At 64.7% G+C, this 56,544-nt stretch carries 54 protein-coding genes and 1 pseudogene (2 of these 55 cut by a window edge); 34 read left to right on the top strand and 21 right to left on the bottom strand.

All coding sequences use genetic code 11. The features are described from left to right. On the bottom strand, window positions 1-221 hold the beginning of the coding sequence (locus E2I15_RS28160; RefSeq protein WP_028340292.1) for a tetratricopeptide repeat protein. 253 nt of this gene lie to the left of the window's left edge; 221 of the gene's 474 nt are visible here — the first part of the coding sequence; its start codon is at window positions 219-221; its stop codon lies off the left edge, out of view. Between the two features lie 76 nt (window positions 222-297). Continuing rightward, window positions 298-2,685: a type II secretion system secretin GspD gene (gene gspD / locus E2I15_RS28155; RefSeq protein WP_170991505.1), complete on the bottom strand. Its 2,388-nt coding sequence runs from the start codon at window positions 2,683-2,685 to the stop codon at window positions 298-300. A 337-nt stretch (window positions 2,686-3,022) separates the two neighbouring features. On the opposite strand from gspD, the gene E2I15_RS28150 reads away from it, so the two are divergent. From E2I15_RS28150 to E2I15_RS28105, 10 genes are read left to right on the top strand one after another with little or no spacing between them, the layout of a single operon-like run. Next, complete coding sequence (locus tag E2I15_RS28150) at window positions 3,023-4,699, top strand: GspE/PulE family protein (protein WP_137478844.1); 1,677 nt, start codon at window positions 3,023-3,025, stop codon at window positions 4,697-4,699. 4 nt (window positions 4,700-4,703) lie between these two features. Then, window positions 4,704-5,915: a type II secretion system F family protein gene (locus E2I15_RS28145; RefSeq protein WP_137478845.1), complete on the top strand. Its 1,212-nt coding sequence runs from the start codon at window positions 4,704-4,706 to the stop codon at window positions 5,913-5,915. A gap of 17 nt (window positions 5,916-5,932) precedes the next feature. After that, entirely contained in the window at window positions 5,933-6,448 is a 516-nt protein-coding gene (gene gspG / locus E2I15_RS28140; RefSeq protein ID WP_137478846.1) for a type II secretion system major pseudopilin GspG, read from the top strand. 15 nt (window positions 6,449-6,463) lie between these two features. Next, window positions 6,464-6,925 carry a type II secretion system protein gene (locus tag E2I15_RS28135; protein ID WP_137478847.1) on the top strand — a complete coding sequence of 154 codons (462 nt, stop codon included), beginning with the start codon at window positions 6,464-6,466 and terminating at the stop codon, window positions 6,923-6,925. Next, on the top strand, window positions 6,903-7,310 hold the full coding sequence (locus E2I15_RS28130) for a prepilin-type N-terminal cleavage/methylation domain-containing protein (protein WP_137478848.1): 408 nt from the start codon (window positions 6,903-6,905) through the stop codon (window positions 7,308-7,310). Before E2I15_RS28135 ends, E2I15_RS28130 begins: the two co-directional genes overlap by 23 nt. Next, entirely contained in the window at window positions 7,307-8,014 is a 708-nt protein-coding gene (locus E2I15_RS28125) for a PulJ/GspJ family protein (protein WP_137478849.1), read from the top strand. The genes E2I15_RS28130 and E2I15_RS28125 overlap by 4 nt, the downstream gene beginning before the upstream one ends. Beyond that, window positions 8,014-8,928, top strand: coding sequence for a type II secretion system minor pseudopilin (locus E2I15_RS28120; RefSeq protein ID WP_137478850.1), 915 nt, complete (start codon window positions 8,014-8,016; stop codon window positions 8,926-8,928). Before E2I15_RS28125 ends, E2I15_RS28120 begins: the two co-directional genes overlap by 1 nt. Beyond that, entirely contained in the window at window positions 8,928-10,001 is a 1,074-nt protein-coding gene (locus tag E2I15_RS28115) for a PilN domain-containing protein (protein WP_137478851.1), read from the top strand. The genes E2I15_RS28120 and E2I15_RS28115 overlap by 1 nt, the downstream gene beginning before the upstream one ends. Further along, a complete protein-coding gene (gene gspM, locus E2I15_RS28110) occupies window positions 9,998-10,561 on the top strand; it encodes a type II secretion system protein GspM (RefSeq protein WP_028340302.1) in 564 nt (187 codons plus the stop codon). Before E2I15_RS28115 ends, gspM begins: the two co-directional genes overlap by 4 nt. After that, window positions 10,561-11,205 carry a hypothetical protein gene (locus tag E2I15_RS28105; protein WP_246668055.1) on the top strand — a complete coding sequence of 215 codons (645 nt, stop codon included), beginning with the start codon at window positions 10,561-10,563 and terminating at the stop codon, window positions 11,203-11,205. Before gspM ends, E2I15_RS28105 begins: the two co-directional genes overlap by 1 nt. 20 nt (window positions 11,206-11,225) lie before the next feature. Here E2I15_RS28105 and E2I15_RS28100 read toward each other — a convergent pair whose 3' ends face one another. Next, window positions 11,226-11,834: a prepilin peptidase gene (locus E2I15_RS28100; RefSeq protein WP_246668056.1), complete on the bottom strand. Its 609-nt coding sequence runs from the start codon at window positions 11,832-11,834 to the stop codon at window positions 11,226-11,228. Between the two features lie 124 nt (window positions 11,835-11,958). On the opposite strand from E2I15_RS28100, the gene E2I15_RS28095 reads away from it, so the two are divergent. The 4 genes from E2I15_RS28095 (at window position 11,959) to E2I15_RS28080 (ending at window position 17,217) form a co-directional block, all read left to right on the top strand. Further along, window positions 11,959-12,744, top strand: coding sequence for an EfeM/EfeO family lipoprotein (locus E2I15_RS28095; RefSeq protein ID WP_137478853.1), 786 nt, complete (start codon window positions 11,959-11,961; stop codon window positions 12,742-12,744). Next, window positions 12,741-14,117 carry a cytochrome c peroxidase gene (locus E2I15_RS28090; RefSeq protein WP_137478854.1) on the top strand — a complete coding sequence of 459 codons (1,377 nt, stop codon included), beginning with the start codon at window positions 12,741-12,743 and terminating at the stop codon, window positions 14,115-14,117. The genes E2I15_RS28095 and E2I15_RS28090 overlap by 4 nt, the downstream gene beginning before the upstream one ends. A 241-nt stretch (window positions 14,118-14,358) precedes the next feature. Continuing rightward, window positions 14,359-16,410, top strand: a complete 2,052-nt coding sequence (locus tag E2I15_RS28085) for an alkaline phosphatase family protein (protein ID WP_137479069.1) — start codon at window positions 14,359-14,361, stop codon at window positions 16,408-16,410. A 120-nt stretch (window positions 16,411-16,530) separates the two neighbouring features. Beyond that, the gene (locus E2I15_RS28080) at window positions 16,531-17,217 is read left to right on the top strand and encodes a hypothetical protein (RefSeq protein WP_246668058.1); all 687 of its coding nucleotides are present in this window, start codon (window positions 16,531-16,533) and stop codon (window positions 17,215-17,217) included. Between the two features lie 12 nt (window positions 17,218-17,229). Here the strand turns inward: E2I15_RS28080 and E2I15_RS28075 are convergent, their stop codons facing one another. Next, window positions 17,230-18,660 carry a cytochrome c peroxidase gene (locus E2I15_RS28075; protein WP_137478855.1) on the bottom strand — a complete coding sequence of 477 codons (1,431 nt, stop codon included), beginning with the start codon at window positions 18,658-18,660 and terminating at the stop codon, window positions 17,230-17,232. 307 nt (window positions 18,661-18,967) lie between these two features. On the opposite strand from E2I15_RS28075, the gene E2I15_RS28070 reads away from it, so the two are divergent. After that, the gene (locus E2I15_RS28070; protein WP_137478856.1) at window positions 18,968-20,737 is read left to right on the top strand and encodes an alkaline phosphatase family protein; all 1,770 of its coding nucleotides are present in this window, start codon (window positions 18,968-18,970) and stop codon (window positions 20,735-20,737) included. A gap of 84 nt (window positions 20,738-20,821) precedes the next feature. Here the strand turns inward: E2I15_RS28070 and E2I15_RS28065 are convergent, their stop codons facing one another. Continuing rightward, complete coding sequence (locus tag E2I15_RS28065) at window positions 20,822-25,327, bottom strand: DUF5801 repeats-in-toxin domain-containing protein (RefSeq protein ID WP_170991507.1); 4,506 nt, start codon at window positions 25,325-25,327, stop codon at window positions 20,822-20,824. 446 nt (window positions 25,328-25,773) lie between these two features. Here E2I15_RS28065 and E2I15_RS28060 point away from each other — a divergent pair, with 446 nt between their 5' ends. Both E2I15_RS28060 and E2I15_RS28055 read left to right on the top strand, forming a co-directional pair. Then, window positions 25,774-26,427, top strand: a complete 654-nt coding sequence (locus tag E2I15_RS28060; RefSeq protein ID WP_170991508.1) for a FecR family protein — start codon at window positions 25,774-25,776, stop codon at window positions 26,425-26,427. A gap of 37 nt (window positions 26,428-26,464) precedes the next feature. Next, window positions 26,465-27,328, top strand: a complete 864-nt coding sequence (locus E2I15_RS28055; RefSeq protein WP_137478858.1) for a tetratricopeptide repeat protein — start codon at window positions 26,465-26,467, stop codon at window positions 27,326-27,328. 75 nt (window positions 27,329-27,403) lie between these two features. Here the strand turns inward: E2I15_RS28055 and E2I15_RS28050 are convergent, their stop codons facing one another. The 5 genes from E2I15_RS28050 to E2I15_RS28030 form a co-directional block, all read right to left on the bottom strand. Continuing rightward, window positions 27,404-28,270, bottom strand: coding sequence for an efflux RND transporter periplasmic adaptor subunit (locus tag E2I15_RS28050; RefSeq protein WP_137478859.1), 867 nt, complete (start codon window positions 28,268-28,270; stop codon window positions 27,404-27,406). Beyond that, the gene (locus E2I15_RS28045) at window positions 28,267-28,473 is read right to left on the bottom strand and encodes a DUF1656 domain-containing protein (RefSeq protein ID WP_137478860.1); all 207 of its coding nucleotides are present in this window, start codon (window positions 28,471-28,473) and stop codon (window positions 28,267-28,269) included. Before E2I15_RS28045 ends, E2I15_RS28050 begins: the two co-directional genes overlap by 4 nt. Next, window positions 28,470-30,521: an FUSC family protein gene (locus E2I15_RS28040; RefSeq protein WP_137478861.1), complete on the bottom strand. Its 2,052-nt coding sequence runs from the start codon at window positions 30,519-30,521 to the stop codon at window positions 28,470-28,472. Before E2I15_RS28040 ends, E2I15_RS28045 begins: the two co-directional genes overlap by 4 nt. A 2-nt stretch (window positions 30,522-30,523) precedes the next feature. Beyond that, window positions 30,524-31,027 (bottom strand): MarR family winged helix-turn-helix transcriptional regulator, encoded by a 504-nt coding sequence (locus tag E2I15_RS28035; RefSeq protein ID WP_137478862.1) that lies wholly within the window; start codon window positions 31,025-31,027, stop codon window positions 30,524-30,526. Window positions 31,028-31,119: 92 nt separating this feature from the next. Beyond that, window positions 31,120-32,391, bottom strand: a complete 1,272-nt coding sequence (locus E2I15_RS28030; protein WP_137478863.1) for an MFS transporter — start codon at window positions 32,389-32,391, stop codon at window positions 31,120-31,122. 471 nt (window positions 32,392-32,862) lie between these two features. Here E2I15_RS28030 and E2I15_RS39360 point away from each other — a divergent pair. From E2I15_RS39360 to E2I15_RS28005, 7 genes and pseudogenes are all read left to right on the top strand, one after another. Next, window positions 32,863-33,058: pseudogene (locus tag E2I15_RS39360) on the top strand (PQQ-dependent sugar dehydrogenase); the annotation flags it as partial. A gap of 62 nt (window positions 33,059-33,120) precedes the next feature. Next, window positions 33,121-33,465 carry a cupin domain-containing protein gene (locus tag E2I15_RS28025; RefSeq protein ID WP_137478864.1) on the top strand — a complete coding sequence of 115 codons (345 nt, stop codon included), beginning with the start codon at window positions 33,121-33,123 and terminating at the stop codon, window positions 33,463-33,465. Between the two features lie 17 nt (window positions 33,466-33,482). Beyond that, the gene (locus E2I15_RS28020) at window positions 33,483-33,653 is read left to right on the top strand and encodes a hypothetical protein (protein ID WP_092080478.1); all 171 of its coding nucleotides are present in this window, start codon (window positions 33,483-33,485) and stop codon (window positions 33,651-33,653) included. 58 nt (window positions 33,654-33,711) lie between these two features. After that, complete coding sequence (locus tag E2I15_RS38885; RefSeq protein ID WP_170991509.1) at window positions 33,712-33,888, top strand: hypothetical protein; 177 nt, start codon at window positions 33,712-33,714, stop codon at window positions 33,886-33,888. Window positions 33,889-33,904: 16 nt separating this feature from the next. Then, the gene (locus E2I15_RS28015; RefSeq protein ID WP_137478865.1) at window positions 33,905-34,132 is read left to right on the top strand and encodes a DUF6894 family protein; all 228 of its coding nucleotides are present in this window, start codon (window positions 33,905-33,907) and stop codon (window positions 34,130-34,132) included. A gap of 85 nt (window positions 34,133-34,217) precedes the next feature. Continuing rightward, window positions 34,218-34,373, top strand: a complete 156-nt coding sequence (locus E2I15_RS28010) for a hypothetical protein (RefSeq protein ID WP_155262591.1) — start codon at window positions 34,218-34,220, stop codon at window positions 34,371-34,373. A gap of 29 nt (window positions 34,374-34,402) precedes the next feature. Continuing rightward, on the top strand, window positions 34,403-34,615 hold the full coding sequence (locus E2I15_RS28005; protein ID WP_137478866.1) for a hypothetical protein: 213 nt from the start codon (window positions 34,403-34,405) through the stop codon (window positions 34,613-34,615). Window positions 34,616-34,674: 59 nt separating this feature from the next. Here the strand turns inward: E2I15_RS28005 and E2I15_RS28000 are convergent, their stop codons facing one another. Further along, window positions 34,675-35,232 carry an HNH endonuclease gene (locus tag E2I15_RS28000; RefSeq protein ID WP_016845270.1) on the bottom strand — a complete coding sequence of 186 codons (558 nt, stop codon included), beginning with the start codon at window positions 35,230-35,232 and terminating at the stop codon, window positions 34,675-34,677. A gap of 191 nt (window positions 35,233-35,423) precedes the next feature. Here E2I15_RS28000 and E2I15_RS27995 point away from each other — a divergent pair, with 191 nt between their 5' ends. Then, window positions 35,424-37,184, top strand: coding sequence for a chloride channel protein (locus tag E2I15_RS27995; RefSeq protein WP_137478867.1), 1,761 nt, complete (start codon window positions 35,424-35,426; stop codon window positions 37,182-37,184). 147 nt (window positions 37,185-37,331) lie between these two features. Here E2I15_RS27995 and E2I15_RS27990 read toward each other — a convergent pair whose 3' ends face one another. The 6 genes from E2I15_RS27990 to E2I15_RS27965 form a co-directional block, all read right to left on the bottom strand. Further along, window positions 37,332-38,309, bottom strand: coding sequence for a peptidyl-alpha-hydroxyglycine alpha-amidating lyase family protein (locus E2I15_RS27990; protein WP_137478868.1), 978 nt, complete (start codon window positions 38,307-38,309; stop codon window positions 37,332-37,334). A 125-nt stretch (window positions 38,310-38,434) separates the two neighbouring features. Beyond that, window positions 38,435-40,222, bottom strand: a complete 1,788-nt coding sequence (locus E2I15_RS27985) for a flavin-containing monooxygenase (RefSeq protein ID WP_170991510.1) — start codon at window positions 40,220-40,222, stop codon at window positions 38,435-38,437. A 111-nt stretch (window positions 40,223-40,333) separates the two neighbouring features. Beyond that, window positions 40,334-41,419: a DUF2855 family protein gene (locus tag E2I15_RS27980; RefSeq protein ID WP_137478870.1), complete on the bottom strand. Its 1,086-nt coding sequence runs from the start codon at window positions 41,417-41,419 to the stop codon at window positions 40,334-40,336. Between the two features lie 105 nt (window positions 41,420-41,524). After that, window positions 41,525-43,042, bottom strand: coding sequence for an acyl-CoA synthetase (locus tag E2I15_RS27975; RefSeq protein WP_137478871.1), 1,518 nt, complete (start codon window positions 43,040-43,042; stop codon window positions 41,525-41,527). A gap of 15 nt (window positions 43,043-43,057) precedes the next feature. Continuing rightward, window positions 43,058-44,248, bottom strand: coding sequence for an ABC transporter substrate-binding protein (locus E2I15_RS27970; protein WP_137478872.1), 1,191 nt, complete (start codon window positions 44,246-44,248; stop codon window positions 43,058-43,060). Between the two features lie 29 nt (window positions 44,249-44,277). Beyond that, complete coding sequence (locus E2I15_RS27965) at window positions 44,278-45,249, bottom strand: NAD(P)H-dependent flavin oxidoreductase (RefSeq protein ID WP_137478873.1); 972 nt, start codon at window positions 45,247-45,249, stop codon at window positions 44,278-44,280. 186 nt (window positions 45,250-45,435) lie between these two features. Between E2I15_RS27965 and E2I15_RS27960 the strand changes: the two genes are divergently transcribed. Then, window positions 45,436-46,323, top strand: a complete 888-nt coding sequence (locus E2I15_RS27960; protein WP_137478874.1) for a LysR family transcriptional regulator — start codon at window positions 45,436-45,438, stop codon at window positions 46,321-46,323. A 9-nt stretch (window positions 46,324-46,332) separates the two neighbouring features. Here E2I15_RS27960 and E2I15_RS27955 read toward each other — a convergent pair whose 3' ends face one another. After that, window positions 46,333-47,895, bottom strand: coding sequence for a glycoside hydrolase family 17 protein (locus E2I15_RS27955; protein WP_137478875.1), 1,563 nt, complete (start codon window positions 47,893-47,895; stop codon window positions 46,333-46,335). 166 nt (window positions 47,896-48,061) lie between these two features. After that, entirely contained in the window at window positions 48,062-48,715 is a 654-nt protein-coding gene (locus tag E2I15_RS27950) for a DNA-3-methyladenine glycosylase family protein (RefSeq protein WP_028333626.1), read from the bottom strand. A 132-nt stretch (window positions 48,716-48,847) separates the two neighbouring features. Here E2I15_RS27950 and gluQRS point away from each other — a divergent pair, with 132 nt between their 5' ends. Next, on the top strand, window positions 48,848-49,735 hold the full coding sequence (gene gluQRS / locus E2I15_RS27945) for a tRNA glutamyl-Q(34) synthetase GluQRS (RefSeq protein ID WP_137479071.1): 888 nt from the start codon (window positions 48,848-48,850) through the stop codon (window positions 49,733-49,735). 117 nt (window positions 49,736-49,852) lie between these two features. Beyond that, the gene (locus tag E2I15_RS27940; protein ID WP_137478876.1) at window positions 49,853-51,181 is read left to right on the top strand and encodes an ATP-binding protein; all 1,329 of its coding nucleotides are present in this window, start codon (window positions 49,853-49,855) and stop codon (window positions 51,179-51,181) included. On the opposite strand, the gene E2I15_RS27935 is transcribed toward E2I15_RS27940, so the two are convergent. After that, window positions 51,108-51,968, bottom strand: a complete 861-nt coding sequence (locus tag E2I15_RS27935; protein WP_155262608.1) for a YihY/virulence factor BrkB family protein — start codon at window positions 51,966-51,968, stop codon at window positions 51,108-51,110. The genes E2I15_RS27940 and E2I15_RS27935 overlap by 74 nt on opposite strands. A gap of 166 nt (window positions 51,969-52,134) precedes the next feature. Between E2I15_RS27935 and E2I15_RS27930 the strand changes: the two genes are divergently transcribed. From E2I15_RS27930 to E2I15_RS27910, 5 genes are all read left to right on the top strand, one after another. Beyond that, window positions 52,135-52,329, top strand: coding sequence for a twin transmembrane helix small protein (locus E2I15_RS27930; protein ID WP_050422790.1), 195 nt, complete (start codon window positions 52,135-52,137; stop codon window positions 52,327-52,329). A 79-nt stretch (window positions 52,330-52,408) separates the two neighbouring features. After that, window positions 52,409-52,981 (top strand): cob(I)yrinic acid a,c-diamide adenosyltransferase, encoded by a 573-nt coding sequence (locus tag E2I15_RS27925; RefSeq protein WP_137478878.1) that lies wholly within the window; start codon window positions 52,409-52,411, stop codon window positions 52,979-52,981. A gap of 117 nt (window positions 52,982-53,098) precedes the next feature. Then, the gene (locus E2I15_RS27920; RefSeq protein WP_016845285.1) at window positions 53,099-53,848 is read left to right on the top strand and encodes an electron transfer flavoprotein subunit beta/FixA family protein; all 750 of its coding nucleotides are present in this window, start codon (window positions 53,099-53,101) and stop codon (window positions 53,846-53,848) included. Further along, window positions 53,848-54,798, top strand: a complete 951-nt coding sequence (locus E2I15_RS27915) for an electron transfer flavoprotein subunit alpha/FixB family protein (RefSeq protein ID WP_137478879.1) — start codon at window positions 53,848-53,850, stop codon at window positions 54,796-54,798. The genes E2I15_RS27920 and E2I15_RS27915 overlap by 1 nt, the downstream gene beginning before the upstream one ends. 248 nt (window positions 54,799-55,046) lie before the next feature. Beyond that, complete coding sequence (locus tag E2I15_RS27910) at window positions 55,047-55,928, top strand: 3-hydroxybutyryl-CoA dehydrogenase (protein ID WP_137478880.1); 882 nt, start codon at window positions 55,047-55,049, stop codon at window positions 55,926-55,928. A 145-nt stretch (window positions 55,929-56,073) separates the two neighbouring features. Here the strand turns inward: E2I15_RS27910 and E2I15_RS27905 are convergent, their stop codons facing one another. Further along, window positions 56,074-56,343: a hypothetical protein gene (locus E2I15_RS27905; protein ID WP_137478881.1), complete on the bottom strand. Its 270-nt coding sequence runs from the start codon at window positions 56,341-56,343 to the stop codon at window positions 56,074-56,076. A gap of 195 nt (window positions 56,344-56,538) precedes the next feature. On the opposite strand from E2I15_RS27905, the gene E2I15_RS27900 reads away from it, so the two are divergent. Beyond that, window positions 56,539-56,544, top strand: the start of a protein-coding gene (locus E2I15_RS27900) for a DUF2975 domain-containing protein (protein ID WP_170991511.1). Its footprint extends 570 nt past the window's final position; only the first 6 of its 576 coding nucleotides appear in the window; the start codon lies at window positions 56,539-56,541; its stop codon lies off the right edge, out of view.

The following is a 56,544-nucleotide window of genomic DNA, read 5'->3' as shown; positions in this document are numbered from 1 at the left end:
TCGCCCTGCACGGCGCCGCGATAGTAGCAGTCGGCGGCGGCTGCGTAGGCCTGCGGCACGCCGAAGCCGTGCTCATACAAGAAGCCGAGCATGCCGAGCGCGCGTGCATTGCCGCGCTCGGCGGCCGGCGCGAGCTCCCGAGCCGCCCGGACATAGTCGCCGCGATGGAAGGCGGCCGATCCGCGCGCCACGCTGTCGGCGCTCGCGACAGAGGCGGTCATCGCGCAAAGCACGATCGCAAGCGAAGTCGAGAGGCCTGTCCGTTGTGCGAGGACGCGGCGCATCCTGCTGCCCGGCTCAGTGATAGCTGGTGGTGATCGGCGCATTGGTCGATGTCGTGGCGATGCTGCCGCGCAATTTCGATCGAAGCTCCTCGGCCACGGTCTGGGCGTCAGAGCCATTGCGGATGATCTGCGGGCGGATGAAGATGATCAGCTCGGTACGCTGGGTGCCGTTGCTCTGATGTCCGAAGGCGTCACCGAGGCCCGGAATCTGGTCGAGCACCGGAAGCGCATTGCGGGCGCCGCTCTGCTGTTCGCTGATCAGGCCGGCCAGCAGCACGGTCTGACCGTTGGCCACCGAGATCTGGCTCTTGACCCGTCGCTCCGACACCGTCGGCGTCAGGTTGACCGTGCTGCCGTTGCTTTGGGGAACGTTGCTGATCTCCTGCTCGACATCGAGCCGCACGGTGCCGTTCACGCTGACGCGGGGCGAGACCTTCAGGATGATGCCGGTGTTGCGATAGTCGATGGTGTTGACAACCGTGTTGCTCGTGGTCAGCACCGTCGCGCTACCGGTGGAGACCGGGACGACGTCGCCGACCTGCAGGGTCGCGACCTGGTTGTTGATCACGACCAGCGAGGGATTGGAGAGCACCTTGACGCTGGTGACGGCGTGCAGCGCATCCAGGATCAGGCTCGGTTGCGTTGCATTTCCGATCAGGAAGTTGAAGCCCGGGAAGCTCTGGTTGATGAAGGCATTGGTGAGCGATCCCGCGACCGAGACCGCGCCGGTGGTCGCGTCCGTGGTGGTCGCGGGCGCGGAAGTGGCCTGGGTGCCGAGGATCGAGCCGGTGTTCGGCTTCAGGCCGAGGTTTTGGCTGGTGAGATAGGTCTGCACGCCATAGGACAGGGTGTTGTTGAGCGTGACCTCGGCGATCGTCGCGTCGATCGCGACCTGGAGCTGCGGCTCGTCGATCTGCAGCAGCGTCGCCTCGATGATCCGGTAGTTGGCCTGGTCGGCATAGATCAGCAGGTTGTTGTTCACGACATCGGGCGTGATGCGGACGTCCTGCATGACGGGCTGGCCGTTGCCGCCGCCGGCACCGCGTCCGGCATCCAGCGCGGTATTGTTGCCCTGGCCCGGATTGTTGGGATTGTTCGCTTGCCCGCCGGCGCCAAATCCCTGGCCCAGGCCCTGGCCTGTTGCGCCTGTCCCCGACGTGCCGCGGGATGCGAAGCCGCTCATGCCTGAATTCGAGCCGTTGTTGTTGTTGAGCGACAGACGGTCGGCGACGCTCGAGGTCGACGAGGTGCCGGAGCCGGGCGCGAGCTGGCTGTCGGCGCTGTCGAGCAGGTTGCCGGACGATCCGCCAAGGAACATGTCGGTCAGGACCCGCGCCATCTGGCGCGCGTCGCCGTATTTGACGCGGTAGACATGGACCGAGGTGCGTGCCGTATCGTTGCGGTCGAGGCGCTTGATCCAGGTCGCGGCCGTGTGCAGCATGTCGGGCTTCTTGGTCACCACCAGCACCGCGTTCAGGCGCGCGATCGGCATGAACTTGATGACGTTCTGGCTGAGGCCGTTCTCGCCGGAATCGACGATCTTCTCCAGCTCGGCGATGACCGGCGCGGGCGAGCCGCTCGAGATCGGGAAGATGCCGACGGATTGGCCGCGCATCCAGTCGACGTCGAAGCTGAGCACGGTATCGACCGCGGTGCGGCGCTCGGCGCCGGTGCCCTGGATCAGCAGCAGATTGCGCGTCGTGTCGGCGCGGATCGCGCCCGCCCTGGTGGCGAAGCTGTCGGTCAGCTTCATGAGGGTCTGCGCCGACACATATTGCAGCGGGACCACCGAGATGCCGAATCCGGGTTCCGGATTGGCCGCCGCGGCATCGACGCGGCCACCGCCGACGGCGTCGCCGAGCGGCGTCAGGCGATAGCCTGCCGTATCCTTGAGCAGCACGACGCCGCTCAGGCGGAGTGCGTTTTCAAGCACGAAGACCATGTCGGACTTCGGCACCGGGCGGACCGAGACCAGGCTGACCGTGCCCTGCACCCGCGGGTCGATGGTGTAGCCGACATGCAGAATGTCGCCGAGCACCACCTTGGCGACGGTCGCCACCGGCGTGCTCTCGAAGTTCAGATCGAAGCCATTGCCGTTCGACGCCGGCTGCGGCCGCGCGTCCGCGACCGCGGTCACTTCGCTTCCGTCATACATCGCCGCCCGGACGCCGCCGCTCTGGCCGCCGCCCGTCGCCGCCAGTGCGCCCACCGGTTGCGGCTGACGCTGCGCCAGATCCAGCGAGCGCACCTTGTCGGTGACGTCGAGTTGGGACGCATCCACGCTCTCGCCGACCGTCGCGGAATTGCAGGAGGCCAACAACCCCAGTGACGTCAAGGCAAAAATGGCTGCGAGGCCGCCACGGATCGTCGGGCAGCGGCCCACTGTGCCTACGCGTTGCATGAAGGCCCTTCGCTTTGACTAACTGAAATTTCGATTTGCTTGCGACGATCGGTCCTACCCCGGAGGGACTCTTAGCGATCGAACATGACAGAAATAAATTGGTTACATGATTGTCGTTCGCGACCTGCCCATCGCATCGCACCTGAACTGTGCAGCCGGCGCGCTGCTTGTGTCCGCGATGCCACCCTCAAAGTTTCTTGAGCGGGGCGAATGATGTGACTTCGCACAGCTGTCACACTTCGGATCGATAACCGCACAATTGCCGGGAGCCGAATGCGCCGGCGCGCAGCGGCACTTGGCACGAACTGATCCGGGATAGTGTGGCGGGATATCGAGAATGGCCAACGACCTGTCCGTTCGGTTCGTGGATTATCTGCGTCAGAACAATCACCTGGCGCCGATCGATGGACCGGCTGACCGGACCGGGCAGGGCGCCGACGTCGGGCAGTTGAAGCTGTGGGAGGTCACCAGCCTCTCGCCGACAGAATTCGCCGACGAAGCCGCGCGCTTCTTTGCGCTTCCCCGCCTGACGCTCCAGGAGATGACCTCGGCCGAGCCGCTGGTCGGCTCGTTTTCGCCGCGCTTCCTGCGCGAGACGATGGTGTACCCGTGCCGGACGACCGACGGGACCACGGTGCTTGCGGTCGTCGATCCGACCGACCAGGCGACGCTGCGGGCGGCGCAGATCGTGCTCGGCGCTGATATCGATGTGAAAGTCGCATCGTCGGAAGACGTCGCAATCGCGCTGAACAACTCTTCCAGCGCCGAGGAGACCGAGGCCGCCGATAGCGCGGCGGCGTTGCCCCGGGAAGACGACATCGAGAGCCTGCGCGATCTCGCCAGCGGCGCGCCGGTGGTGCGCGCGGTCAACGATCTCATCGAGAAGGCGGTCGAGCTTCGCGCCAGCGACATCCATATCGAGCCGTTTTCCGCCGGCCTGATGGTGCGCTTGCGGATCGACGGCCTGCTCCGGCCGGTCGCCGCGCTGTCCGGCGTGCTGCCACAGGCGGTGGTCTCCCGCATCAAGATCATCGCCAACCTCAATATCGCCGAGCGCCGCCTGCCGCAGGACGGCGCGGCGCGGCTGCGGGCCGGTCGCACCGACATCGATATCCGCGTCGCGATCATGCCGACGCAGCACGGCGAATCCTGTGTCATCCGCATCCTGCCCAAGGATCGCGGCCTGCTGGTGGTCGAAAAGCTCGGGTTCTCGGAGCCCGACGAAGCCAAGCTGCGGCGGCTCTTGAAGCTGCCGCACGGCATGGTCGTGATCACGGGACCGACCGGCAGCGGCAAGACCACGACGCTGGCGACGATCCTGTCGATCCTCAACGAGCCGAGCCGCAAGATCCTGACCATCGAGGATCCAGTCGAATACGAGCTTCCCGGGGTCAACCAGTCCCAGATCAAGCCCGCGATCGGCCTGACTTTCGCTACCGCGCTGCGGTCCTTCGTCCGCCAAGACCCTGACGTGATCATGGTCGGTGAAATCCGCGATTCCGAGACCGCGCATGTCGCGGTGCATGCGGCGCTGACCGGGCATCTGGTGCTGACGACCTTGCACACCGAGACGGCGGCGGCCGCGGTGCCGCGCCTGCTCGACCTCGGGGTCGAAGGCTATCTGCTGCGTTCCGTGCTGCGCGGCGTGATCGCACAGCGTCTGGTCCGGCAACTCTGCGAACGCTGCAAGACGGCGCGGCCGCTGGCAACAGCCGATTTCACCGAGGACCCCCGGCTCGCCGCGCTCGGCTTCAAGGCCGGCGAGATCATTCAGGAGCCCTGCGGCTGCGAGCGCTGCGGCGGGACCGGCTATCGCGGCCGCCTCGGCGTGTTCGAATTGCTCGAACTGTCCAATGAACTGCGCGAATTGATCGGAGAGCGAACTGACGGGCTGAAGATCGATACGATGGCGATCCGCTCGGGCATGACCACGATGCTCGACGACGGGGTCGCGAAATGCCGCGCCGGATTGACCTCGCCCGCCGAGATCCTCCGCGTCGCAACTGTGCGGTGACGCCGTGCCGAATTATCGCTATCGCGCTCTGACGCAGGCCGGCGAGATCGTGAACGGCACGATCTCCGCCCCGACCGCGGCCGAGGTGGCGCGGCGGATCGAATATCTCAAGCTGCTGCCGATCGAAACCACCGAGGACAAGCGCGCATCCGGCGCCGCCGGCAGCCGTAGCCTGTTCGGCGGGCCGAGCGCGGCCGAGGTCACCACGTTCACACGCGATCTCGCGCTGCTGCTCAAGGCCGGTGCACGGCTCGACGATGCCTTGGAGCTGCTGTCCGGCGACGCCGATGTCGGCCGGATGCGTCCCGTGGTAGCGAAAATTCGCGCCGCCCTGCTCACCGGCGAGAGCTTTGCCGATGCGATCGCCGATCATCCAACCCTGTTCCAGCCGATGTACATCGCCCTGGTCCGGGTCGGAGAAATCTCCGGCACGCTCGATTCGGTGCTGGAGATGCTGGGAACCGAGCGCGCGCGGTCCGAGCAGATGCGGCGCAAGCTGACCGACGCCATGCAGTATCCGGCCTTCGTGCTGGTCGCGGCGTCCGGCGTGATGTTGTTCTTCCTGTTGTTCGTGCTGCCGCAATTCTCGACCGTGCTCGGCGATTTCGGCGGCAAGTCGGACACGGCGCTCGCCAGCTTCATCGCGGTGTCGGATTTCCTGCGCGCCAATGCGACCGCGGCGAGCCTGATCAGCGCGGCCACCATTGCGCTCGCATGGTGGCTGCTGCGGCAGGCGCGCGTCCGCGCCGCCCTGGTCAACGCCATCTCGCGTGTGCCGGGTATCAGCAGCGCTTTCCAGTTCTATCGCGCCAGCCTGTTCTGCCGCAATCTCGGCGTCCTGCTCGGCAGCGGCGTCAACCTCAGCGCCGCGCTGCGCATCCTGGTCGACATCATGTCGGTGACCGGAAGCGAGGCGAACTGGACCGCCGCCGCCGACCGCGTTCGCCATGGCGGCAAATTATCGGAAGCACTCGCGGTGGCGGACAGCCTGCCGCCGATGGCGGTCCGCATGCTGCGGCTCGGTGAAGAGACCGGGCAGCTGCCGGTGCTGGCCGGGCGGGTCGCGGAATTCTACGAAGCAAAACTGCAGCGCAGCCTGGACCGGGTCGTCGGCATCGTCGGTCCGCTGGCGATCATCACGATCAGCACCGTGGTCGGCGGACTGATCGTGTCGGTCATGACGGCGCTGCTCTCGGTCACGCAGCTAGTCGGTTAGAGCAGGGGTCATCGGCCATGATATCGCGCAACACCATCATAAAGGCTTTCGCCACGCGAGCGGGACCCGCTCGCACGCCGTCGCAAAGCCAGAGGCGCTCGGGGCAAGAGGGTTTCACGCTTGTCGAGATGCTCGTGGTGATCGCGATCATCGGCCTGATCATGGGGCTGATCGGCCCGCGCGTGCTCAACTATCTCAGCGAATCCAAGGTCAAGACCGCGCGCATTCAGTTGCAGAGCTTCTCCAGCGCGCTCGACCTGTTCTATCTCGACGCCGGGCGCTTCCCGTCGACGGCGGAGGGACTTGCCGCGCTGGTGCGGCGCACGCCGGGGGTCGCGGCCTGGAACGGCCCGTATCTGAAGGGCGGCAACGTTCCGAACGATCCATGGAACCACCCCTATCTCTATCGCTCGCCCGGCGAGCACGGGCCTTATGACATCGTCTCCTACGGCTCCGATGGTCAGGAGGGCGGCAGCGGCACCTCCGCCGACATCTCGCTCGAGAAGACCACCGCCGCCAACAACGACCAGTAAGGATGCATGGCAAGCATGAATGACGCGACGCAGCGCGGTTTCACCCTGCTCGAGATGGTGTGCGTGCTCGCCATCATCGCGCTGCTGGCGGCCGTGCTGCTTCCGTTCATTCCGCACCAGACCTCGCGATCGCGCCTGCAGGCCTATGCGTTGCAGACCGCGACGCTGCTGAAGGCCGATCGGAATGCGGCCATCGAACGCAGCACCAGCGTTGCGACGCTGGTCGATGCACCGAGCCGGGTGATCCACTCCGGCGCGTCGCGCATGACGGTGCGGATCCCCGAGGACGTGCGATTCGATGCCTTGCTGCCGCAGAGCTGTCAGCGCCGTGCCGCACTGTCGACCATCCGCTTCTTCGCCAATGGCGGCTCCTGCGGCGGCTCCATCGCGCTGACGCGGCTCGATGCGGGATATGAGGTCCGCGTCAACTGGCTTACCGGAAGGGTAGAAATCGTTGCTCGCGACGTCGCCAACTGACCGCGCTGATGCGGGGTTCACCATCATCGAGGTGCTGGTGGCGCTGGCGCTGGTGGCTGTCTCGATCGTTGCGATCGGCGCCGTCATGGGCGTCAAGACGCGCGGCGTGCGGGCGCTGGAGCAGCACGTGGCGCTGATGCAGGCGGTGCGCACCTTGATGACGGTCGGCATCCCGCCCCGCGCGGAATTGCAGCCGGGCACCTCGACAGGGCAGGCGGAAGGCTACCGCTGGACGATTGATGTCAGTCCGCTCGGCGGCGACTGGAAGGTGCCCGAGGGCAACGTGCCATGGGCTCCGGAGCTGGTGCGCATTCGCGTCAAATCCCCGGGCGGCGCGCTGTCCGACATTCGCACCGTGCGCCTGATGCCGAGGTCGTCGGAATGACCCGGGCATGGGCAGACCAGCGAACGGGCGAGCGTGGCTTTACGCTGATCGAGACCATCGTCGCGCTGGCGCTGATGGGGCTGTTGCTGTCGGCGCTCGCCAGCATCACGGCGCAATGGCTGCCGAGCTGGAACAGGGGCCTCGACCGGATCCAGCGCAGCGAATTGATCGGGATCGCGCTGGAGCGGATCGGCGCCGATCTTGCCGCCGCGGAATTCGTTGCCGCCAACCGCGACAGCCACAAGCCGCTGTTCGACGGATCGGAATTGTCCGTGATGTTCGTGCGCACGTCGGTGGGACCGAATGCGGGGCCGGGGCTCGACGTGGTACGTCTTGGCGAGACGCGAGATCGAGGAGAGTTCGTCACGGTTCGCACGCAGACGCGCTTCACGCCGCTGGCGAACGGGGTGTCGCTGTCGGAGCAGGTCCATCTCGGCAGCCCGGTCGTGCTGCTGCGCGCGCCCTATCGGTTGTCCTTCGCCTATGCCGGTGCCGACCGGGCCTGGAAGAGCGCGTGGAAGGATGCCGACAGACTGCCGGCGATGATCCGGCTGACCGTCCGCGATGCGGCGAGCCAGCGCGTCCTGTCGGTGTCGACCATCGCGCCGGTCCATGTCCAGATTCCGAGCGACTGCACCAAGCCGGACGGCAATTGCGGCGACAAGCAAAGTTCCGGCAGTCCCACCGATCAGGGGAAGACGTGATGCGCGCGTCCGGCAATATCGGCCGATCGCCGGCCAATCGCGGCTTCGTCATCGTTGCCGTGCTCTGGATCCTGCTGGCGCTGTCGTCGCTGGCGATCATCTTCTCGGCCTATCTGGCCGCGTCGGCGCGCGCGCTGGCGGCCAGCGACCTGGCGTTGCAGACCGAGGCGCTGGTGTCGGCCGGGCTCGAGCTCACCGCCTATCAGCTGACGCTCACGGACGAGAAGACGAGGCCACAGTACGGGGCGTTTCACTTCGGCCTCGACGATGCCAGCGTCGGTGTCGCCTTCACGTCGGAGGCCGGCCGCCTTGATCTGAACTACGCGTCGAAGGAGATGCTGATCGGCCTGTTCGTCGTGCTCGGCGCCAGGAAGGACGCCGCCGCCGAATATGCCGACCGGATCGTCGGCTGGCGAACCCGGCCCGCGCCGGGCAGCGAGAATGTGGAGGCGGCGCGCTACAACGCGCTCGGCTATTCGCCGCGGCAGGGGCTGTTCATCCATGTCAACGAGCTGGCGCTGGTCGCCGGCATCCCCGAAGAGTTTGTCGATCGCGTGTTGCCGTTCGTGACGGTGTTCAACGGCGGTCCGGATGTTGATCCGACCATCGCCGCGCCGGAAGTCGCGCTCGCCGTCGATAAGGCATCGGGGAAGGACCAGGACGGCTTCGGGGCGCGTCCGGCTTCGCCGAACGGAATTGCTGCGGGAACGCAGGCCCCAAACCAGCAAGGCGCGGCATCGACGGCGCAGAGCCCGTGCTACCGGATCGCAGTCTCGATCCGCTTCCGCAACGGTCACCGCACCACATCCGAGGCGGTGATCGCACTCGGCGACAAGGTCGAGCCTTATCGGGTGTTGTCCTGGCAAAACGATGTCGAGCCGCGAAACCCGGTTCTGCTGCGCAAGAGAGGATGATGGCAATGCTTGCCGAGGCACGGCAATGGTTCGAGCAATGGATCGGCGCGGTCGCGACCGCCGTCGACGGCGTCGCCGGCAGGTTCATGCGCCGGCGCAGCATCGAGCTCGACGAGAATGGCGACGGCACGTTCACAGCGCGTCTCGCGGTCTCGAGGGATGGCTCGCCTTCGACGCCGGTTTCGTTCCGGCTCGATCACCATGCGCCGCAGCCTCCGCTGCCTGCCGACTGGAAGGCCGCGTTCGACGGCAGCCGCATCGAGGTGCGTTTGCGATCGGATCAAATCGTCAGCCGCGTGCTCGATTTCCCGAGCCAGGCAAGCGACTTCCTCGACGGCATGATCCGCGCTCAGGTCGACCGGCTGACACCATGGAGCGCCGCCGATGCCGTCTTTGGCTGGAGCTCGCCGCAGCCGATCGCCAACGACCGCATTGAAGTGGCGTTCGGCGCGACCGCGGCGACGAAGGTCGATCCGTTGATCCGGATGGCGAGGATGCTCGGCGCCGCCTCCGTCGCGGTCTCGGCGCCGGCGATTGGCGGCGACGGCGCCGCGCAGCAGGTGACGCTGCTCGACAAGTCGTTGCGCGGCCTTGCCGGGCCTTCGGTGCCGCGCCTGTTGCGCGTCGGCCTGGTCTCGACGGCGGCCGCGGCCGCGGTCTCGCTGCTGTTGAACATCTATCTCGGCGGTTGGCTGCAATCCGAGCAGGACGACCTGCAACACCGGATCGCGCAGCGCCGCGCCGCGCTGCGTCTCGATGCCAATGGCGACTCGTCCGGGCTCGGCCTGCTGGCCAAGCGCAAGCAGACGACGCCGTCGAGCGTCATGGTTCTGGAAGCGGTCTCGCGCGTGCTGCCCGACACGACCTATGTGACGGAGCTTCGCATCGAGGGCAACAAGGTGCAGGTGGTGGGACTGACCCAGGATGCGCCGTCCCTGATCCGCCTGCTGGAGCAGTCGCCGCAATTCACCCGCGCGACGTTCTTCGCGCCGACGACGCGCGCGGCGAATGAATCGGCCGAGCGGTTCCACGTCGAGGCCAACATATCAGCCTATTTTGGGTCCGGCTCATGAGCGCAGCATCCCGATCGCTGACGGCTGTCAGCACCTCGCCAATGGTCGCGACCGCGAGCTATCTCGGCCTGTTCGTGCTGCTGCTCTTTGTCGTCATCTCATCGCTCTCCGACATCATCGGCCTGCGCAGCGATGTTGCGGCAGCGGCCGGAATGCTGGAGCAGCTGGAGGGGCGATCCAGGGCGAATACCGCGCCCGGTCAACCCGCCATGCCGACCGGCTCGGCCTATCTCGAGGGTGCGACCGTCACGGTGGCCGGCGCCACCCTGCTGCAACGCGTGTCGGGGGCGGTGATCAAGGCCGGTGGCAACGTGCTGTCGACGCAACTCGATGTTCCGAACGCACCGGCCAAGGCCGGCTTCATCAGCATGGTCGCGAGCAGCGAGATCGAGCAGGCGCAATTGCAGCAGGTGCTCTACGATCTGGAAGCCGGCATGCCGTTCCTGTTCATCGACCAGCTGGTCGTGCAACCCGTCGCCGACGAGGCCGCCAAGGGCGCCGATCCCGGCAAGCTGCGTGTGCTGCTCGGCGTCTCCGGACAATGGCGAGGAGCCAAATGATGCGACGTTTGGCAGCGACCATCGTGCTGTTGGCGGTGTCGGCCTATGCGGCGCCGGCTGCGGTGCCTGCCCCATCCGGCGATGCATTGGACGCCGGGATGCTCGACGATACCCGTCTCGGCGGACCGGTGCTGAGTTCACAGCCGCCGTCCGAACCGGTGACGTCGGTCCGGGTGGCTCCGTCGCCGGCGCCGACGCCCAGGCCGCTGAGTGCAAATCCGTTGTGGGGCATCCCGCTCAAGACGCTGTCCAACACGCGCGACCGTCCGGTGTTCTCGCCGTCACGGCGGCCGCCACCTACCGTCGTTGCGGAACCGGAGGTCAGCAAGCCGACGCCACCGCCGCCGCGCAAGGTCGCGATCGAGCCACCGCCGCTGTCGCTGGTCGGCACGATCGCGGGAGATGACGAAAGCTTCGGGATCTTTCTCGATCAATCGACCAAGACGGCGCTGCGGCTGAAGATCGGCGATGACTTCCAGGGATGGAAGCTGCGGTCAATCAACGGACGCGAAGTCACGATGCAGAAGGACGATCAGGGGGCAGTGCTCACATTGCCTCAACCCGGCGTTGACGAGAGCGGCGATGTCCGCCTCGTTCCGGTCAGCACGGAGAAGAAGCCCTTGGCCGCGCGGCGCCAGATGTAGCTGCGTGTCCCGCCGTGGCGCTAGCTCAACGCAAGCCAGTTCTGAAGGGCCGGCGTCACGAGAAGCCCGAGCGCCAGAAACGGGCCAAACGGGATCGAGGTCTGGCGCTTCATCTCGTGGCCGGCGAGTTGCAGACCGCCGGCAACACCGAGCGCCGCGAGCGCAGCAATGAGCAGCAAGGTCGGAATGCCTGTGGCGCCGACCCAGATCGCCGCGGCGGCAAGAAACTTGACGTCGCCAAGTCCCAATCCGTCGACTTGCCGCAAGGCGAAGTAAAGACGCTGCAATAGAACGAACAGGATGCCGACCAGGACTGCGATCGCCATGGCGGTGAAGGCGGCCATCGCGTCTTCGGTGACGACGACGTTTGCGAGACCGAGCGCCGCGATCGCCAAGTTCAGCCAGTTGGGAATGATGCCGTGGCGAAGATCGATCAGCGCGACGGCGCAGCAGAGTATGCAAAGCGCGCCGTAAGATCCGATAAAATAAAGAGCTTCGCGATCAATCTGCATGGCGACGGATAAGTGACAGGTGCGGACGTTGTGTTGCAACAACTCACGCGCGTTGAACAGTCCAGTTTCAATCGGTCTACAGCAGCGCGAACGAGTTTGCGAGATTGTGATCGTCACCGACGCTGGCGAAGCAAAAAGGTGCGACAAAAAGTCTGCGCTGTCACAAATCCGCATAGGATACCGACAATAGTTCGCCCCGCTACATGCCGCGAGCCCTTCGTGGCAGACGAGTGGATTGACTATGCACAAGATGCAGGTGGCGGCGTGCCTTGCTTTGCTGGCAGCGTTCGCAGGCGTGCGTGCCGCGAATGCCGGCGCTCTCGAGGAGGGCGCCGAGCGCTACCGACCATATTTGATCGAGGGTGTCGCCAGTGCGCTGACAGGCGCGCGTGCGCTGCGCGAGCGCGCCGCGGCGGCGGATTTGCCTGGAGCGAAGAAGGCCTGGCTGTCGGCGCGCGCCGGCTGGGAGCGCTCGGAGGTGTTCACCGCAGGCTTCGTGCCTGAGCTCGATGCGCAGATCGACGCCTGGCCGAACGCCGACAGTGGGTTCCATGCCATCGAGGCGAAACTGTTCGGAGCTGCCAGCACCGACGTTGCCGCCGATGCGACCGGCCTTGTCGAGCATCTGAACGATCTCCACGGCAAGCTCAAGGATATCAAGCTGACGCCGCAAGGCCTCCTGGATGGCACGGTGCGGCTTGCCTACGAAGTCGGAGAGAGCAAGGCCGATGGCGGCGAGTCGCGCATCAGCGGCACCTCGCTGGACGACATGCGCAACAACATCGCCGGCATCGACTTCGCCTACCACACGATCTTCTCGGCCGCGCTCAACACGGTCGACGGCAAGCTCGACGAGATGGTGATCAACCGGATCGAGCAGCTCGAAGCGATTGTCGCCACGCCCGACCTGCCGCATGTCAATATTGCCGATCTGCGCCAGACCAGCGAGGAACTGGTCGTTGCGCTGCAGAGCGCCTCGGCAAAGCTCGGGCTGCAACGGCCGACCCTGGAGGCCCAGGCGCGATGAGATCGCTTCACCTGCGTCTGGCTGCGCTGCTCTCCGGCGTCATCGCCCTGGCACTGCTCGGGCGTGCGATGGCGTTTCCGGTCGACGGTGACAAGACCGTGCTGCCTGTTGCGACCGAGCTGAACGAGGATGCGCTCGACAAGCCGCGCGAGGTGTTCCAGTCCGAGCGGACCGGAGCCAAGTCCTATCTGGTGAATCTCGGCGATCTCGCGTTCAATTCGCCGGGGCTGCTCGGTGATGTGGCGCGTCAGGCCGGCGTGAGCTGCGGCACCTGCCACGTCAATGGCGCGAACAACGCCAAATTCTTCATGCCGAAGATGTCGAGCCGGCCCGGCACGTTCGACACCACCGGTCCGCTGTTCAATCCGAAGGCCAACAATCTGGCGTTTGATCCCGTGCGGATCCCGAGCCTGCGCGGCGCCCGTTATCTTGCGCCCTACGGCGCCGACGGCCGCTTCGCCTCGCTGCGCGACTTCGTCCACAACGTCATCACCAACGAGTTCGCAGGTCCGGAGCCGTCGCCGGCAACGCTCGATGCGATCGTGGCGTATATTCACGACATCGACTTCCTGCCCAATCCGAGCCTTGGTCCCGCCGGGCGGCTGGCCGGCAAGATCACCGACGCGGAGCGCCGCGGCGAAGCGCTGTTCGCGAAGCCGTTCCCGCACGATCCATCGTTGAGCTGCGCGGGATGCCACGTTCCGTCGTCCGGCTTTGTCGATCACCAGCAGCACGACATCGGTTCGGGCGGCCTGTTCAAGACGCCGACACTGCGCAACGCCGACTTCAACGCGCCGTACTTTCATGATGGCCGCTTCGACAATTACAGCCAGGTTGTCGACTATTTCGACCGGATTTTTCAGCTCGACCTCTCGGCACAAGACAAGGACGACCTCGTTGCCTACCTTGCGGCGGTGGGCGATGGCGTGCAGCCCTATGAGCGCGACGGTGCCGGTGCAACGCTGAAGGAGATCAACGATTTCTCGACGGTGCTCGCGACTGCGATTCCTGCCGGCGACAAGGACATCGTCGCACTTGCGGTCGATACGATCGGCCGCGAACTGCGCGAGTTGACCGAGCAATATCCGGATCGCAAGAACACCAGCGTCTCGGGCGGCGAGCAGCAGCGCGTACTTGCGCGCAGCGGCCTCAAGGAACTCGTGCTCACGCTGCGGCGAATCGAGATGGCGGTTGCGGCAGGGCGCAACGCGGATGCCGCAACCGAGTTCAGGAATTATCGCAATCTGATGGCCGCCGCAGTGCCTGCGCTGTTGGCCAGCGCCGAGCCATGGTCGCTATTCAATCAAGACGTGCATGACCAGCATTATGCCGCGCTTCGCCAAGTGATGCGCTCCAAGCACCTTTCGCACTGATTGTATTTTAGTGCAGTGATTTTGCGATCTGCGGCGTAGCGCGGATGCTCGATCAGTTTTCTATCATTGATTGCATAGTTGAATCGTGGAGACGCGGCGCAGCGGCGGGTGTCTCCACAGAAAATATTTGAACGTTTCGAAATTTCTTGCGCGCTTTCACGTAAGCGAAAACCATGCGTCATATTGTCGCACTAAGCAGTGTGTGTTGCTAACCGCAAACACCCTGAGGTCGACAATGAGTTTGAATTACAAAAAGCACTGGCGAACCAGCACCGCGCTCTGCATCGCGTCAACGGTGCTCGTCGCAACAGCAGCATATGCCGCTCACTATCCGGGCGGTCGCAGTGATTGGGACAAGCGTCCGCATCACAATCATCAGGCGCACGAAGAGGGCGATCGTGCGAAGCATGAGAACCATGGACATCATGATGACGGCGATCACGGCGTGAAGACCGCGTCGCCGATCAAGCACGTCATCATTCTGATCGGTGAAAACCGCGGCCTCGATCACACCTTCGGTATCTACAAGCCGAAGGGCAAGGGGCAGACCATCTCCAACCTGTTGTCGAAGGGCATCGTCAACGAGGATGGAACGCCGGGACCGAACTTTGCGCAGGCGCAGCAGTCCTCGGTCGCGGGCCAGCCCTTGTATTATATCGGCGCACCGACGATCGCGAAGTCGCCCTACAACGCGACCAACCCGATGCCGCAGCCGAACACGGCCGGCACGCCGACCGCGCAGAGCGACACCGCTCCCCCGTTCAAGACGATCGCCGAAGCCAGCGTCGAGAAGGACATGGACCCGGCCGATCTCGATATCCTCACCACCGGCTTCAGCGGCCTGCCGACCGGTGTGCTGGATACTCGCATTCCCGGCGCCGGCGGTCTGAACGGACCGTTCCAGCTGCAGGGTGAGCAGATCAGCGACGACGACTACACCGGCGACTCGACCCATCGCTTCTATCAGGATTGGCAGCAGGAAGACTGCAGCGCCGCCAACGCCACAAAGAAGAACAATTCGGGCTGCCTGAACGACCTGTTCCCGTTCGTGATGGCGACCTATTCGGCATCCAACAAGAGCATGGCCAACTCGATGGGCTTCTACAACGCCCAGCAGGGGCAGGCTCCGGTCCTGAAGATGCTCGCCGATCGCTTCACCCTGAGCGACAACTTCCACCAGTCGTTCCATGGCGGCACCGGCGCGAACCACTTCATGCTCGGTACCGGCGATGCGGCCTTCTGGAGCGACGGCAAGGGCAATCCGGTGACGCCGCCGGCCAACCTGATCGCCAATCCGAATCCGGTCGCGGGTTCGGTCAACCGCTACACCGTCGATGGCAATTGGAGCAACTGCTCTGATGTCTTCCAGCCCGGCGTCAAGCCGATCGTCACCTACCTCAACAATCTGCCGTACGCGGCGGAGCCGAACTGCAAGCCCAACCACTACTACATGCTCAACAACGTCAACCCGGGCTATCTGCCGAACGGCGCGCTGTCGGGTGGCAACAACGTGCCGCCGTCGTCGGTTCGCACGATCGGCGATGCGCTCATGGAGAAGAACATCTCCTGGGCGTTCTACGGCGGCGCGTTTAACGACGCTGTGGCGCTTTCCAACGCCGCGGTTGCCGCCAATCCGTCGAACCCCAACCTCAGTGCCGCTGCGGTCGCCGATCCGGCGCACGCGCTCGGTGTTGCCTACTGCCAGATCTGCAATCCGTTCCAGTATGCGACCTCGATCATGGCCAACCCGGCCGTGCGTCAGGCTCACATGAAGGACACTGCCGATCTGATCACGGCGATCCAGAACAACACGCTGCCTGCGGTGTCGTTCGGCAAGCCGGACGGCCTGCTCGATGGTCATCCGCAGAGCTCGAAGGTTGATCTGTTCGAGGCCTATGTCCTGAACGTGCTCAACTCGCTGGACAACAATCCGGAGCTGAAGGCTGAAACCGCGGTCTTCATCACCTGGGACGAGGCCGGCGGCTATTGGGACTCCGGCTACCAGCAGTCCATCGACTTCTTCGGCGACGGACCGCGCATTCCGACCCTGATCCTTTCGCCCTATTCGACGGGCGGCAAGGTCAACCACAACTACGCCGACCACGTTTCGCTGCTGAAGTTCATCGAACGCAACTGGGCTCTCCAGCCGATCACGAACCGCAGCCGCGATAACCTGCCGAACCCGACCTACTCGAAGAACAACGAGTACGTTCCGACCAACAGCCCGGCATTGTCTGACATGTTCGACGCGTTCGACTTCAGCAAGCCGGTCACGTTGTCCTACACCGAGTGATCAGGCTCTCGCACACAGCGAGGCCTTGATTCCATCCGAGGGCGGCGCCGATCGAACCAATGGTTCGGTCGGCGCCGTCTTGTTCTACCCGCCCACTACCTGATCGACCGGAGACATGCGATGAAGCGCAACGAGAAGATGTGCTCGATCAGCAGCAGCGTCGCGGCCGGGCTGCTTGCCGTCGCCATCCTGGCCGGCGCGGCGATCCCGGCCATGGCGCAGCAGTTTTCCGCCGACCTCGTCGCGAACAAGGACGATACGGCGGCCGCCATGGGAGCCTTGCGGGTCTCCGGCGCAAAAGCACGGATCGAGACAAGCGCGCTGCCCGACGGCTTCTTCCTGATCGATACGCGCAAGCCCGCAGCCTATTTCGTCCGTCCCGCGGCACGGGTTTACATGGACGCGCGGCAATCGAGCCCGCTCACCCGGATGTTCATTCCGGTCGATCCGGATGATCCCTGCCGGCAATGGCTGGCGATGGCGCAGCTATCCGCGCCGATCGACCTCGCGACGTGGCACTGCCGGCGCGATGGAGAGGAAACCATCGCGGGGCACGACACCGACGTCTTTCGAATCGCCGCGCCGTCCGGCTTGAGCTTTGTCGGCTGGATCGATCGCGTGCGCAGGTTTCCGGTACGGATCAAGACCGCGGATGGGACGGTGATCGCTGCCGATCACATCCGCGACGAGCCGCAGCCGGCGCAGACGTTTGAAATTCCCGCAGGCTTGCGCAAGTTCGACCCGCAAGCGCTGATCCGTCGGATCCAGCAGAGCGATGTGTGGGTTGAGCCGCCGGCTTCGGAGTGAGCACGCCGTCCGTCACTGCGACTGCTGGCTTGTTCCCGGCAGGATCCGGCCGAGCGCCGTGTAGTGCGACTGATGCACGTTGCTGTTGAACCGCGACCAGGGTTCGGCCTTTTTCAGGGCGACGGGTACGTCGAAGTGCACCAGCTGCGCAAAGTTGCGATATTCGGCCATCGCATCGTCGATACGGCCGGCGGCGACGTCGAGATCGATGCGGCGCAGGGTGAGAACGAGGTCCTTCAGGATCGCGCGCGCCGCCAGCCGCTCGTCCTTGCCACCGACCGCGGTGTTCCTGATGTCGGGGATGCGCTCGGTCAGTTCCCGCAGTTCGGCCCCGACCCCGGTCACGGCCAGTGACACAACCGCCGTATCGGCAGCCGGGATCGCGACCTCGAGGACGCTCGAGAGCTCGAGCACCTCTTTCATCCGGAGCATAACGCCGTCCTTGTCGAACGGGCGTTCGCCGTCGCCGACCGCATTCAGATAGGCAACGAGGTCCTGGGTGTCCTGGGTCGACAGTTCGAGGTCGAACACACGATCGAAATGATCGACCACCTGTTCATAGCTGTCGTAGCGGCCATCGTGGAAATACGGGGCGTTGAAGTTGGCGTTCAGCAAAGTCGGGGTCTTGACCAGTCCACCGGATCCGACGTCGTGGCGCATCTGGTCGTTGAAGGTTCCCCCCGCAATATGACATCCGGCGCAGCTCAGCTCGGCCTGCTTCGGGAACGGCTTGAAGAACAGCGCCTCGCCGCGGCGCTCGGCCAGGCTCGCCTGCGCGGCGAGCCTGCCGCCGGGCTCAATCTTCGGATTGGGGAGGAAATCGATATCGTTGATATAGGCGACGAGGCCGTCGAGAACCTCGTCGCGTGGCTTCGGACCGGAAAATTCATTGACGATGACATTATAGACGAAGTCGCGCAGCGAGGTGATGCGCCCGTCATGTCCGTAGGGGGCGAGGAAGCGGGCACCGCGCAGGCTCGGAATCCTGATCGGATCGAGGATGCTGTTGAACGTCTTCGCGTTGAAGACGAGGCTGGTCGTATCGAAGGTGCCGGGGCGCGAAGATGCGCCCGGAACGAACAGTTTCGGATTCGATGCACCGTTGACGTGACAGGTGCCGCAGCTCATCTCGGCCTGACGCGCCTTGCCGCCGAGGATGGAAGGCGAGTTGAACGCGAGATCGCCGAGATTGACCAAATAGGACTTTCGCCCGCCGACGGCTTCGGAATGAAAGAGTTCGCGCGGCCGGGCCAGCGCCTCCTCGGAAAATTCGGTGCCGGCCGGCAGCACGGTCTGGTCGCCGCCGAGCGGAAACGCCGTCGCGCGCAACGGCAGCAGGGCAACGACGAGCGCCAGGCACGCGATCCGTGCCGGTCTGACGCCGCGATCGGCAGCTGTCGCACGATGTTTTCCGGAGCCGGACGCCAGAATATCCCAAGCCATTGCGCGAAAACGCCCCTTTTCATAAATGCATATGCGCTGCCACGCGTCGGAAGATGTCACGGAGGTGACAGTTTCCTGTCGGCAGGATCAATGACCATCTGACTGGATAGACGAATTTTGATTGCGGTTTGATGACGCTCGATCAGCGCACCGCAACGCAGTCTGCGTTCGACAGCATGAAAGTCTGTTGGTGCGCGAGCATCTTTCCGCGCGTTTGCGCGCGCGTCGAAAAACAGTCATCCCAGCGAAATGTGTTTTGCATAGCGTGTAGCTCCATTTCTATTTCTTTCTAAATCAGGAGAGCACTATGCGGCTTTGGGGAGCCATTCCGGCGCTCGCGGTTGTTGCTGGCGCCGTTGCCATCTCGCCGGTAGCAAACGCAGAGAATTTGGTCGAAAAGATCGTTGATGAGTTCAAGCACGAGATCAGGGATGAACTGCGAGATCTGCGGGATCGCGGCCATGAAGGCGTGCACCAGTACAAGCACATCGTCGTCATCTATCAGGAGAACCACAGCTTCGATAACCTTTACGGTCACTGGGGCGACGTCGGCCGCGACCGGATCAACGGCATATCCTATGCCGATCAGGCGCACACCCTGCAGGTTCGGCAGGACAACCAGACCGTCTATGCCTGCCTGCTGCAGAACGACGTCAACCTGACCTCTCCGTCGCCGCAACCGACGAGCTGCACCGACAATACGGGCACGGTCGCGATCCTGAGCGCCTTCAAGAACAAGCCGTTCGAGATCAATGAATTCATTCCGACCTCGGCCACCACCTGCCCGAAGCCGCTCGGCGCTTTCGCGGCTCACGGTTTCCTCAACGGCACCGGCGCGCCCGGCGGCTGCACCGCGGACATCGTGCACCGCTTCTACAGCGAGCAGTATCAGCTCAACGGCGGCCGGCAGAACCGCTACATGACCGGCAGTGATGCGGCCGGTCTGGTGATGGGCTATTACGATACCAAGAAGCTGCCGATCTACGGCTATCTCCACGGCCACGGCGCGCCGAACTACGTCATCGCCGACAGCTTCTTCCAGGGCGCGTTCGGCGGTTCGTTCCTCAACCACCAGTTCTTCGTCGCCGCCGCGGCGCCGCAGTTCGTCGGTGCCCTGAATGACGGCAGCGCCAACGACTTCCACTCGATCGTCGATGCCAACGGTATGCCGACCAGCACGCCGCTCTACACGCCGCTCTCGACCGTGAAGGATGCCCAGCTGACGGCGAAGTGCAATCAGGCCGGCCTGACGGCGGGCCTCGCCTGCGGCGACTACGCGATCAACACCACGCAGCCGTTCTATCAGCCCTATTCGCCGGGAACCGCCGACATCAAGCGCCTGCCGCCGCTGCACACGCCGAACATCGGTGATCGGCTGTCGGCAAAGCGCGTTGATTGGGCCTGGTATTCGGGCGGCTGGTCGAACGCCAACGGCGACGTCGGCGCTTCGGGCTGGACCAACGGCAACGGCACGACCTGCACCGACCCGAACCATGTCTCCACGGCGGTGTTCCCGAACTGCCCGGATGTGGATTTCCAGTACCACCATCAGGCGTTCAACTACTTCGCCAACTACGCGCCCGGAACGCAGGCCCGCAAGGATCACCTGAAGGATGAGGCGGAGTTCATCCAGGCGGCCAAGACCGGCCGGCTGAAGCAGGTCAGCTTCATCAAGCCGATCGGCGAGGAGAACGAGCATCCGGGCTACACCAGCGAGTCCGAAGGCAGCCAGCATCTCGTCGATCTGGTCAAGGCGATCGTCGAGGGGCCGGATGGCAAGGACACGCTGATCGTCATCACCTATGACGAGTTCGGCGGGCAGTGGGACCACGTTCCGCCGCCGCCGTTCAACCGTCATGGTGCCGAAGCCAAGGCTGCGGACCAGTGGGGCCCGGGCACCCGCATTCCGGCGCTCCTGATCGCCAAGCGCTTCAACAAGTCGGGCGTCGCGCATGAGGACTTCGACACGACGTCGATCCTCAAGATGCTCGAAAAGCGCTTCGACCTCGACCCGCTGGTGACGCGCCCGGTGCGCAGCCTCTCGGCGGCGCTGAAGGCCGGCGAGGGCTGGCACTAAACGAGAAACGGTTCTGGTCCGCGTCAACGCCTGACGCGGGCCGGAGGCCGGCCATGCGCCCAAGGATCGCTGCACGAAGCATCGCTACACGATCAGATCGTGTAGCGGATGGGTCATGACGGTGTCCGGCGTATGGTCCGGGAAGAAATCTGTTTGTTGCTCCGGGATAGCCAGCCCCATTGCCGACGTTCCACCAGCTGCAACTCCTTGTGCCAGCTGAAATCCGGCGGAATCGTCGTAGTGACCGAACCACGTGGGGCTCTGATCGAATTGTGGAGGAGACGAAGCTCCCTGCTGTTCAAGGCTCGGAAGCTCCTCCGCGAAATGAAAGGACTGCTCGGTCGTTCCGCCGTCTACGAAGGGCAGCATTGCCTGAGACAACGCCGCGTCCTCGTGGCCACTCGGTGACATCGGACTAACATCGGGCGCTGGAGCGCTGCCGCCGACCGGCGGCGCGGGGCTGTCCGGGCTGGCGGCGAATATGAAGGCGTCCATCCCCGCCGTATGACACTGAATATCGACCTGAAGGCTGGTCGTGGCCGAATCGCCGTCCGCATCGACCGCCGTCACATCGAACAGGAGATCCGCGTTGATGCTCGTCTTCTCGGTATAGCTGATGTTGTTGATCGCGAAGGTGGGACACCCGGCCTCCACCCGATCGTAGTCGACCTGAACCTGGCTGAAGGACCTGTCAACGTAAAGCGTGTACGTCGTCGTCGTGGCATCAAAGGAGTAGCTGTCGATCAGCGAAGCATCCGATGTCTCCTGGACCACGAAGCTGGCGCTGCCGCAGAGCGGCCTGGGCACGTCGATGCAGAAGTCGTGAACGTCGGCGCTGCCATCAAGAACCTTGAAGATGACACCAGCGGTGCCGTAGCCCTGCCATTGCGTGAGATTGAAGCTGACCTGCGACTGCTTCTCGGTGAAGGCGAGATTCAACTGCTCGGCCGGGTCCATTTGCAGTCCGCTATCGCCGACTGCGATACCGCAGTCCGATGCCTTGACATCGAGCGGATGGCCAGAGCAGTCGGACCCGGTAATCACCAGTTGTCCGTCCGGAGCAGTCAGTGACGGCGTGCCGCAGAACTGGGCATCAAAATCGGAGCCGCTGACGGTGACGTCCTTCGATGGCCCGGCGTGCTCGAGATCAAAGCAGAAGGTTCCATCCGGATCGACCAGCAACTTGAAATACGGATCGTCCAACCTGCCGCCGCAATCGGTAAGATACGCGTCGAGTTCGACGCCGCCGCCCACCTCATGGGTCGTATAGTAGAAACTGTAGTCATCGCCATGTCCGGTGACGTGCACCGCGGTAATGCCGTTGCCCAGACATGACGTGGCCAGATCATATCCCGTGCAGCCGACTGGACCGTTGTGGACGGCAACGAGCATCGCGGCGTCGCCATCCGCGCCGAAATTGATATCGTAAGTGCCCGTCGCAGTCTGATGGTCCTGAGCGGCGACGAAGGTCTCCGGGAAGCCGCAAATGGTCGGGTGATCGTCCGTGATCGTCAGTTGCTTGCCGAGGTCGATGCACGCGCTCTGGAAGTCGCCGTCTTTGTCCGTGATGGTGGCAACCAGGCTTACGACGCCGGCGGTCAACGACACGGCTTTGCCACTGTCAGGGCCGGCGCAGGACGGATGCGTCACCGCGCGATATTCGGTGAAGGTGACGCATCCCGTGACCGGATCAACCGCGATGGTGAATGCCAGCGCCCCGCTCGCTGTGCCGACATGGCCTTCGATGGTGTTGCCGTTCAGAACCAGCACGTCGGAGCAGCCGGTATGCGAATCGATCAGACCGGATGGGGTGCAGTCACCTCCGTTGATCGTCAGTGCATAGTGAGTCGTCGCGCCGTCGGCGCCCTGGAGCGAAGTGAACGCCGTCGAGAAATCGGCGGAAATTTTCGTCAGCGCCGCGTCCGGCGCCGAGCCCGCGATGTGGTCGTCCAGCGCCGTTGCCGTCAGGTGCGTCTCGCTCAGCGTCAGCGACGGAGCGCTGCAATTGGCCCGGATGCAGGGGCCATCGTCGCTGATGCTCAGCCTGCTGCCGAGGTCGAGGCTGGCGCTCTGGAAGTCGCCGTCCTTGTCCGTGATCGTGGCGTTCAGGCTCACGATGCCCGCCGCCAGTGAGACGGCTTCGCCGCTGTCCGGGCTGGTGCCGAGCGGCTGCTCCACCGGCCGGTAGTCGGTGAAGGTGACGTGTCCCGTGGCCGGATCGAGCGTGATGGTGAATGCCAGTGTGCCGTTGGTCGCGCCGACGCGGCCTTCGATGGTGTTGCCGTTCAGAACCAGCAGGTCGGCGAGGCCGGTATGCGAGTCGATCAGCCCCGATGCCGTGCCGTTGCCGCCGGTGATCGTCAGCGCGTAGCGGATGGTCGCGCCATCGGCGCCTTGCACCGAAGTGAACGCCATCGAGAAATCGGCGGAAGTCGTGGTCAACGCCGCGTCCGGTGCCGAGCCGGCGATGTGGTCATCCAGCGCCGTTGCCGTCAGATGCGTCTCGCTCAGCGTCAGCGATGGGGCCGTGCCCGTCGCCTTGATGCGCGGGCCATCGTCCGTGATTGTCAGCTGCTTGCCGAGATCGATGCTGAGATCCTGGTACTGGCCGTCGCTCTCCGTGACCGTCGCGATCAGGTTGACGAGGCCGGTCCCCAGTGCGATCCCTTCGCCGCTGTCAGGGCTGGTGCCCGACGATTGTTCGACGGCGCGGTGCTCGACGAAGGTCACGCGGCCCGTGGCCGGGTCAACCGTGATGGTAAACGCGAGCGCTCCGCTTGCTGTACCGACATGGCCTTCGATGGTGTTGCCGTTCAGAACCAGCAGGTCAGCGAGACCGGTATGCGAGTCGATCAACCCTGACGCCGTACCGTTGCCGCCGGTGATCGTCAGAGCGTAGCTGACCGTCAGACCCGGTGCGGTGACGAATGCCGCCGAGAACTCGCCCGAGGTCGTCGTCAGCGCGGCGTCCGGTGCCGAGCCGGCGATGTTGTCGTCCTGCGTCGTTGCTGTCAGATGAGTCTCGCTCAACGTCAGCGATGGCGCCGTTCCGATCCCGATCAAGGGGCCATGGATGACGAGTGTCACCGTCTGCGGGGTACCGCCTATCGTGGTCACCGTGAAGCTGTCGGTCAGCGCGTCGCCGACATGGAGGGCTTGCACGGAGCTGTTGGCGTTGTCGAGCGTATAGGTCCACACCCCGGCCGTTGTCAGCGTGAATGAGCCGTAGCCACCAACGCTTGTCGTCGGCACGTTCACGGCGGTGAAGGTATTGACGGGATCGTCGACATCGGTGTCGGTGAGGGTGCCCTGTGCGATGAGCAGGCCGGGCGAGGCATGACTGACGCCGACCGCACCCACCACCGAGCCGGCCTTGGTCCCGGAGATGATGGAGGCGTCATCGGCGCCCAGGATGCTGATGTTGAAGCTCTCGCTGGCCGAGAGCGAGCCGTCCGAGACCGTGATCACAAAGCTCTGGGTCGTGTTGGCCTTCAGGGCGTTGATTGCGGTATTGTTCGGAACGAAGGTGTAGTTTCCGGTGGCGCTGTTGAGATAGAGCGTGCCAAATGTACCGACGCTCGACACGTCGTAGGTCGCCTGTCCCAGCACCGTATTGCCTGTGGCGCCTCCGCTGATGCCGAATTTCAGTGCGCCGCCCTTGATGCTGCTCGCGGAAAAGGTCCCGTTCGCCGCATTGAAGTCGTCAAATATCACCGTATCGATTTCAGTCGGCCCCGATCCGAGGTTCAGCTTCGGCGGAGTCGGCGGCAGCTTGAAGAGATCATTTTTCGCGAAGATCGCGACCGGCAGCGGCCCGAGCGTATCTTGCACCGGCGACAGCGGGGACTGCTGAATAAAATTGATTGGTAGCAGCAGCTGGCCCCCTTCGAGAGCGGGCATGCCGGACCCTTTCGATGCCGGTCCTTTCTCGAAATAGGCGAGCGTCTCTTGTTGGGCCTCCCGTAATTCCTCCATGTGCGCAGGGGAATTCGTGGCATGGTTCACGCCGACGGAGGATCCTCTTCTGCTCAGAATGATCGTCTCTTCGGGATCCTCGACGATGATATGACGGGGGATCGCCTCCTTGGTCACGAGCTCGAACACGCCGTGGTGGAGGTCCTTGTATTTGATGCCGTCGTCGTCCAGGAACGTGACGTTCGGCTCCGCGGCCCGGGCGTCCTCCAGCAGCGAGAAAGTCAGGGCGGCCAACGACAGCATGCCGAGGCCGCTGGCCCGGATGGTGCCAACCGGTGTGTCAGCGGTCAGGACGCCAGATCCTGCCAGCCGGCTGCCGATGAGGCGGAAGAAGCTTCTGGCTTTCGCGAACGAGCCCGGCCGCAAGCCCCCACCGGGGTCCTGCGCGATGTCGCCCAACTCCAGCCGGGTGCCGGCCGGCAAATTGATCAGCCTGCCATCGACCAGGCGGATTTCGATCCGCCCGCCAACTCCGACCTCAATGACGTCACCCTGGCGAACGGGATCGCCAGCTACGATTTGAATCGGTATGCCGCGGGCACGAGCGATCGTGCCGCAACCGATCGCCGTCCAAACAGTGCCAACCACACGGGGCGGCTGGCCCAAAACGGCCATGCACGCGTCCCCGAACTCTACGCCGGACGCAACAAACATTGGCTTTTTGCCTGTTGGGCAGTTCGAGCGGGAGGTGGTGCCGCAGTCTTTTTATTTTGGCTTGGTTCGGCCACGCGGCGAAAAACCCCGCGCCGTCAGCCATAGGCTTGTCCGCTGAAACGTCCTGATTGAAACCAAATTCGGCAGTAAAAAATCGAATTCCAGTACTGCGGGGAGCAATACGAAAAGGACAGAACAGGTGTCCTTTATCGCGCGTGCAGCCCCGCAAAATTAATAGTATGATTACCATGCAAATTGTCCACTTATTAATTTTTAGTCGAACTGCGTCAGGCATTTAGGCCTGTCCGCGACAACTCGTCTGGCACTCAAGGTCCTGCAGTCTCGGCCCGGCGGTCCCGACCACCCATCGAGCCACGACACGACAGGACCTTCTCGAGGAGGGGATCGTGCGCATCCATTTGATTGTTCAATTGCTTGCAAGCTTCGTCCTGGCGCTCGCAACGCTCACGCCCGGCCAGGTGCAGGCGCAAACCGAACCGGCCCAGCCGGCGGTCGACAATATTCAGTTGAAATTCATCGGAAGGGTCGTAGCCGCCACCGGTTCGGTCACGATCGAGCATCCGAGTGCAGTCGTCGTTCAGGCAGGGCTGCCCGGCAAATTGCCTCAGGCGCAGGTTGGCGATCCCGTTTATCTGGGCGACGTGGTGCAAACTGGAGCTGACGGACGCGTCGGGATCAATTTCACCGACGGCACTTCGTTCAATCTGTCGAGCAACGCCAAGATGGCGATGACCGAGTTTGTGTACGATCCAAACGGCAAGTCAAACTCGACCTTGCTCAAACTGACCAACGGGACGTTCACCTTCGTTGCCGGCAACATTGCGAAGACCGGCGACATGAAGATCGACACTCCCGTGGCAACGATGGGCATTCGAGGCACAACGCCACGCATCGAGATATCGGACGATGGAACGGTGAAGTTCGCCACGCTCGTTGAAGAGGGCAAGAGCAAGGTCAGGAAGGTCGGGACACGAACGCCGCAGCAACCTGAGCAAAACACTCTCCACAAGTTCAATCCAAACATCTGTCGAGGGTGCTAGGCCAGGCGCAGCCCGTTTCGTGCAAGCAAGGCCCGATATGAAACTTCGTGCAAGCGCCGGCGCAATTGTCAGCCTGACATCGCTTCTCGTTGCGATGCTCCCCGCGTTGCCTGCGGCCGCGCAGAACCCGAAGAAGGACAACTATCTCCGCACTATCGGATTGTGCAGCGGCCTCGATCGCACACCGGCCGACGCGCGCGTTGCTGCCTGCACGGCGTTGATCGATGCGGGGCAGGACATGACCCCTGCCGGCCTCGCGATCGCCTACAACAACCGTGGCAACGCCTACGCTGCCAAGGGAGACTTCGACGGCGCCATCCGGGATTTTGATCGATCGATCGAGCTCAATCCGACCTACACCAAGCCGTTCAACAACCGCGGCGTGGCCTATCTCAAGAAGCGCGAATATGATCGCGCGACCGACGCCTTCGATCAGGCGATCAGGCTCAACCCGAATTACGGCGAGGCCTTCGCCAACCGCGCCGGCGCCTATTTGAAGCAGAACGATTTTGCGCGCGCGGCGCAGGACTACGATGAGGCCATTCGCCTCAAGCCGAACCTGGACGGGGTGTGGAGTGGACGCTGCTGGAGCCGGGCCATCCTTGGCGAATTGCAGGCGGCGCTGGAGGATTGCAACAAGGCACTTCAATCGGGGCCCGCCAACGCCGCGACGTATGACTCGCGCGGCCTGATCTATCTGAAGACCGGCGAGCTTGGCGCGGCGATTGCCGACTACAGCTCCGCACTTCGCATCGATCCCAAGCTCGCGAGCGCGCTTTATGGACGCGGCCTGGCGAAGTTGAAGCAGGGCGATAAGGCCGGCGGCAATATCGACATCGCGGCGGCCAAGGCGATCCAGGGCAGCATCGGCGACGATTTCACACGCTACGGCGTGCGATAGCCGAGTGCGGCCGACGGAGGTGCAGCAAGCGGGACGGTCCGATGCTGTCGTAGCGGGTGCGGCCCGGCCAGCCGGCTAGTTTATGATCTCGACCGTCGCCGAACGGCCGGCGACCAGCGCGATGCGATCCGGCAGGTGATCCAGCGCGATGCGCACGGGGATGCGCTGCGCTAACCGAACCCAACTGAAGGTCGGATTGACGTTCGCGAGCAGGCTCGCGCCTGCCGCGCGGTCTCGATCCTCGATGCCGGCCGCAATGCTCTCGACATGTCCGGTGAGCCGCACCGGCTCGCCCATCAGCCGGATCTGCGCCTTGTCGCCGACGCGGATGCGCGCGAGCTTGGTCTCCTCGAAATAGCCTTCCACATGCAGCGTATCGGTGTCGACCAGCGCCATCACGCCCTTGCCCGCGGTGACGTAGGCGCCCGGCCGCAGGTCCATATTGGTGATGGTGCCGTTCACCGAAGCGTGCACCTCGCTGCGATCCAGGTTGAGCTGCGCGACGGCGCGATCGGCGACCGCCTGGTCATAGGCCGCCTTGGCCTGCAGCTGCGTCGCCAGAACCTGCTCCTGCTTCTGCTGCGACACCGCATCGGTGGTCAGCGAGCTGTAGCGCTTGAGGTCGGCGTCGGCCTGATCCAACGTCGCGCGATGGCCGGCGACCGCCGCGTCGGCCTGCTTCAGTGCCAGGGCAAAGCGTGCGCGATCGATCCGGAACAGGATGTCGCCGCGACGCACCGGCTGATTGTCCTTGACCAGCACGTCGGTGACGAAGCCGGAGACGTCGGGAGCCACCTGGATCACGTCGGCGCGGACCCTGCCGTCGCGGGTCCATGGCGATTCCATATAGTAGACCCAGAGCGCGCGAGCGACTGCGAGTGCAGCGATGACGGCGACCGCGGTCAGCGCAACCCGGCCGAGCCAGGCGAAATTCCCCTTCATGGCAGAAACTCCGAAAGATAAACGACGACGCCGAGCAGGCATACATACAGGGCGAAATTGAACAGCGCGCGATGCCAGACCAGCCGGTAGACCCCGAAGCGCTGCATGATCCGGCTCACCACCGCGCTCAGCGCATAGGCAACGATCAGCCACAGCAGCAGCGCCGGAACGAGCACGCCGTAAATATCGAGCTCATATCTCATGCGGCGAAACTCTCCTCGGGCTGCGATCGATAGGCGGGCGCATCCGGAAACAGGCCGCGGCGGATCCCGACGAGGCCGAGCAACGCATCGTCCCGCGGGCGCTCATTGGGATCCTTGACGACCGCGGACAGCGCTGCATCGATGCATGACAGCAGTTCGGCCGGCATTGCCTGGTCCGCATGGGCGCGAAACGCCGCCGCGAGGTCGTCCAGCATGTCGTCGATGGCACGCACGGTCGACGCGGCGAGGCCGTAGCGGGCCCGCCTGAGGTCGATGATGTTGAGCCCGATGCGGAGCTGGACCAGGCTGTCGGCATCGCGGCGGTCGCTCTCGGAGATAAAGGCGATCCGCTGGACCAATAGCCCGAGCCGATGCAGCATCAGGCCGGCAAACTGCGCGCGATCGCCGTGGCCGCGCCGCTCGGCCGCGACCGCGAGCGTCTGCCAGCTCGACATCATCAGCCGCTTGGCGATCCATTCGGCGCCGACGCCGCGCGCGATCCGCGTCACGATCTCCGCAATCACGATACCGAGGAAGAAGGCGACGGAGCTGTTGGCAAAACTGGCAAAATCCGCGCTGTAGGTCGATTGCAGCGCCAGCAGCGTTGCGGTGTTGACCGCGAGCGCCATACCGATCGGCGCGGTTTTGGGCCGTGCGATCAAAAAACCGTACAGGAGGAAGGTCGGGGCCAGCGCGGCGATCAGGACCTCGACATGGGTAATACCCGGCACCACCGCGAACTGGTAGATCGCGACGACGACGATCGCGACCAGCGAAAACAGGCCGAAGGCCCGGATGCTGCGCGCCGGCTCGTCCTGCGCGGCGAAGAACGAGCAGGCGACCGCCGCCATCATCGGCGCCGAGGCGCCATCCGGCCAGCCGGTCGCAATCCACAGGCCGCAGCAGATCAAGATGGCGACCGCCGCTCCCGCGGCCGACCACAGCGCCATGCCGTGGTCGCGATGACGGACCGGCGCGGCCCCCGACTCCGGGTGGAACGCCAGCGGGACGGTAGAGATGTCCCGGCCCGCGGCAATCGCATCGCCTATTGCGCGGCAGTCGGCCGAGATGTCGACAAGCTCGCGCAGCCGGAGCAGCAAGCTGATCATGATGATGCGCTCTCGCGACGCGATGCCGTCGAGCGCGGATTGCCGCTCGGCGATTGCAGCGCGGATCTGCTCGCCCGATTGCCGCTGGCGGTCCTCGTCCACGATCCATGCGGCGATATCGTCGATCAGGCGCCGGAGCTCCGGTTGCCTTTGCAGCGCCGCCTCGCCGAGTGCGGCAAGCCGGTCTTCGATCGACGTGATGATCGGCAACAGCATCAGCATGCGCAGCCGGACCTCACCGAGGCCTCGCACGGTGCCGACGTCGGCCAGCCGGTCATAGGCGACATGGGTCGCCAGCGTATCGATCTCGACGATGTCTGTTGCAAGACGAAGGCGTTGGGCCCGGCGCGTCTCGCTGGTCCCGCGGTCAAGCAGCACGTCGCGGGACAGGCGGCGCGCATCCGACAGCCAGCTCCTGACGCGGCGGCCGACCGCCGGCGCGACGCTGCGCGGAAACACCACCGTCGACACCAGGCTCGCGCAGATGATGCCGAGCGAGATCTCCTCGACCCGTGCCAGCGCGACATCGAAGATGCTGCCGGGGTCAGCCACCGACGGAAAGCCGATCAGCGCGACGGTATATCCGCCCAGCATGAAGACATAGCTGCGCGGCGTGCCGTCGAGCAGCGACAGATAAAGGCAGAGCCCGACCCAGAGCGCGATCGCGAGGCACAGCAGTTCCGGCGCGTTGACCAGGTTCGGCACCAGGGCGACCGTGACGCTCGCGCCGACCAGGGTGCCGATCACGCGGAAGAACGCCTTCGAACTGGTCGCGCCGGCCAGCGGCTGCGACGTGATATAGACCGTCGCCATCGCCCAATAGGGGCGCGGCAGATCGATCGCCAAGGCGATGACGAGCGCCAGCATCGACGCCGCGAACGTCTTCAACGCGAAGACGAAGTCCGCGTGGCGGACCAGGAACGGCTCTTCCGCGCGCATGACTATTTCGCCTCTGGAGCAGTCTTGGCTGGTGCAGTTTTTGTTGTAGCAGACTTGGCGTCCTGCAGGCGGCTCGCCCGCTGCTCGATGAGCTGCAGCGTCTCGAAGGTTACCGCAAGTTCCGCGCTGCCGATATCCTTCAGCAGGCCGGCCCGCACGCGGCGCAGTACCCGGTTGATCTCCTTGACCTTGGCTTCGCCGGTCGCGGTGAGATGCAGCGTCTTGGCGCGCCGGTCGGTGGGGTCCTCGCGACGCTCGACGAGGCCTTCGGACTGGAGCAGATCGATCAGCCGCACCAGTGAAGGCCCCTCGATTCCCAGTTCATCGGCCAGCACGCCCTGCCGGACGTTTTCTCCCTGGCGCGACAACACCAGCAGCGGAATCGCCGTCGCGTAGGACAGGCCGTGGTCGGACAAGGCCTGATCCGACTCGCGGCGCCAGATCCGGGCGAGCCTGGTCACAAGGCGGCCAATCTCGGCGTGGATATGGGACTGCGAAGGCGGCATGCAAAATAGATAGGATGCGAACTATTAGGATGCAACAATATAGCTGCGAACATCGCGGATCATCACGCAAATGCGATCCTGCGTGAGGGGCGTCAGTACTTCTGCACGGTCGATCGGAAGGCGATCCAGAACGCGACCGACAGAAGTCCCAATCCGCCGAGCACAAGGAAGGCTGGGCCATAGCCGACCCATTGCGCGATCCAGCCGCCGAGCGCGGGGCTCAGCGAGGCGCCGATTCCCTGAACCGTGATGACGGCGCCTTGTCCGAGATTCACGCGGCCGGTTCCGTTCAACGATCGCGCCACCATGCCCGGCACGGCGACACTTTGCAGGCCTGCGCCGATGCCGTCGAGGATCTGCACGGGCAGCACGCGCCACCAGCCGGAGAGGGAGCAAGCGAGCGCGCCGCGGATCGGCAGGGCCAGGAACGACAGCAGCAAGACAGACCAGTAGTTTCGACGCTCGGCGGCGTGCATGCCGGCGATCGAGGCAAGAATCATCACCGCCTGAGCCACCACGATCGTGGTCGCGACGAAGCTCGGGCCATCGGCATGGTTGCCTGCGACCGCAGCAAGGCCGTAGAGCGGCACGATCGCCGCGTTACCGAGGTGAAACGCGGCCAGTGCGACGGCAAGCACCAGTAACGGCTTGTGCTTGACCAGCACGGAGAAGCCGCTGGGCTGGCTGTCCGGGTCTTCTTCCTTGCCGCGTGCGGCGCGGTGATCGATGCTGGCGGGCGGGATCAAGAGAACGCTGACGATCGTGATCACGCCAAACAGGGCGGCGAGGACGAAGACCGCCACATAACCAAATTGCCAGCCGAGATAGCCCGACGCCGCGGCGCCGACCATGTTGCCCGCATGATTGAATGCCTGGTTGCGGCCGTTCTGCCGGTTGAACCCACGCTGCCTGACGATGCCGAGCGTGATGCCGGTGACCGCCGGAACGATTGCGGCGCCCGCGATCGAGGTCGCAACCTGGGACAGCGCGACGGCCCAGAAGTTCTGCGACATCAAAATGACGGCCGATGCCACCACGACGGCGATGCCGGGAACGATCACCCATACCCGCTTGTGGTTCGTCGTATCGATGCAGCCGCCGATCGGCGTCGTGATCAGCATGCCCGCGATATTGCCGAGTGTCAGGGCGGTCCCGATCAGGCCGCTGGTCCAGCCATGCAGCTGGAGGAAAACCCCGACGAACGGCCCGATCCCGGACTGCATGTCTGCCATGAAGAAGTTCACAGCCAGCAGCGGCCACAGGCGTGCAGGAGACGTTTTCGCTTTGCAATGGGCATGATTCCACGAACGCGCAGGGCCGCGGAATGAAGCGACCACGGACCGATATTTCTGCGCAATGTGCATGGCGGCCGGCGGTACGATTTTCCGGGAGCGCAAGACGGCCGGCAACGTCACGGACCAAGCGTGCGCCGGACCATATCGCCCATATCAGTCTTTCCTGGCTCGTTCTCGCTCGGCTCTTTCTTGATTATCGCATCAGCACGTACACGACGACGATGACAGCGAGCGCGATGATCGCAGACGTGATCATCATGCCGTAGGGACGTGCCTGTCTCCCTTCGGTCGTCTCTGCCGTGTTTGCCGGAGCTGGTTCAGCGGGACCTTCCCGGACCATGGTTGGCGTCCTGCGTATCACAACTCTATTCCGACGCGGCTGACGCAGCTTCGTTCCTAACTGGTGTCCCGGGCCGGAGCGCACGCTTAGGAACCTCGCTCCGAACGCGCTGTTGAGGCTTCTTTCGGAGGCACGCAGATGCGCGATCGGCCCGAACCTCGCGCCCGACTATCTGACGTCGTGAAGGATGGCGGCCTCCGATGCCGCCGATGCACATCGCATCCGCGGTCGGGTGGAAGCAGGGCGAGGAGCCCAGAGTGCCGGACAGCTTGCAGATCAATGCGCTCCCCCACCGGCCTGCAGCATCCGCGGTCGCTCTATGCGCTCCCTAATGGCGACATCCTGGTCGTCGAGTCCAAGGCGCCGGGGACGGAGCCGATCAAGCGGCCAAAGGACGCCTCGGGACGGGCTCTGACTTCGGCGGTCTCACCCGCACACGCGAGCGATTGGAGAACACGATGAGCGATAGCACGATCAAGAAAGTATCGGTCAGCACGTCCCCGAAGGGGACGATGGGCCAGACCTATCTGGTGTCGGGCAAGCGCGTTGCCATGCGGCTCTGGGACAACGAACAGCCGCAACCGGGCGCTTCCGATCATCGCGACTACGAGACGGTTGGGTATGTCATCAGCGGTCGCGCCGAATTGACCCTGGAAGGGCAGACCATCCGCCTGCAGCCGGGCGATTCCTGGCTCGTGCCCGCCGGGGCCGAGCACCGTTATCGCATTCTCGAGCCGTTCACGGCCGTCGAAGCCACCGCGCCACCGGCGCAAGTGCACGGTCGCGACGAGGCCAAATCATAGAGGGCACGGTGTCGAACATGCTCGAAGAAAAGCTCAGGGATGCGATCATCGGCGAATTGAAACGCCAGGCCGCCAATCGGCCGGATCTGCTCCGCGTGCTGGATGCCGGGGAACTGTCGGTCAGCGGCACGATCGACCTCGATGCGCTGGTTATGGTGATCGCAGGCTCGGTTGCGGGCGGACCTTGAGCGCGGCCGGTTAGGAACGCATCGGGATACAGATGCTTCTGTTCCTGAGGAGATTGTCATGAACAGAAAGCCTGTCACGCAGGATTCCGGACGCTCGAGCGACTGGGGTTCCCACGCGCAAACCGATAAGCCGTGGAAGGGAAACCCGGAGAAGGAGCAGCGCTCCGGAAACACGAAGGGCTCCGGAGACGAGAAGCCCGACCTGGAAAAGTGGCATGAATCGAACACGCAGTGATGCGCGGAGATAGCGAATGCCCGCCTTTCACTTCGCGATCGTGAATGATGAGCGTGTGATCGATGCAACCGGTCAGCCGGTTGCCGACCGCGATGAAGCCATTGCCGCCGCCAAGCGGCTCGCCATCGACCTTGCGGAGACCCGACAAGAATATCTGGGCCGCGGTTACTCCATCTCGGTGATCGGCAGCGACGCACGCGAAATTCACCGCGAGAGCATCGACAGCGCCGAGAAGAGCGGGTGAACGATGCCGTCCGGCGGCAAGGCTTCGAGAAGCGGCAAGGCGGCTTCGAGAACAAGGCTTCGGAAGCGAGGCTTGGAGACACCAAATGGATATGGGCCTTGAAATCATCTACGGCATCGGAGCGCTCGTGCTTCTGACCGCTTTGATCTTCGGCGTGCTTCAGCACCATTTTCGCAGCAGGCGCGCGGTGCAGGCCGGCGGGGAGGTCGTCCGCGAAAGATACAAGCGGAATGAGACCTGACGCAGCGCCACTGGCGCAAGGAGGAGACGATGGGATTGGCTCAATATGCGGTGATTGCGACCGGTGAGGAATGGGGCGTCCTGCACGACGGCAATCTCAACGGCGGATACGCCACCAAGGAAGCTGCATTCGAATCGGCGGCGGCCGCCGCGGCACTGGCGATCAGGATGGGGCACGAGGTCCACGTCAGCGTTCCCGGCCGCGAGGAGGGCGAGGCGGCCCTCACCAAGCGACCCGCCTGATCTAAGCCAACAGCAGTACAGCTTGCATTCGGTGCGAGGACGGCGCGCGTCAGCGCGCTCTATGGATCCAGCTCAGTATCCCAGTAGAGATAATCGAGCCAGCTCTCGTGCAGATAGTTCGGCGGAAACAGCCGGCCGTTGCGATGCAACTGATGCACGGTCGGGGCGTAGGGCGTTTGCTTCGGAAACATCTTGGCCTGCTGCGGCGTCAGATTGCCCTTGCGCAAATTGCACGGCGAACAGGCGGCGACGACGTTCTCCCAGGTGGTCTGGCCACCCTTGCTGCGCGGAATGATGTGATCGAAGGTGAGGTCGTCGCCCGACAGGCAATACTGGCAGCTGAATCGGTCGCGCAGGAAAACGTTGAACCGGGTGAAGGCGGGGTGGGTGGTCGGCTTGACGAAGGACTTGAGGGATACGACGCTCGGCAGCTGGATTTCGAACGAGGGACTTCGTACCGCCCGGTCGTAATATTCGACGATGTTGACACGATCGAGGAACACCGCCTTGATCGCGTCCTGCCAGGACCAGAGCGACAGCGGGTAATAACTCAGCGGCCGGAAGTCCGCATTCAAGACCAGCACCGGCCAACCGCCTTGCGAGACATGTGCGTTCAAATAACGCTCCTGACTCCCATTAGCTGCGAAGCAGCATGCACTCACATACTACAGGCAGCGTGACGGGATTGTGAAGAGCAATGAGCGGCTTATCCGCCGCGCCCTGCCATGTTCCTGCCCCGATTGCCTCCCGCCCGCGAGGCCCGTAAAGGGAGCCGCAAGGCCCTGTCGGCCAGTGACGGACCCTGCCGATGACCACGACTTCAAGCTATCTCGAGGCGCCGCGCCGGTTGCGCGCGTTCGTGCGGGCGCACGAGACGAGCCTTGCGGTGCTTGCGGTGCTGATCGGCGCCATTGGCGGCCTCGTGGTGGCGGTCATGAGCGGCCTCGTCACGGTGCTGCATTCGGTGCTGTTCAATCTGCCGCTCGGCGACCGGTTGTCGAGCCAGCCCAGCATCGATCCCGTGCGCGCGCTCGTGGTTCCCACGATCGGCGGCCTGCTGCTGGGATTTGCGTTCCTTCTGTTGCTCCGGGTCCGGCCGGCCCGCGAAATCGACCCGATCGAGGCCAACGCGCTTTATGGCGGGCGGATGTCGTTCCGCGGCAGCGTGATCGTGGCGCTGCAGACGATCTGGTCGAGCGGCGTCGGCGGCTCGGTCGGGCTCGAGGCCGGCTATACCCAGCTCTCCAGCGGCCTCGCCGCCTCGCTCGGCCGCGGCTTTCACCTCCGCCGCAACGACCAGCGAATCATGGTCGGCTGCGGCGCGGCGGCGGCGATCGCCGGTGCGTTCAGCGCGCCGCTTGCGGGCGCGTTCTACGCTTTCGAACTTGTGATCGGCGGCTATACGCCGGCCAGCCTGACCCCGGTCGGCGTGGCGGCAGTGACCGGCTACTTCGTCGCCCATGCCTTTGAGCCGCTGCCGCTCGGCGTCGGCGTCGGAACCGTCGGCGATGTGCTCGGACGGGATCTTGCGATCGCCGCGCTGCTCGGCATGGTCGCGGCGCTGACCGGGATCGCGATCATGCGCGGGGTCACGCTGTGCGAGGCGCTACTGACCAAGAGCCGGCTGTGGCCGCCGCTGCGGCCGGCGCTCGGCGGGCTTGCGGTCGGCGCGATGGCGCTACTCACGCCGCAGGTGATGTCGTCGGGCCACGGCGCGCTGCGCTTCGCCGGCATCGTGGCGATGCCGCTTGCCTTCATCGCCGCCGTGTTCGCGCTGAAGGCGGTGGCCTCGATCGTCTCGCTCGGCTCGGGCTTCCGTGGCGGATTGTTCTTCGCCACGCTGTTCATGGGTGCGCTCGGCGGCCGGCTGTTCGCCGCCGGCGTCGACATCGTGTGGCCGGGGCTGAACCTCGACCCCAACGCCTATGCGGTGATCGGCATGAGCGCGCTGTCGGCCTCCGTGATCGGCGGCCCGCTCACGATGTCGTTCATCGCGCTGGAATCCACCGGCAACCTCTGGCTCACCACCGCGGTGCTGGTCGCGGTCATCATCTCGACCACGATCACGCGCGAGCTGTTCGGCTATTCGTTCGCGACCTGGCGGCTGCATCTGCGCGGCGAGACCATCCGCAGCGCCGCCGATATCGGCTGGATCCGCGATCTCACGGTCGGCAAGATGATGCGGCAGGACATGACGACGGTGAACGCCGCGATGCAGATCGAGGCGTTCCGCGAGGAATTCCCGCCGGGCTCGAAGACCCAGGTCGTCGCGGTCGACGGCGAGGGGCATTACGCGGGGCTTGCGCTGGTCGCCGAAGCGCACGCGCCGGATCTCGAGGCCGACAAGGGGCTTGCCGGCATTCTGCGCTACGCCGACGTGGTGCTGCATCCCGGCATGAACGTGCAGGAGGCGATCGCGGTGTTCGACGCGGCCGAAGCGGAATCGCTCGCCGTGGTCGGGGGCGACGGCGACCGGCGGCCGATCGGCCTGCTCACCGAAGCGCACGCCATGCGGCGCTATGCGGAAGAATCCGAGCAGCGCCGCCGCGAGGTGATCGGCGAGATTTGATTTTCAGCGGCAGTACTTTTTGACCCGTCATCTTGAGGAGCGCGGAACGCGCGTCTCGAAGGATGCACGGCCCCGCTGGTGGCGGTCGACCCTTCGAGACGCGCGCGATGCGCGCTCCTCAGGGTCACGGAGTTAGGGTATTCGACGCTATGTCCGAATCCGTTCCAGCTTTTGCAGGCACCGCGCCATGCGCACTGCGGCCGGCACTTCGGTGTCCGGAAAGCTGGTCTTCCAGTCGGTGACGCCGACCTCGCCGACATAGATGTCGCCGCGTGAATCCAGCGCGATACCGTGCGGCGCAAGGAATTTTCCGGTCTCGGCGCCGGGGCCTTGCTCGCCGCCGAGGCGCGCGATGCGCTTTCCGGTGTGATCCACGATCGACAGCCGCGGGCCGAGATTGGGCACCTTGCGATTGACGGCCATGCCGGGGCCGAGCTCGCCGATCACGAAGTTCGGCTGCTTGCCGCCGCCGCAGCAGCACAGCGCGCAGGGCCGGTGCAGGTCGTTCCACTGCGTCTCGTATCTGCCGTTGCCGTCGAACACCTGGACGCGGTGATTCTCGCGGTCGGCGACGTAGACCCAGCCATCGGCATCGGTCGCGATGTTGTGCACGATGTTGAACTGGCCGGGATCGGTGCCGGGCTCGCCCCAGGTTTTGATCAGCCTGCCATCCGGAGTGTATTTGTGGACGCAGGCATTGCCGTAGCCATCGGAGACATAGATATCGCCCGTCGGCGACAGCGCGGTGTGGGTGCAGCGATGGAACGGCTCGCCGCTCATGAACGGCGCCGGCTTGTTCGGGATGCCGATCGTCAGCAGCACCCTGCCGTCGGTCGAGCATTTGCGCACGGTGTGGTCGCCGTCATCGGTGCAATAGAGATTGTCGTCGGCATCGATGTGCAGGCCGTGGGCGCGCGAAAACACGCCTTCGCCCCAGCTCTTGATGAAATTCCCCTCGCGGTCGAGCACCACCATCGGATGGTCGCCGCGGTTGAAGACATAGACGCGGTCCTTGCTGTCGACCGCGACGGAGGCGACATCCGTCAGGCTCCAGCCGTCGGGGAGCTTTGCGAAGTTCTCCACCACGCGATAGCGGTGTTCGCCGGTGCCGAGGGTGATTGGCATAAGATGTCTCCCCAAAATCGTCATTCCGGGGCGATGCGCAGCATCGAACCCGGAGTCTCGAGGTTCCCCAATGCGCAATTGCGCATTGGGGTGCGCTTCGCACATCCCGGAACGACGGCAGGTTTCTATGAAAAGCCCGCCCGTGGCCCGACGTCGCGCAGCAACAGGCCTTCCTCGATCGCCTTGATCTGCAATGCGAGATAGCGCGAGTTGATACGGCATTGCGCGAGACTGCCGGCGATGAACCACAGGCCGGGCTGCGGCGTGCGGGTGTACATGTTGCGCAGCTCCTGGCCGTCGCCAAAGCCCCAGATCGGACCGACGCGCGCGGCCATCGCCTCGCCGAACAGTTTCTTGACCAGCTCCTCCTGCGGCCGGTAGCCGGTCGCGAGCACGATCAGGTCGGCGGCAACGATCTCGCCGTTTTTCAGCCGCGCGCCCTCGCTTACGAAGGTCTCGATATCGGCGAATTGCTGCAGGGCGACCGCACCGCTCGCGACGAGATCGGAGCAGCCGACGTTGAAGTAATAGCCGCCGCCGCGGGTCAGGTACTTGAACTGCCAGCCGGTGCCGCCATCGCCGAAATCGAGCTTGAAGCCCTTGCGCGCGAGGCCGTCGAGCAGCGGCTTGTCGAGTTGCTTCGACTGCTCGGTCATCAGCACATGGCTGCGCTTGGCGAGCACGAGCGGCATCGAGGTCGCGATCAGATCATTGTCCTCCAGCGTACCTTCATTGTAGGCGGCATAGGCAAGCTGCGCCGACGGCTCGATATTGGTGATCAGCGTCGAGGAGCGCTGCACCAGCGTGACCTCGGCGCCCGAGGAGTGCAGGTCCTGCGCGATGTCGTGGCCGCTGTTGCCGGTACCGATCACGAGCGCGCGCTTGCCGGTCCAGCTCTCGCCGTCCTCGTAGCGGCTGGAATGCATGACCTTGCCGGAAAAGTTCTTCAGGCCAGGGATGTCGGGCAAATTGGGAATGCCGCTGACGCCGGTCGCCATCACGACATGGCGCGGCTGCATTGTCCGTGTCGTGCCGTCGGCGCGGCGCAGCTCGACACTCCAACGCCCTTCCGCGTCGTCATAGCTGCCGCCGACAAATTCCGTGCCGGTCCAGAAGTTCAGCTCCATGGCGTCGACATAGGATTCGAACCAGTTGGCGAGCTTGTCCTTCGGGATGTAGGTCGGCCAGTTCGGCGGGAATGGCATGTAGGGCAGGTGATTGACCTGCACCTGGTTGTGCAGGGTCAGCGCGTGATAGCGCTTGCGCCAGTTGTCACCGACGCGCGCCTCGCGGTCGACGATCAGCGCGTCGATCTTGAGCTGTTGCAGCCGCGCGGCGATCGCAAGTCCCGCCTGTCCGCCGCCGACCACCAGCACATCGGGGTCGCGGTCGGCATATTCGGCGGATGCCTTGCGCAGGTCGAGCCAGTTGGGGCCGCGGAAGTCGCGCGAATAGGCCTGTCCGCGCGGCCTGGTGTGGCCCTGCTGCTCCTCAAAACCCTTCAGCTCCTCGAGCGTCGTCAGCAAGGTCCAGGCCTTCAGGCGATCGTCGTCGGCGGCATCGGAAATCAGTCGCACGATGCCGTGGCCGCGGCCAACCGCCGTCTCGAATTTGAAGATCGCCTCGATCGCAGGGGTACCGGCGCGCGTCACCCGTCGGGGCGCCGCGCGCTCGGCATCGATGCGGAAGTCATGCGGCGCGCTGTGACGCGCATGCGCCGGCAGCTCCTCGATGATTGCGAAGGCCCGATTGACGGTCTGGATGTTCCAGCTCAGCGCCAGCACGTCGCGCCAGTAGCTGTCGGGATGGAACAACGGCTTCAGCAACACATCGTCGGGACTGGCCAACGCATCTTCGAACTGCACAAGCCAATTGTCGGCGGCGACCGAAATATCGTCCGTCTTGTCGAGCATCGAGCGTTTCTCGCCATCGGCCGCCTTGCTGATATTTTCTTGGCGGCGTTCCCTTTCCGCAAAGCCTATACCCATTCGAAGGCATGCAGAAAGGGCGCGACGGGATATCGCCTATTCGGCCAGCGACAGGATCAGGCCTTGATCCGGCGGAACGCGGCCTTGCAGGGTATCGAGATAGGCCTCGCGCACCGCGGCCGGGCCGCGCCGCTCGACCACATCAAGCCAATTCGGCAGATGCGGCACCAGTTCCGCCCAGGCGGCGCCAAAGCGCTGGTCGATGCCGCCGGGACCCCATTCCTTGGCGCGCTTGCGGATCTGGTCCGGGGCGAAGAACCACACCGGCTTGGCGCCGGGCAGCGTCGGCTCCTCCGGCTCGCTCGCACGATGCGTCAGCCCGACCCGGCCGGAATAGACCATCTGCGCGTCGAAGTGCCGGTGCAGGGCCTCGCGCAGCGCGCTGTTGCCGGCCATGTCGACATAGGCTGTCGGCTCGGCCGGCGGGATCGCGGTGACCTGATCGTAGGTGACGACCTCGTCATAGCAGCCGAGCGAGCTGACGAAATCGACATTGCCCCTGGAGGTCAGCCCGATCACCGGGATGCCCCGTTTGTGCACGAGATGGGCGAGCCCGAACGCGGTCTTGCTCGAGGCCGACGACAGGATGACGCGGCGTGCGCCGTAGAATTCATTCTCTGCCAGGAAGTCGTCGACCAGGAACGACAGCATGAACAGCGGCAGCAGCAGCGCGCGGAAATCGCCCTGCTGGCCGGCATAGGTCGGATCGCCGGAGACCCGGGCATAGGCGTTATAGACCGGCGAGACCTCCTGCCGGTGCGCGGCACCGTCGCGCAGGCCGCGCTTGCTGACGTCGGCCGCCTCGATCACCAGATGGGTCGCCATCGGGAAATAGCCGAACAGCGTTTCGCCTTCTGCGATCATGGGATGTTTCGATGCCAGCACGTCGCCAAAGCCCCACACCGGGATGATGCCGTAGCCCTCGGGCGCCGGGAACAGATGCCAGTATTTCAGCTGCTCGCCGATCACGGCGTAGGTGATATTGTTGGCGGTGAAGGCGAAGCGGGTCACCTTCACCAGCAGCGCATCGGCCGGCAGCGCGGCGGCGTCGGGCAACTGCGTCTCGATCACCTTGCATTGCTGCAGATCGTTGCGGATGACGATGAAGTCGGTCGAGTTCATGGCGGATGATCCGGGCTCAGGATGCAGGCGCATCGTTGCGTCGTTCGCCGGTCGTTTGCAACAGCAACTAAGTTTCAAACGTCGTTCGCTTCGCCGTCAGATCGTTCAGCCGAGCTGTCCTTCGCGATAGAGGTCGCGCAGCTTGCGCTTGAAGATCTTGCCGGTGGCCTCGCGCGGCAGCGCGTCCATGAAGCGGATATCCTTCGGCACCTTGAAATTGGCGAGCTTGTCGCGCAGGAAATCCTGGATCGCCGCAACCGAAAGCGTGCTGCCTGCTTCCGGCTCGACGCAGGCGAACAGCCGTTCGCCGTATTCGTCGTCGGGGACGCCGAACACCGCGCAGTCGCGCACGCCTGCCATGCCGATCAGCGCATTCTCGATCTCGGCCGGATAGATGTTGACGCCGCCCGAGATCACCATGTCGCGCTTGCGGTCACACAGGAACAGATAGCCGTCCGGGTCGAGATAGCCGACATCGCCGACGCTGATCAGGCCGTCGTGATCGGCCTCGGCGCGTGCCTTGGCATTGCCGTGATAGTCGAAGTCCGAGATCAACGTCTGACGCATGAAGATCTCGCCGGGCTCGCCGACGTCGCATTGCGTCCCGTCGGGCCGGAAGATCTTGACGATGCCGCCTTCGATGGCGCGGCCGACGGTGCCGGGCTTCGCCAGCGCCTCGGCTGACGAATGCCAGACCGGGATGCCGGTCTCGGTCGAGCCGAGATATTCGTTGATGACCGGTCCCCACCACTCGATCATCGCGCGCTTGACGTCGACGGGGCAGGGCGCCGCGCCGTGGACGATGAAGCGCAGCGACGACAGGTCGTAGCGGCGCCGCGTCTCCTCGGGCAGGCGCAGCAGCCGCACGAACATGGTCGGCACCATATGCATGTGGGTGACACGGTGGCGCTCGATCAGTTGCAGCAGATCCTCCGGATCGAAGCGCGGCTCGAGCACGATCACGCAGCCGTTGCGGAACGCGAGCATCCCGTAGGAGTGCGGCGCCGAATGGTACATCGGGCCGTTCATCAGGATCACCTGGTTCTCGTTCGGCTTGACGCCGTAGGTGATGGCGCCGACGCGCGCGGCCGCCGCCTGCTGCTCCGATGGCATCGGCTTGCGCCGCACGCCCTTCGGCAGTCCAGTGGTGCCCGAGGTGTAGAACATCGGCGCGGCGCCGATCGGTGCGTCGGTCAGCGGTTGGTGCGTCTCCCGCCAGACGTCCCAGTCGGTCATGCCGTCAGGCACGCGCGTGGCCGTAGGCGCCACGCCATAGGCCGCGGCGATCTCCGGCGGCGTCGTCACCACCAGCAGCTTGATTGCCGGCGGCAGACCGTCGCGGATCTGTGGCAAGAGATCGGCGTGGCAGACCAGCGTGTCGGCGCCGCTGTCGGATAGGATGTAGGCGACCTCGTCGGCCTTCAGATGCCAGTTGATCGGCACTACCGGGCTGCCGAGCGCGGCCGAAGCCGCGACCACCTCGAACAGCGCAAAGTCATTGCGCAGCATCATGCCGACCGGCTTGCCGCCCTGCACGCCGAGTGCCCGGAAGCCGCTGGCCGCCCGCGCGATGCGGGCGTGAATGTCGCCGTAGCTGATCTGTCTGTCGCCGCTGATGATCATGTCGCGCCTCGTTTCCTAGCGGTCGTCCAGGATCTCGCCGAAGCTGATCCAGCTCTTGCCGTTGAACCGGCGCAGCCGCAACTGCTGGAACGGCAGATAGTCGTCCGGCCCGGTCGACACCGTCATGCCCGGCAACAATAGCGGCAGCGGAACGTCGCGCAATGACGCCGCCTGGCGCATGATGTTCTCGCGGCTGAAATCGTTCTTGCATGCCTTCAGCACGGCCATCAGCAGCGTCGCATAATGATAGCCCGCCGAGTAGTTCGAGTTGCTGAGGTCCGCATTGGGCAGGTACTGCTTCATGAAGGCAAGATAGTCCTTCACGGCGGGATCGTCGGCCCATTGCGCGTCCATCGTGTCCTTCTGGTTGCTGGACGAGATCAGGCCGACCGCGTTCTCGAGCCCGGCGGGCTCCAGGAACGAGATCGACGACGCGGAGGTCGGCACGAAGAACAGGTCCGGCTTCCAGCCGATCTCGGCGACGCCCTTGATCATCTGGGGCGTGAACTTGCCGAGTACGACTCCGAACAGCACATCGGCACCGGACGCCTTCAGGGTCGCGAGCTGCGAGCTGATGGTCGGCGCCGAAGTCTCGTAGCTCGCTTCCGCGACGATCATGCTCGCGGCCTTGCTGCCGAGCGCGCGCTTGAAGCCGGCGACATAGTCGCGGCCGAAATCGTCGTTCTGCGCAAGGATCGCGATCTTTGCGTCAGGCTTGGCCTGCAGCACATATTTGGCATAGACCACGCCCTCGGATTCGTAGGAGGCCATGCCCGGCATGGTCCACGGATAGGTCTTCGGGTCGGCCCATTTGGTCGCGCCACTCAGCACGAACAATTGCGGGATCTTCTTGCTGTTGAGATAGCGGTGCACGGCGTTGTTGGTGGCGGTTCCGAGCGAGCCGAACATCATCAGCACCTCCTCCTGCTCCACCAGCTTGCGAGTCTGCTCGACGGTCTTCGGCGGCGAATAGGCATCGTCCAGCGTGATGAACTTCACTTGCCGGCCGTTGATGCCGCCCTCTGCGTTGACCTTCGCGAAAAACGCTTCCTGTGCGCGGCCGATGGTGCCGAAGCCGGAGACCGGTCCGCTATAGGGCAGCGTCTGGCCGATCCGGATCGCCTCGTTGCCGTTGTCGGCGGCGGCCGTGTTGGTGATCGCGCAGACCGCAAGCGCGGCCGCCAGCGCGTGTTGCGCTCGTTTCATGGTTCACTCCCGGACTTTGCGCAATAGCGTCAGGCGCTGGCGCGCAGGAAATCGCTGCGCGCCGCGACGAACTCGGACTTGAGCCGCGCCACCAGTTCGGCGACCGGCGGGGCATCGGAGATCTGGCCGATGCCCTGGCCCGAGCCCCAGATGTCGCGCCAGGCCTTGGCCTTCATGTTGCCGCCGGAACCGAAGTTCATCTTGGTCTTGTCGGCGACCGGCAGATTGCCCGGATCGAGCCCTGCTGCCGCGATCGACGGTCCGAGGTAGTTGCCGTGGACGCCGGTGAACAGGTTCGAATAGACGATGTCGTGCGCGGCGTATTCGGTCAGCGCCTGCTTGTACCTGATATCGGCGTTGGCTTCCTCGGTCGCGATGAAGCGGGTGCCGATATAGGCGAGGTCGGCGCCGAGCGCGAGCGCGGATGCGATGCTCCAGCCGTCGGAGATCGCGCCCGACAGCAGGATCGTGCCGTTGAACCATTGCTTGACCTCGCGCACCAGCGCGAACGGCGACAGCGTGCCGGCGTGTCCGCCGGCGCCGGCGCAGACCAGGATCAGGCCGTCGACGCCCTGCTCGGCGGCCTTGCGTGCGTGCTTCACGTTGATGACGTCGTGGAACACCACGCCGCCATAGGAGTGCGCGGCCTCGACGATCTCGGACGGCGGGCGCAGCGAGGTGATGATCACGGGCACCTTGTGCTTCACGCAGGTCTCCATGTCGCGCATCAGGCGGTCGTTGGACGCGTGGCAGATCTGGTTGACGGCGTAGGGCGCGACCTTCTTCTCCGGATGCAGCGCCTGGTACTCGCCGAGCTCGTTCTCGATCCGGGTCAGCCATTCGTCGAGCTTCTCGACCGGGCGGGCGTTGAGCGCCGGGAACGAGCCGACGATGCCGGCCTTGCACTGCGCGATCACGAGCTCCGGCCCCGAGACGATGAACAGCGGGGAGCCGACGACCGGCAGTTCAAGCTTGTTGGCGAGCGAAGCGGGCAGCGTCATTTTCGGATCCTCCATGCGCGTCGCCCGGCCGGCGGCCCGGGCGGATCGCGATTTATTGTGATGGCTGGAGCGGTGGCGCTCTTGGCGCGGCAATAGGCAATATAAGGCTGGACGGCTCGGTCATGGCGTTCAATATTGAACATCGAATCGACCAGAAATGAACGATGTCGCAGGAAGGGGAGCGGCATGGACTGGGAGCTTTGCAAGACATTCGTGGCGGTGGCGGAGACACGCAGCCTTGCCGGGGCGGCACGGCGGCTGCGCATCAGCCACCCCACCGTCGGTCGCAACGTCGCGGCGCTCGAGCAGCAACTCGGGACCCGCCTGTTCGCGCGTTCCAATGACGGCCTGTCGCTGACGTCGCATGGCCGCAAATTCCGCGAGCACGCCGAAGCAATGGCCGCGGCGGCCCTCCGCGCGGAGGCGGCCGCGTCGGCCACCGGAGCGCAGGCGCGCGGCGTCGTGAAGCTGTCGATCGGCGCGACGCTGGCCGCGCACTGGCTGATGCCGCGCCTCGGCCCGTTCCTGCGCGATCACGCCAACATCCAGATCGAGATCATCACCCATCCGTTCCCGGCCAGCGTACGTCGCCGCGAGGCCGACGTGGTGCTGCGGCCGGTCGATGCGGGGGAGGAGAACCTGATCGGGCGCAAGATCGGGCGGCTCGGCACCGGCTTCTACGCCTCCCGCGACTATGCGGCAGGGCGCAAGTTGCCGGAGCGGCGGGACGAGTGGCGGGGCCACCATGTGATCGGCTTTGCCGACCAGGCCTCGAACGCGCATCTGGCGCGCTGGAGCGACGTCATCACCCGGCAGGGCACGCTGGTGATGCGCTGTTCCTCACAGGGCGACATGCTCGCGGCGGCGCGGGCCGGGCTCGGGATCTGCGCGCTGTCTTGCCTGGTCGGGGCCGACTACCCCGATCTGGTGCGGGTCGCGCCGCAAAAGCTCTCGAGCCTCTCCGATCTCTGGCTGCTCGCCCATCCCGATCTGGTCGAGCTTCCCGCGGTGCGCGCCGTCATCGGCTTCGTCACCGACTGCGCGCGCGAGGACCGAGTCAGGCTGCGCGGCTAGAGCGCGTTGTCACGCCCGCGCCCGCAACAGTGTCACTGCGAGCAAGACAAAGGCCGCGCAGGTCCACAGCGACTGCCAGTTCTCCGCCCCTTCGTTGAACCCTGTGTAGATCGCCGTTGCAATGAAAATGCCGGCAAAGATCGACTCCGCCAGTGGGCGGATTCCCTTGCTGGGAGGATTGAGCAGCGTCACGGCGGCAAAGGGCACCGCCGCCATGGTGAGAGGCGCAAAGGGAAAGTCAATGAAGCGCGGGTCGAACACGAGTCCGATTGCGGTCGCCGTGCCGATCACGACGGTGATCATCAAGGCCAGTCCGTGCAGGGTCACCAGCACCGATTCGGTGTGGTGGCCCTTCGGACCCAACACTTCGAGAAAGCTGGGCGGTGCGCGGCCCGACATCAGGGCGTTGGCGCTCAACACCGGCGAAGCCGTGGCCGCCATCAGCAGCGAGCCCCACACAAGCCAGCCTCCCGTTCCGTAGCTTTCATAGACCAATCTTTGCTCGGCGACGCCAAACAGGATGCCAGCCGTGGTCGCCGATAGCGCGATCGCAAGCCATGACGCGAATACGGGCTTTCTCGGCTTGCGGCGCAAGGTCAGCCATGCCGCGCCGAAGACCAGGATCGCCAGCGCCATGCCGCTGACCATTTGCAGCTTCCAGAGCGGAAAATTGCTGACCGGCTGGCCCGGCGGATATTTCGGCACGCGCTGCTCGGAATCGAACAGCCCCCAGGAGCCGCCGACCGTGCCTTCGATCTCCCGCTTCCATCCTTCATCATAGGCCTCGAACAGGTTGACGCGGAAATGCTCGCGCCGGGCAAGGTCGAGGACCTCCGAAACCACTCGCGCCTGATTGATGCGGGACGGCAGCGCGGACTCGCGCATGCGCCCCTCGCTCGGCCAACCGATCTCTCCGATAAAGATTTCCTTGCCCGGAAAAGCCGCCGCGATCTGCCGGCGCATCTCGTCGGCATGAGCGGCAGCATCTTCCGCCCGGATCGGAACATTCTCCCAATACGGCAGGATATGAACCGTGACGAAGTCGACCGCGTCGGAAAGCTCGCGATTGCTCAGCCAGAATTCCCAGACGTCGGCATAGGTGACGGGGACGCTGACCTGCGCCTTGATCGAGCGGATGGTGGCGGCGAGGTCGGAAGCCGACATTTCCTTGCGCAGCAACACCTCGTTGCCGACCACGAGTGCAATGATCGTGTCCGGATATTCCTTGGCGAGGTGGATCGCGGTGGCGACCTGCGTTGCATTCTTCTTGCGGTCCCGATCGAGGAAGATGCCCTGGATGACCTTCAGCCCCGCCTTGGCCGCGAGTGCGGGAATCTGGTCGAGACCAAGATCCGTCGCATAGGTGCGGATGCAGTCGGAAATCTTCGCAAGCTGGGCGAGGTCCTCCGCGATCTGTTCCGGCGAGACCTGCGTCGCCGGCGAAAGTGATGTCTGATCGTTACGGAAGGGGGCGTATGAGATGCATTGTACCTTGTCGTTCGGATCGATCGGCGCGCGCGGCAGGTTGACCGGGATGCCGAGCCACCACCACACCGCGGCGATCGCGCTCAAGGATACCGAGAGAAGCGTCAGCGGGATACGGAGAGAAATCAGATCCGTCTCCTTGCAATAAGGACGTGCTGCGCGTGCTAAATGGGCGAGGCCGGCAAATTGAAAGAGTATCTGTCCGGTGATTCTATATCACGCGATCACGCGGTTGGTGTGTTTTTATCGACGACTACTTTGCGCCAGCGATCACGCCCTCGCGATTTCTGAGCACGCGATAATACGCCCACCACAGATGCGCTGCGGCGCCGCGCAGCGGACGCCACGGCTCCGCAAGCGGCGCCATCTGTTTCGGCGTCGGCCGCTCCTTCAAGCCAAGCCCGACCTTGACCGCTTCCTGCACGGCGAGGTCGCCCGCGGGCCAGGCATCGCCATGGCCGAGGCAGAACAGCAGATAGACATCGGCGGTCCACGGGCCGATCCCGGGCAGCGCCGTCAGCGTGTTGTGCGCCGCATCGGCCTCCTCATTGGCGAGGACGTCGAGGTTCAGCCGCTCCTCGGCGAGCTCGCGCGCGATGTGCTTCAGCGTCTTGATCTTGGCCGCCGACAGCCCGAGCCGGCCGAGCCGGTCGGCCCGCGCCTTGCGGATCGCGTCATGGTGGAACGGGTCGAACGCCGTGCTGACGCGCCCCCAGATCGCCGCTGCACTCGCGGTCGAGAGCTGCTGGCCGCAGATGATCGCGGCAAGCCCGGCAAATCCAGGCTCGCGCTGCCGGATCGCCGGCATGCCGGTCAGTTCCAGGATCGGGCGCAGGCGGCGGTCCTGGTCGACCAGTTTGTGGATCGCGTCGTCGAGGTCGGCCTGGGTTTCGAGATGAATCAGCATTTGCGGGGTCTGCATCGGCTTGTCAGGCGCGGGCTTGACCCGCGCATCGATCTCCTATCGTAACAGAGTCTTGTCCAGGCGCATGAATCAGAGCCGCCGGGGCAAGCCCGGCAATGACGCTTGACCATGACCATGCCACCCGTTTTCCGCTTCGCGCCGAGTCCGAACGGCTACCTGCATCTCGGCCACGCCTATTCGGCGCTGCTCAACCACGATCTCGCGCGGCAGTCCGGCGGACGCTTGCTGCTGCGGATCGAGGACATCGACGCGACGCGCTGCCGGCCGGAATTCGAGCAGGCGATTTATGAGGATCTGGCCTGGCTCGGCATCGCCTGGGAGACCCCGGTGCGGCGGCAGTCCGAGTATTTTGCCGCCTATGGCGCGGCGATCGACCGCCTGTCAGCCCGGCGGCTGGTCTACCCGAGCTTCGAAAGCCGGACCGAGATCGCGCGGCTGGTCGCGGAACGCGAGGCCCAGGGCGCGTGGCCCCGTGATCCGGACGGCGCGCCGCTTTATCCAGGGCTGGCCAAATCGCTGTCGGCCGAGGCGCGCGACCGGCTGATCGGGCAGGGCGTGCCGTTCGCGTTGCGGCTCGACATGACGTCAGCCCCCGCGCGCGCCGGCGAACTGCGCTGGCAGGACGCGGGTGAGGGACCGGCTGGCGAGAGCGGAGCCGTCGTGGCCCGGCCTGAGGCCTGGGGCGACGTGATCCTGGCGCGCAAGGAGACCCCAACAAGCTACCATCTCTCGGTCGTGATCGATGACGCCCTGCAGGGCGTTACCGATGTGGTCAGGGGCGTTGACCTGTTCTGGTCGACCAGCGTGCATCGGCTGTTGCAGGAACTGCTCGGTCTGCCCGTGCCAAACTACCGGCACCATCGGCTGATCCGAGACGCGGCCGGCCAAAAGCTGTCGAAATCGACCCAGGCGACTGGACTGCGCGAATTGCGAGCGGAGGGGGCGAGCCCGGCCGATATCCGCCGCCTGGTCGGTTTGCCCGAGGATTTTGGCCAAGTTTGATCGCAAAGGAACACGGTTACCATCATCGCGCTTTGCGCGGGCGCGCCGGAAACGCCGCCGTGACTCCGGCACGCCTGGCATGCCATGTTGTCGACCGGGGCGGGGATCACGGAGACCATGGCGTCAAAATCGCGCGCACGGCGCAGCAAGCGGCCATCCAAAAGGACGCCGCCGAAGACGCGCGCCACCAAACCGCGTGCCAAAACGCGTGTTGCCAAGACACGTATTGCCAAGACCAGCGCCGCCAACGTGGCAGCCAGGCCGCGCCGCAAGCGGGCCGTGCCGAAGCCGGCCCCGAAGGCCGGTCCCGGCATGGTCGATACCGCGCTTGCCGCCTTTGCCCATGAGGTGCGGACGCCGCTCACCGGAATCCTTGCGATCAGCAACCTGCTCGCGACATCCGATCTCGGCGAGCGCGAGCGGCGCTGGGTCGACACCATCAAAGCCGGCGCCGAGCATCTGGCGAGCCTTGCGACCCTGTTCGTCGACGCTGCCCGGAGCGAGGGGCCGGGGCTTGAGATCCGGCAGGATTTCTTCGACCTGCGCACGCTGGCGCGCCACGCCGCGGATTCGCTGGCCGGCCGTGCGGCAGCCAAGGGGCTGCAGGCTTCCGTCGAGGTCTCCGACCAGCTGCCTGCCTTCGCGGTCGGCGATCCCGTCCGCCTGCGCGCGGCGCTCGAAAATCTGATCGACAACGCGGTGAAGTTCACCGAGCAGGGCGGCATCGAGCTGCGTATCGCGCCGGTGGGCGCGGCCAAGGGAAGGTCGGGCGACAAGTTCGGCGTCGCGTTCGCGATCTCCGACAGCGGCATCGGCCTGACGCTATCGGAGGTCAAGCGCCTGTTCCGGCCGTTCTCGCAGGCCAACGTCTCGATCGCCGCGCGGTTCGGCGGCGCCGGGCTCGGCCTGTCCTCCGTCAGACAGCTCGCGCGCGCCATGGGCGGCGACATCGTAGCGGACCGCCGCACCGGCGGGGGCACCACCTTCACGCTCAAGGTGGAGCTGGCGCCCGCCGAAGGGCCGGCCAGCACCGCCTCCGGCGCGAGCGCGGCGGCGCTGACGTCACAAGGGCTGCGGCTGCTCAGTGTCGAGGACAATCCGTTCGGCCGCGTCGTGCTCAACACGATCCTGACCGAGCTCGGCCACCACGCCGAATTCGTCGGTCAGGGCGAGGCCGCGCCCGACCGGCTCGTGCAGGGCGCCTTTGACGCCGTGCTGATGGACATGGTGCTGCCCGGCATCGGCGGCATCGAGGCGATCAAGCGCATCCGCGCGCTGCCGCCGCCGCACGGCCGCATCGTGATTGTCGGGATTTCCGGCCGGGCCGAGGACGAAGCCGCGGCGCGCGCTGCCGGCGCTGACGGCTTCCTGGTCAAGCCTGTGTCTCCGCGGGCGCTCGCGACTGCGCTGCATGAAGCGACACGCCGTGCGGCAGCCGCGACTTGATGATCGCCGCGTTCAACTCGCCGCCGAACACGAAGATCGCGGCGATGAAATACAGGAACACCAGTGCGATCACCACCGAGGCCAGCCCGGCATACATCGTGACGTAGTTGTTGGCGAAGCGTGCGAGGTACATGCCGAAGCCGATGCCCGAGAGCAGCGAAGCCACCATGGTGAAGATGATGCCGGGCAGGATCTGCGTGAAGCTGCGACGGCCGGCCGGCAGCCAGGCGTGCAGGATGAAGAGCGCGACGACCAGCGCCAGGATCGTGACGCCGTAACGGGCGGTGTTGAGCAGGCTCTCGTTGGATTCGACGAAAAACGGGATATAGCGCCGCGCCGCCTCGATGATCAGCGGTCCGAGCACGATCAGGAAAGCCATCGCGAGCGAGGTGAACGCCGCGACCAGCGTGTAGCCGATCGATTCCAGCCGCAGCCAATACCAGCGCCGCGGCTCGATCACGGCGTAGGCGCGGTTCAGCGCCACCCGCAGCGCCTCGACGCCGTTGGAGGCGAAGTAGACCGCGAGCACCGCGCCGATGGTCAGGATGTCGCCGCGGGTGTTGGTCAGCACGTCGTGGATCTGGCCGGACAGCGCCTCGGCAACCTGCTGCGGCCAGACCTGCAGCATCAGCCCGACCGCCTGGTCGGCGAGCTGCTTGGAGCCGAAGAAGCCGGCCACCGAGGTCAGCACGATCAGGAACGGAAACAGCGCCATCAGCGTCGACAGCGCGATGTGGCTCGCGATCGCCCAGCCGTCGTCAGCGAGGAATGTGTAAAAGGCATCCATCACGACGTGGGTGACGTAACGAAGCTGATTCACATTCCACCCGGCATTGTCGAAAACCGCTCGGCCCGAGAACGCACCCAGCATCGGATATTACGCGCAGAAAAGCCAGTTGGTTGCACGGCCGGGCTGTGTGGAAGTCCGCGTCCTGCGGTGTTATGTACCGCAAATGACATCTCTCCTCAGCACGATCATTCTTCCCATCGCCGTCGGCGCCGTCGCGCTGGTGCTCCTGCTCGGCCTCGTCAATATGATGAAGGGCGGCTCGCCGAACACGTCGCAGAAGCTGATGCGGCTGCGCGTGCTGCTGCAGTTCGTGGCCATCGTCATCGCAATGCTCGCGGTCTGGGCGATGGGGCGCTAGGTGAGGTAGATTTGTCGGGCTATTCTCTACCTCTCCCGATCGGAGCGGTGGACTCGAACATCGAACACCGGAGCCTGCCATGGTCGTTCTCAATCGGATCTACACGCGCACCGGCGATGACGGCACCACCGCGCTCGGCTCCGGCGAGCGGCGGCCGAAATACGATCTGCGCATTGCCGCCTATGGCACGGTCGACGAGACCAATGCCGCGATCGGCGTGGTGCGGCTGCATCTCACTGGCAGCCCCGAGGTCGATGCGATGCTCGGCCGGATCCAGAACGATCTGTTCGATCTCGGCGCCGACCTCGCGGTGCCCGAGCGCGAGGGCAAGGCCGAACGTCTGCGGATGCTGGCAAGCCAGGTCGAGCGGCTCGAGCGCGATATCGACAGCCTGAACGACCAGCTCGCGCCGCTGACCTCGTTCGTGCTGCCCGGTGGCACGCCTGCCTCCGCCTATCTGCATCTCGCTCGGACGATATGTCGCCGCGCGGAACGGATGATGGTGGAACTCGCCGCCCAACCCGATGAGCCGGTCAATCAGGCTGGCATCCAGTATATGAACCGCCTGTCGGATTTCCTGTTCGTTGCCAGCCGCTTCCAGAACAACAAGGGCGCGGGAGACGTGTTGTGGGTGCCGGGCCAGAACCGCTAAACTGGTTCAAAACCGGGGGACGGTTTTTTGGCTTTGGCGCGTTGACCGGGAGAAACGGGACCTTTAGGTTCCGCGCCAGCCAACCGAAACCCATAAAATCAAAGCGAAAGAGGATCGATGAAGGTTCTTGTGCCGGTAAAGCGGGTCGTCGACTACAACGTCAAGGTCCGCGTCAAGAGTGACGGGACGGGCGTTGAGCTCGCCAACGTCAAGATGTCGATGAACCCGTTCGACGAAATTGCCGTCGAGGAAGCGCTGCGGCTGAAGGAGGCCGGCAAGGCGACCGAAGTGGTGGTGGTGTCGATCGGTCCCGCGCAGGCCTCCGAGACCATTCGCACCGGACTTGCGATGGGCGCCGACCGCGGCATCCTGGTCAAGGCCGAAGGCAATGTCGAACCGCTCGCGGTTGCCAAGATCCTGAAGGCGGTGGTCGAGGCGGAGCAGCCCGGCCTCGTCATTCTCGGCAAGCAGGCGATCGACGACGACTCGAACCAGACCGGCCAGATGCTGGCCGCCCTGCTCGGCTGGTCGCAGGCGACCTTCGCCTCCAAGCTCGAGGTCGAAGGAAGTGACTTCAAGGTCACCCGCGAAGTCGACGGCGGCCTGCAGACCATCAAGCTCAAGGGCCCGGCGATCGTCACCACCGACCTGCGCCTCAACGAGCCGCGCTATGCGTCGCTGCCCAACATCATGAAGGCGAAGAAGAAGCCGATCGACGACAAGAGCGTCGCCGACTACGGCGTCGATGTGACACCGCGTCTGGAAGTGCTGAAGACCGCGGAGCCGGCAGGCCGCAAGGCGGGCGTCAAGGTCAAGGACGTCGCCGAACTCGTGAACAAGCTCAAGACCGAAGCCGGGGTTCTCTGATGACGACGCTGTTGATTGCTGAACACGACCACGAGACGCTGAAGGACGCGACCAACAAGGCGCTGACCGCGGCGAGCCAGCTCGGCGGCGATGTCCATGTGCTGGTTGCCGGTGGCGGCCAGGGCACCAAGGCGGCGGCGGAAGCAGCTGCCAAGCTTGCCGGCGTCACCAAGGTGCTGGTGGCCGAAGGCCCGGCCTACGAGCACGACCTTGCCGAGCCGCTGGCTGCGCTGATCGTCGCGCTGGCTCCCGGCTATGACGCCTTCGTCGCGCCCGCGACCTCGCGCTTCAAGAATGTGATGCCGCGCGTCGCAGCCTTGCTCGACGTCATGCAGCTCTCCGAGATCATCAAGGTCGTCGCGCCCGACACCTTCGAGCGGCCGATCTATGCCGGCAACGCGATCCAGACCGTGAAGTCGAAGGACGCCAAGAAGGTGATCACCGTGCGCACCTCGACCTTCGCCGCCGCCGGCGAGGGCGGCAGCGCGGCGATCGAGAACGCCGCGTCGGCCACCGATCCCGGCCTGTCGACGTTCGTCGGCGAGGAAGTCGCCAAGAGCGACCGCCCCGAGCTGACCTCGGCCAAGATCATCGTCTCGGGTGGCCGTGCCATGCAGAGCCGCGAGAATTTCGCCAAATACATCGAGCCGCTCGCCGACAAGCTCGGCGCCGGCGTCGGCGCCTCGCGCGCCGCGGTCGATGCCGGCTATGCGCCGAACGACTGGCAGGTCGGCCAGACCGGCAAGGTGGTGGCCCCGGAACTTTATGTCGCGGTCGGCATCTCCGGCGCGATCCAGCATCTGGCCGGCATGAAGGACTCCAAGGTGATCGTCGCCATCAACAAGGATGAGGACGCGCCGATCTTCCAGGTCGCCGATTACGGCTTGGTCGCCGACCTCTACCAGGCGGTTCCGGAGCTCACCGAAGCGCTCGGCAAGCTCGGAAAGTAAGCGACAAGACACCGGCCAGATGGGTAAGCTCCGGCCGGTGTTATTATTTTCGAGGCAATGATCCGGAAACGTTTTTCCGAAAGGATCATGCTCGACAGGGGAAAATGGGACCCGGGTGTGATGACCTGTCATCACATCATGGTCCCGGGAAACGTTTTCCGGCGGATTGGGCAACCCGGAAGGCTTTACTTCGGGTATCGTTGGAATTGGGCAGGCGCGATGTGCGCGCCGTTCCGGTGGATGACAAGATGACGGTGGCAATCAAAAAGGTCGGCGTGATCGGTTCGGGCCAGATGGGCAATGGCATTGCCCATGTGGCGGCGCTGGCCGGCTTCGACGTGGTGCTCAACGACGTGTCCGGCGACCGGCTGAAGTCGGCACTGGCGACCATCAACGGCAATCTGACCCGCCAGGTCGCCAAGAAGGCGATCAGCGAGACCGACCGCAAGCAGGCGCTCGACCGCATCACCTCCGCCGAGTCGCTCGACGCGCTCGCCGATTGCGATCTCGTGATCGAGACCGCGATCGAGAAGGAAGAGACCAAGCGCAAGATCTTCCATGAGGTCTGCGCGGTGCTGAAGCCCGAGGCGATCGTCGCGACCAACTCGTCGTCGATCTCGATCACAAGGCTCGCCGCCTCGACCGACCGCCCGGAGAAATTCATCGGCATTCATTTCATGAATCCGGTGCCGGCGATGGAACTGGTCGAGTTGATCCGCGGCATCGCCACCGACGACATGACCTTCGACACCGCCAAGTCGTTCGTCGCCAAGCTCGGCAAACAGGTCGCGGTGTCGGAAGATTTCCCCGCCTTCATCGTCAACCGCATTCTGTTGCCGATGATCAACGAGGCGATCTACACGCTGTATGAAGGCGTCGGTAACGTCGAGGCGATCGACGCCGCGATGAAGCTCGGCGCGCACCATCCGATGGGCCCGCTCGAGCTCGCCGATTTCATCGGCCTCGATACCTGTCTGTCGATCATGCAGGTGCTGCACGAGGGGCTCGCCGACTCCAAGTACCGGCCGTGCCCGCTGCTGGTGAAGTATGTCGAGGCCGGCTGGCTCGGACGCAAGAGCCAGCGCGGCTTCTACGACTATCGCGGCGACAAGCCGATTCCGACGCGGTAGTCTTGCCGCGGTGTCTTGCGTGTCATGAGCTCCTTATGGTGAGGAGCGCGGGACGCGCATCACGAACCTAACGCCTACGTCCTTCGAACCTCCCGCCTCCCATGGGAGCGTCCGCAACGCACCCGGCCGGGTGCGCGCTTCTGCATCACTTTGCCGGATCGCAACCGGCGCGCTTCAGCATGTCGCTGACGATCAGTGGAGTTGCCGGCGTATCGGTCGGTGCCGTGCCTGACGCTCCCGCGATCGCGGCGCGCGCCTGATCGGCGTCAAGCGACAGCGAACGTTTGCAGGGAGCACGCAGCACGCCCCGATCGCGCCCCGCATCGAGCAGCCAGCCGGCGGTTTCACCGGCGCCGGCCAGATAGGCCGTCAGGGCCTGCCGCGCGCTCGGATTGGTGGCGGCCTGATCCAGCATGGCCCTGACTTGCGCGACGGAGATCTGTCCGCGCGATGTCGAGGGCTGAGCATGCGCAGCTGTCGTCAATAAGAGGAGGGCGCAGACGGCGCGGGCAGGACGGTTCAGCATGAATTGGCCTTTCGTGCATGTTGAATTGCAGATATTAATTATCGTAAAATGATAATATCAGGTCAACAACGATCAAGGTCGAGCATGTCC

This window comes from Bradyrhizobium sp. BR2003 (assembly GCF_009720285.1).
Taxonomy (GTDB): domain Bacteria; phylum Pseudomonadota; class Alphaproteobacteria; order Rhizobiales; family Xanthobacteraceae; genus Bradyrhizobium; species Bradyrhizobium elkanii.
The sequence above is the reverse complement of the archived record's forward strand: the minus strand, read 5'-3'. Positions and strand labels throughout refer to the sequence as shown.

Coding starts and splice junctions, on each gene's coding strand:
- gspD (WP_170991505.1), bottom strand. CDS start 2,685: ATGCAACGCGTAGGCACAGTGGGCCGCTGCCCGACGATCCGTGGCGGC.
- E2I15_RS28150 (WP_137478844.1), top strand. CDS start 3,023: ATGGCCAACGACCTGTCCGTTCGGTTCGTGGATTATCTGCGTCAGAAC.
- gspG (WP_137478846.1), top strand. CDS start 5,933: ATGATATCGCGCAACACCATCATAAAGGCTTTCGCCACGCGAGCGGGA.
- E2I15_RS28135 (WP_137478847.1), top strand. CDS start 6,464: ATGAATGACGCGACGCAGCGCGGTTTCACCCTGCTCGAGATGGTGTGC.
- E2I15_RS28125 (WP_137478849.1), top strand. CDS start 7,307: ATGACCCGGGCATGGGCAGACCAGCGAACGGGCGAGCGTGGCTTTACG.
- E2I15_RS28120 (WP_137478850.1), top strand. CDS start 8,014: ATGCGCGCGTCCGGCAATATCGGCCGATCGCCGGCCAATCGCGGCTTC.
- E2I15_RS28115 (WP_137478851.1), top strand. CDS start 8,928: ATGGCAATGCTTGCCGAGGCACGGCAATGGTTCGAGCAATGGATCGGC.
- gspM (WP_028340302.1), top strand. CDS start 9,998: ATGAGCGCAGCATCCCGATCGCTGACGGCTGTCAGCACCTCGCCAATG.
- E2I15_RS28105 (WP_246668055.1), top strand. CDS start 10,561: ATGCGACGTTTGGCAGCGACCATCGTGCTGTTGGCGGTGTCGGCCTAT.
- E2I15_RS28095 (WP_137478853.1), top strand. CDS start 11,959: ATGCACAAGATGCAGGTGGCGGCGTGCCTTGCTTTGCTGGCAGCGTTC.
- E2I15_RS28090 (WP_137478854.1), top strand. CDS start 12,741: ATGAGATCGCTTCACCTGCGTCTGGCTGCGCTGCTCTCCGGCGTCATC.
- E2I15_RS28080 (WP_246668058.1), top strand. CDS start 16,531: ATGAAGCGCAACGAGAAGATGTGCTCGATCAGCAGCAGCGTCGCGGCC.
- E2I15_RS28075 (WP_137478855.1), bottom strand. CDS start 18,660: ATGGCTTGGGATATTCTGGCGTCCGGCTCCGGAAAACATCGTGCGACA.
- E2I15_RS28070 (WP_137478856.1), top strand. CDS start 18,968: ATGCGGCTTTGGGGAGCCATTCCGGCGCTCGCGGTTGTTGCTGGCGCC.
- E2I15_RS28065 (WP_170991507.1), bottom strand. CDS start 25,327: ATGGCCGTTTTGGGCCAGCCGCCCCGTGTGGTTGGCACTGTTTGGACG.
- E2I15_RS28055 (WP_137478858.1), top strand. CDS start 26,465: ATGAAACTTCGTGCAAGCGCCGGCGCAATTGTCAGCCTGACATCGCTT.
- E2I15_RS28050 (WP_137478859.1), bottom strand. CDS start 28,270: ATGAAGGGGAATTTCGCCTGGCTCGGCCGGGTTGCGCTGACCGCGGTC.
- E2I15_RS28045 (WP_137478860.1), bottom strand. CDS start 28,473: ATGAGATATGAGCTCGATATTTACGGCGTGCTCGTTCCGGCGCTGCTG.
- E2I15_RS28040 (WP_137478861.1), bottom strand. CDS start 30,521: ATGCGCGCGGAAGAGCCGTTCCTGGTCCGCCACGCGGACTTCGTCTTC.
- E2I15_RS28035 (WP_137478862.1), bottom strand. CDS start 31,027: ATGCCGCCTTCGCAGTCCCATATCCACGCCGAGATTGGCCGCCTTGTG.
- E2I15_RS28030 (WP_137478863.1), bottom strand. CDS start 32,391: ATGCACATTGCGCAGAAATATCGGTCCGTGGTCGCTTCATTCCGCGGC.
- E2I15_RS28025 (WP_137478864.1), top strand. CDS start 33,121: ATGAGCGATAGCACGATCAAGAAAGTATCGGTCAGCACGTCCCCGAAG.
- E2I15_RS28020 (WP_092080478.1), top strand. CDS start 33,483: ATGCTCGAAGAAAAGCTCAGGGATGCGATCATCGGCGAATTGAAACGC.
- E2I15_RS38885 (WP_170991509.1), top strand. CDS start 33,712: ATGAACAGAAAGCCTGTCACGCAGGATTCCGGACGCTCGAGCGACTGG.
- E2I15_RS28015 (WP_137478865.1), top strand. CDS start 33,905: ATGCCCGCCTTTCACTTCGCGATCGTGAATGATGAGCGTGTGATCGAT.
- E2I15_RS28010 (WP_155262591.1), top strand. CDS start 34,218: ATGGATATGGGCCTTGAAATCATCTACGGCATCGGAGCGCTCGTGCTT.
- E2I15_RS28005 (WP_137478866.1), top strand. CDS start 34,403: ATGGGATTGGCTCAATATGCGGTGATTGCGACCGGTGAGGAATGGGGC.
- E2I15_RS27995 (WP_137478867.1), top strand. CDS start 35,424: ATGACCACGACTTCAAGCTATCTCGAGGCGCCGCGCCGGTTGCGCGCG.
- E2I15_RS27990 (WP_137478868.1), bottom strand. CDS start 38,309: ATGCCAATCACCCTCGGCACCGGCGAACACCGCTATCGCGTGGTGGAG.
- E2I15_RS27985 (WP_170991510.1), bottom strand. CDS start 40,222: ATGCTCGACAAGACGGACGATATTTCGGTCGCCGCCGACAATTGGCTT.
- E2I15_RS27980 (WP_137478870.1), bottom strand. CDS start 41,419: ATGAACTCGACCGACTTCATCGTCATCCGCAACGATCTGCAGCAATGC.
- E2I15_RS27975 (WP_137478871.1), bottom strand. CDS start 43,042: ATGATCATCAGCGGCGACAGACAGATCAGCTACGGCGACATTCACGCC.
- E2I15_RS27970 (WP_137478872.1), bottom strand. CDS start 44,248: ATGAAACGAGCGCAACACGCGCTGGCGGCCGCGCTTGCGGTCTGCGCG.
- E2I15_RS27965 (WP_137478873.1), bottom strand. CDS start 45,249: ATGACGCTGCCCGCTTCGCTCGCCAACAAGCTTGAACTGCCGGTCGTC.
- E2I15_RS27960 (WP_137478874.1), top strand. CDS start 45,436: ATGGACTGGGAGCTTTGCAAGACATTCGTGGCGGTGGCGGAGACACGC.
- E2I15_RS27950 (WP_028333626.1), bottom strand. CDS start 48,715: ATGCTGATTCATCTCGAAACCCAGGCCGACCTCGACGACGCGATCCAC.
- gluQRS (WP_137479071.1), top strand. CDS start 48,848: ATGCCACCCGTTTTCCGCTTCGCGCCGAGTCCGAACGGCTACCTGCAT.
- E2I15_RS27940 (WP_137478876.1), top strand. CDS start 49,853: ATGGCGTCAAAATCGCGCGCACGGCGCAGCAAGCGGCCATCCAAAAGG.
- E2I15_RS27935 (WP_155262608.1), bottom strand. CDS start 51,968: ATGGATGCCTTTTACACATTCCTCGCTGACGACGGCTGGGCGATCGCG.
- E2I15_RS27930 (WP_050422790.1), top strand. CDS start 52,135: ATGACATCTCTCCTCAGCACGATCATTCTTCCCATCGCCGTCGGCGCC.
- E2I15_RS27925 (WP_137478878.1), top strand. CDS start 52,409: ATGGTCGTTCTCAATCGGATCTACACGCGCACCGGCGATGACGGCACC.
- E2I15_RS27920 (WP_016845285.1), top strand. CDS start 53,099: ATGAAGGTTCTTGTGCCGGTAAAGCGGGTCGTCGACTACAACGTCAAG.
- E2I15_RS27915 (WP_137478879.1), top strand. CDS start 53,848: ATGACGACGCTGTTGATTGCTGAACACGACCACGAGACGCTGAAGGAC.
- E2I15_RS27910 (WP_137478880.1), top strand. CDS start 55,047: ATGACGGTGGCAATCAAAAAGGTCGGCGTGATCGGTTCGGGCCAGATG.
- E2I15_RS27905 (WP_137478881.1), bottom strand. CDS start 56,343: ATGCTGGATCAGGCCGCCACCAATCCGAGCGCGCGGCAGGCCCTGACG.